Source organism: Hydrogenophaga sp. R2 (assembly GCF_049843595.1).
In the GTDB taxonomy this organism is placed as follows: Bacteria; Pseudomonadota; Gammaproteobacteria; order Burkholderiales; family Burkholderiaceae_C; genus Hydrogenophaga.
This window is the reverse complement of the sequence record NZ_JBBHZN010000002.1, coordinates 498,947-554,124: the sequence shown is the minus strand read 5'-3', so window position 1 is coordinate 554,124 and position 55,178 is coordinate 498,947. Positions and strand designations below refer to the sequence as shown.

Below are 55,178 nucleotides of genomic sequence, written 5' to 3'. Positions count from 1 at the left end.
ACCTCAGCGCAGCCGGCGTCGGGCCTCGGCCAGGCGGGCGTCCAGGTACTCGCCGTAGAAGTCGGGCACCGCCACGCCCACCAGGCGCTCGGCCAGTTCACGCCCGTCCGGCCCGAAGAACAGCACCGTGGGCGTGAAACGCGCCTTCCACGCGGTGGCCATGTTGGCCGGTGTGCTGGTCTCGCCGGCAAATCCCTGCAGCACCGATTGCCGGTCCCGCACATCGATCTCCACCGCCACCACCTCGCCCCGCTTCAGCATGGGTCCCAGGTGGCTGTTGCGCACCACCTCGCAGTACACGCAGCCGGCCAGGCTGGTCATGACCACCAGCGGCTCACCGCGCTGGGCCGCGGCCTGTGCGGCGCCGCGCAGCGAGCGGGGGACGGGCAGGTGCTGGCCTGCCATTCAGATGGCGCCTTTCTCGCGCAGCGCGGCCACGTCCTGTGCGCTCATGCCCAGCCAGTCGGCCAGCACCGCCTCGGTGTGCTGACCCAGCAGGGGCGGCGGCAGGTCGGTGCGCACCGGTGTGGCACTGAGCTTGAGGGGGCTGGCCACCAGGGCCACCGGTGTGGCACTCAGCGGGTGCTGCCACTCGTGCACCATGCCCCGGTGCAGCACGTGCGGGTCGGCAAACACCTCGGCCAGGTTGTTGATCGGGCCGCAGGGCACCTTGGCCGCTTCCAGCGCGGACAGCCAGTCGTGTTTGCGCCGTGTCTTCATGATGGATTCCAGCAGGGGCACCAGCACCTCGCGGTGGCGCACCCGGTTCTGGTTGCGGGCATAGCGCTCGTCGGCCGCGATGTCGGGCCGCCCCGCCACGTCGCAGAACTTAGCGAACTGCCCGTCGTTGCCCACCGCCAGGATGATGTGCTGCGGCCGGCCCTGTTCGTCGGGCGCCACCTCGAACACCTGGTAGGGGACGATGTTGGCGTGGGCATTGCCCGCGCGCCCGGGCACCTTGCCTTCCTCGCGGCCACGCACCAGGTAGTTGGCGCCCAGGTTGGCCAGCATGGCGACCTGGGTGTCGAGCAGGGCCATGTCGATGTGCTGGCCTTCGCCGGTGCGTTCGGCATGGCGCAGCGCGGCCTGGATGGCCACCGTCGCATACAGGCCGGTGAACAGGTCGGCCACCGCCACGCCCACCTTCTGCGGGCCGCCACCGGGCAGGTCGTCGCGTTCGCCGGTGACGCTCATCAGCCCGCCCATGCCCTGCACCGCGTAGTCGTAACCCGCACGATCGGCATAGGGCCCGGTCTGGCCGAAGCCGGTGATGGAGCAGTACACCAGCCGGGGGTTGATGGCACGCAGGCTCTCGAAGTCCAGCCCGTAGCGGGCCATGTCGCCGACCTTGTAGTTCTCCACGAACACGTGGGCATAGCGGGCCAGGTCGCGGATCAGGGCTTGTCCGGCGGGGGTGGCGATGTCGCAGGTGATGGAGCGCTTGTTGCGGTTGGCGCCCAGGTAGTAGGCGGCCTCTGCCGTGTCCTGTCCGTCCGCACCGCGCAGGAAGGGCGGTCCCCAGCCCCGGGTGTCGTCGCCACCGGGATGGCGTTCGCCGGGCGGGCGCTCGACCTTGATGACGTCGGCCCCCAGGTCGGCCAGCGTCTGGGTGCACCAGGGGCCCGCGAGCACGCGGGAGCAATCGAGTATGCGGATACCATCCAGAGCATTCATGCGGTCATTGTGCGCGAGTGCCGGGCCGCCCGCCTCTCCGATCGACCATCCCCATGTCCTTCCGCCCTTCGCGCGTCACCCCGGCGACGCTGCCCGCCCTGGTGCTGGCGGCGCTGCTGCTGTCAGCCTGCAGCCCCACCTTCAACTGGCGCACCGTGCGTCCCGACGGCGCTGCCCTGCAGGCGCTCATGCCCTGCAAGCCCGACGAGGCCCGCCGTGACACCCCGCTGGGGGGCGCGGTCACGCCGCTGAACATGCTCAGCTGCGATGCCGGTGGCGTGACCTTCGCCCTGGCCTGGGCCGACGTGGGCAGCGCGGAGCGGGTGTCGGCCGCACTGGTTCAGTGGCGGCTGGCCTCGCTGATCAGCCTGAAGGCAGCGCCGGATGCCGCGCGTGGCTGGACCCAGACGGTCCCGGGCGCCGAACGCACCGAGGGCATGGAAGTGCAGGGCGTGCGGCACGACGGCAGCGCCACCCAGGCCCGGGTGCTCTACCTGGTCAAGGGCACGCGGGTGTACCAGGCAGCGATCTATGGCGCCGGCATCGGCCGCGAGGAAAGCACCACCTTCTTCGAAGGCCTGCAGCTGCCATGAGCGCCACCGCGACGGCAGCGGCGACCACCCCGGCCGCCCCGGATGACCGCCTGAGCGCCCGCGTGGCGGTGCTGGTGTTCCTGGCGTTCGCGCTGACCTACTTCTTCTCGGCCCTGATGCGGGCCGTCACGGCCACGTTGTCGCCCACGCTGAGCGCGGAGTTCGATCTCAGCGCCAGCGACCTGGGTCTGCTGGCCGGCGGCTACTTCTTCGGCTTTGCCCTGACCCAGTTGCCCATGGGCAACTGGCTGGACCGGCATGGACCGCGTCGGGTGGTGCTGGGGTTCCTGGTCATGGCGGTGCTGGGCTGTGCTGCCTTTGCGCTGGCCGAGAGCTTTGCCGGGCTGCTGGCCTCGCGCGTGCTGGTGGGCATGGGCGTGAGCGCCTGCCTGATGGCGCCGCTGACGGGTTTTCGCCGCTGGCTCGATCCGGCCACCCAGCTGCGCGCCAACTCCTGGATGCTCATGACCGGCTCGCTGGGCATGGTGGCCTCCACGCTGCCGGTGCAGTGGCTGCTGCCCCACATCGGCTGGCGTGGCCTGTTCTGGGCGCTGGCCGCCGCCACGCTGCTGTGCATGGTGGTGCTGGCCCTGACCGCGCCGGCCTGGCGCCAGCCCGCCGAGGCCTCGGACGCCGGCGGCCCCGACGCGGTGGCGCCGGGCTACGGCATCGTGTGGCGCCACCCTTACTTCCAGCAGCTGCTGCCGCTGGGGCTGGTGAACTACGGCGGCATGATCGCGGTGCAGACGCTGTGGGCCGGGCCGTGGATGGTCAAGCTCGGCGGGCAGACCCCGGCCCAGGCGGCGGCCGGCCTGTTCGGCATCAACCTGTCCATGCTCACGACCTTCTGGCTCTGGGGCCTGGTATCGCCGCACCTGGCGCGGCGGCAGATCCGGCCCGAAGACCTGATCGCCTGGGGGCAGCCGCTGAGCCTGGCGCTGCTGCTCGCCATCGTGCTCATGGGCGGGCAGGCCGGCTGGGTGATGTGGGCGCTGTTCTGCACCACCAGCACCGTGGTCACGCTGTCGCAGCCCGCCATCGGCATGGCGCTGCCGCCGCAGGCCGCGGGCCGGGGGCTGTCGGCTTTCAACCTGGCCATCTTCCTGGGGGTCTTTCTGGTGCAGTGGGCCATCGGCCTGCTCATCGACGCCTTCAGCCTGACCGGCTGGTCCGAGCCCGACCGTTTCCGCGCCGCCATCCTGGTGTTCGCGCTGGCCTGCGTGCTGGCCTATGCCCGTTTCTGGCGGGCCTGGCGCCGGCAGGGCCGCTAAACTGCGCGACATGAACGGCATCCTCATCGTGGCCCACGCGCCGCTCGCATCGGCCTTGCGGCAATGCGTGCTGCATGTGTTTCCCGATGCCACCGACGCGGTGGCCGCCCTGGACGTCCAGCCCAATGTGCCACCCGAAGAGTCGCTGGCCCAGGCCCGCATGCTGGTGCGCCAGACCGGCCTGAAGCAGACCCTGGTGCTGACCGACGTGTTCGGCGCCACCCCCTGCAACGTGGCGCAGAAGCTGGTGGACGGCGTGAGCACCAAGCTCATCACCGGCGTGAACCTGCCCATGCTGCTGCGCACCGTGTCGTACCGCCACGAGTCGCTCGACGCGCTGGTTACCCGGGCTCTGGTGGGCGCCACCCAGGGCGTCATCCAGGTGGCCGTGACCGCTCCCCAGAACCAGGCCCGCCGCTCCACCCATGATCAAGACCACCGCGACCATCAGCAATAAGCTCGGCCTGCACGCCCGGGCCTCGGCCAAGCTCACCAAGCTGGCCGGCAGCTTTGCCTGCGACGTGTTCATGTCGCGCGGCGACCGCCGCGTGAACGCCAAGAGCATCATGGGCGTCATGATGCTGGCCGCCGGCATCGGCACCACGGTCGACATCGAGACCAGCGGCGCCGACGAGCAGGCCGCCATGGACGCCATCGTGGCCCTCATCAACGACAAGTTCGGCGAGGGCGAATGACCTTCAGCGTGCACGGCCTGGCGGTGTCCCGGGGCGTGGCCATCGGGCGGGCGGTCATCGTCGCCTCCAGCCGGGTGGACGTGGCGCACTACTTCGTGCAGCCCGACCAGATCGAGGCCGAGATCCAGCGCCTGCGGCGTGCGCGCGATGTGGTGTCGGAAGACATCGCCCGCGTCCAGCAGGGCCTGCACGATCTCGGTCCGGCCGACGCCCACCCCGAACTCACGGCACTGCTCGACGTGCACCTGATGCTGCTGCAGGACGAGCAGCTCACCAGCGGCGTGAAGCACTGGATCACCGAGCGCCGCTACAACGCCGAGTGGGCCCTGACCACGCAGCTGGAGCTGATCGCCCGCCAGTTCGACGAGATGGAGGACCCCTACCTGCGTGAACGCAAGGCCGACCTGGAGCAGGTGGTCGAGCGCATGCTGCGGGTGATGCGCGGCGGTGAGTCGCCCATGGACCTGCCCGGTCAGCCGGGTGGTGCGCGCCAGGGCGGGGGCGACGAGCCCCTGGTGCTGATCGCGCACGACCTGTCCCCGGCCGACATGCTGCAGTTCAAGCAGAGCGTGTTCGCCGGCTTCGTGACCGATGTGGGTGGCAAGACCAGCCACACCGCCATCGTGGCCCGCAGCATGGACATCCCCGCCGTGGTGGGTGCCCGCTCGGCCAGCCACCTCATCAACCAGGACGACTGGGTGGTCATCGACGGTGATGCCGGTGTGGTGGTGGTCGACCCCTCGCCCATCGTGCTGGCCGAATACGGTTTCAAGCAGCGCCAGGGCGAGATCGAGCGCGAGCGCCTGTCACGGCTCAAGCACACACCGGCGGTCACGCTGGATGGGCAGACCATCGAGCTGCTGGCCAACATCGAGCAGCCCTCCGATGCGGTGGCGGCGCTCAAGGCCGGCGCGGTGGGTGTGGGCCTGTTCCGCAGCGAATTCCTGTTCATGGGCCGCAACGGACGCCTGCCGGACGAAGAGGAGCAGTACCAGGCCTACCGTGCCGCGGTGGAGGGCATGCAGGGCCTGCCGGTAACCATCCGCACGGTGGACGTGGGCGCCGACAAGCCGCTGGACCGCAACACCGCCCGCAGCGACGACCACCTCAATCCGGCGCTGGGCCTGCGTGCCATCCGCTGGAGCCTGGCCGACCCGGCCATGTTCCTGGAGCAGCTGCGCGCCATCCTGCGGGCCTCCGCACACGGGCCGGTCAATCTGTTGATCCCCATGCTGGCCCACGCCACCGAGATCCGCCAGACGCTGGCGCTGGTGCAGAAGGCCCGCGATCAGCTGGACGCCGCCTGCCAGCCCCATGGCCGCGTGAAGCTGGGCGCCATGATCGAGATACCGGCGGCCGCGCTCACGGTGCCGATGTTCCTGAAGCATTTCGACTTTCTCTCCATCGGCACCAACGACCTGATCCAGTACACCCTGGCGATCGACCGGGCCGACGAGGCGGTGTCGCACCTCTACGACCCCATGCATCCGGCCGTGCTGCAGCTGGTGGCCGGCACCATTGCCCAGGGGCGGGCGCAGGGCAAGAGCGTGAGCGTGTGTGGCGAGATGGCGGGCGACGTGGCCATGACCCGCCTGTTGCTGGGCATGGGGCTGCGCAGCTTTTCCATGCACCCCTCGCAGATCCTGCAGGTCAAGCAGCAGATCCTGCGCAGCGACACGGCCAAGCTCGAAGCCTGGGCGCAGCGCGTGCTGACGGCCGACGACCCGGCCACCCTGCTGCGCGACTAGGCGTGCCGGGCCTTCGCTGCGGCCGGTGCCCGGGTGGCCACGATGGCCGCGCCGATGATCATCACCGCTGCGGCGGCCACGCTCAGGCTGGGCTTTTCGCCGCGCACCGCCAGCAGCACCAGGGTGGACAGCAGTGGCGTGAGGAAACTCAGCACCCCGATCTGACGTGGGTCACCCCGTTTGAGGGCCGCATCCCACAAAAAGAAGGCACCCCCCAGCGGCCCGAGCCCCAGCAGGGCGATCAGCAGCAGGTCGCGCACGCTCAGGTCCACCGCCGGCTCCAGCAGCGCATGGCACAGCAGGGACAGCAGACCCGACACCACCGCAAAGCTGCCGATGGCCGCGGTGGGGAAGGCCGCCACCCGCCGCGTCAGCAGCGAATAGCTCGACCAGATGAAGGCCGCCAGCAGCGCGGGCACATAACCCCAGGCCCAGACCACACCCGTGCCCCCGCCCTGGCCGCTGCCGCCCAGGATGGCCAGCGCGGCACCGGCAAAACCCACCAGCGCGGCCACGATGTGGCGGGCGGACAGGGTCACGCCGCGCAGGAACAGCGGCGCCATCACCACGATGCCCAGGGGCCACAGGTAGTTCACCAGATTGGCCTGCACCGGCGGCGCGTGGCGCAGCGCGATGAACAGCAGGAAGTGGTACACGAACAGCCCGTACACGCCCAGGGCCAGTGTGGTGGGCGGCACCCGCCACTGGCGCAGGTCGAAGCGCGAGAGCGGCAACGCGATCAGGCTGCCCATCAGCAGGGACAGGCCGGTCAGCAGGAATGGCGGAACGTGGGCGAGCGACACACCCAGTGCCGCGAGCGAGGCCCACAGCGCGATGGCGCACAGGGCCAGCAGGTTGGCGGAGTTCATGCCCCGATCATCGCCGAGCGCATCGTCGCGCGACGCGGGTAAGCCGTTGTGCGACGCGGGTCAGGTGTTGCGGCGTCGCAGCGCAGCCGTCAGGGCCGATGGCGAGCGGTACCCGCTGAGCCGGGCCACCTGCGCCATGCCCAGGCCCTGCGCACGCAGTGCCTCTGCCTGGTCCAGCTGCAGCTGGCGCAACCACTGCTGCGTGCTCCGGCCCTGTTCGCTGCGGCACCGGGCCGCAAACTGCGCCGGGCTCAGATGCACCTGCCGGGCCAGGTCCGCCACTTCCAGCCGGTCATGTTTCCAGCGGGTGCGGGCCCAGTCGGCCAGACCGGTCCAGTCGATGGGACGTTGCATGCGCTGCAGGCGTGGCACCGTGCCGGTGGCGGCGCCCCAGCTTTCCAGCAACAGAGCGGGGCCGACCTGCTGCGCCTGCGGCAGAGCCTGGCGGCAGGCATCGGCCAGGTAGCGGGCCAGGGCCCAGGTGGCGCCGGCGGGGTGCTGCTGCACCGAGGCCCAGCCGGGCGCCCGGCTGTCCAGCACCAGGCAGCGGGCGCCGTGGCGGGATTCGAAATCGTGCCGCTCGCCGGGGGGCACCACGCAGCCCTGTCCGGCCCCGATGCGCCGTCCGCGCCCGGCCACTTCGAGTTCCAGCATGCCGTCCAGACCGACCAGGATCTGGAAGTGATCGTGGTCGTGGCTGCCGTGGGAGGCGCCGTAGGCGCGCACGCTCAGGTGGTCGTGCGCGGGGCCGTCCATGTCACTTGGCGAGGGACTCCAGCACGCCATGGGCCTGCTGGTCGGCGTGGTAGCTGCTGCGCACCATGGCGCCCACGGCGGCATGGGTGAAGCCCATCTCGTAGGCCTTGGCCTCGAACATCTTGAAGGTGTCCGGGTGCACGTAGCGGCGCACCGGCAGGTGGTGACCGCTGGGTGCCAGGTACTGGCCGATGGTGAGCATGTCGATCTGGTGGTCGCGCATGTCCTGCATCACCTGCAGGATTTCCTCGTCGGTCTCGCCCAGGCCCACCATCAGGCCGCTCTTGGTGGGCACCTGCGGGAAGAGCGCCTTGAACTTCTTGAGCAGGTTCAGGCTGAAGGCGTAGTCGGAGCCGGGGCGCGCTTCCTTGTACAGGCGCGGCACGGTTTCCAGGTTGTGGTTCATCACGTCCGGCGGCGCGGCCTTGAGGATGTCGAGCGCACGGTCGTCGCGGCCGCGGAAGTCGGGCACCAGCACCTCGATGGTGGTCTCGGGCGACAGTTCGCGCGTCTTGCGGATGCACTCCACGAAGTGGCCGGCACCGCCGTCGCGCAGATCGTCGCGGTCCACGCTGGTGATCACCACGTACTTCAGCTTGAGCTGGGCAATGGTCTTCGCCAGGTTGAGCGGCTCGTCGGCATCCAGCGGGTCGGGGCGGCCGTGGCCCACGTCGCAGAACGGGCAGCGGCGGGTGCACTTGTCGCCCATGATCATGAAGGTGGCCGTGCCCTTGCCGAAGCATTCGCCGATGTTGGGGCAGCTGGCCTCCTCGCACACCGTCACCAGCTTGTTGGTGCGCAGGATGTCCTTGATCTCGTAGAAGCGGGTGGTGGGGCTGCCAGCCTTCACGCGGATCCACTCCGGCTTCTTGAGCACCTCGGCCGGGGCGATCTTGATCGGGATGCGCGCCGTCTTGGCCTGGCTCTTCTGCTTGGCGGTGGGATCGTAGGTCGCGGCCGGTTCGGCTTCGCGGACGGTCGGCGCAGACGGGTTGGAAGGGCTGCTCATGGCCAGACGGCGGCTCGTGGCCGCAGGGTTGCAGGGAGTTCAGGAACCCAGCATGGCCATGAGCTTCTGGCTCAGCACGCGGGCCGCATCGTCCCAGGAAACGGAAACGCCGATTGTAGAAAGGTCCACCGTCGGCAGACCCGCGTAGCCACAAGGGTTGATGCGCAGAAAGGGCTCCAGGTCCATGGCCACATTCAGGGCCACGCCGTGGTACGTGCAGTGCCGGCTGACCTTGATGCCCAGCGCGGCGATCTTGCCCACGCCGGTGAAGTCCGGCTCGGGTGGCGGGCTGCCGGGTTCGCGGCGGCCAGGGGCCTGCGGCAGGCGCGCGTGGCCGAAAGGGTCGTCCAGCCGCACATAGATGCCGGGCGCGCCGGCCACCCGGTGCCCGGTCACGCCGAAGTGGTCCAGCGTGCGGATGACGGCCTCTTCCACCCGGTAGACGTATTCCTTGACGAAGTAACCGGTCCGCTGCAGGTCGATCAGCGGATAGGCCACCACCTGGCCCGGGCCATGGAAGGTGACCTGCCCGCCGCGGTTGGTGGGCACCACCGGAATGCCGCCCGGCGAGAGCAGGTGATCGGCCCGACCGGCCAGGCCCTGGGTGAACACCGGCGGGTGCTCGCAGATCCAGAGCTCGTCAGGCGATCCGGCCGTGCGCTGCGCCGTGAAGGCCTGCATGGCCTCATAGGTGGGCAGGTAATCCACCCGACCCAGCCACCGGAGCTCCATGGCCGGCCTGCTCAGAGCACCACCTTGACCATGGGGTGGCTGGTCAGGGTGCGGTAGAGCTCGTCGAGCTGTTCGCGGCTGGTCACGCGCACCGACAGGGTCAGGCCCATGTAGTTGCCGGCCTTGCTGGGCCGCTGTTCGACGGTGGCAGCGTCGAACCCGGCGTCGAAGGCCGTGGCCACATGCACCATGGCCGCCAGGAAACCGTCCACATTCGCGCCCATCACCTTGATGGGGAAGTGACACGGGTATTCGATGAGGGACTGCTCGGGCGGGATGTTCATGGGGCTTCCAGGCGAAGGCGCCGATTATCGATGTGCAGGCCCCGCCGCAGCCGGGCCGGCATGCCTACCGGGGCAGGGTACGCAAGCGTCAGCCGAGCCTTGACGGACCCATCGGGTTTCTACGTATAATCAATGGCTTTGCAACCCGGACACCTTCGTAACCCGTCTGTAACTCGTGGGCACGAACATGCAGAACCGCACGTCGTACCCGCCAGCGCTGACCGATGAAGAAGATGGGGTGCAGGAACCCGAATTCAAGCCGCTGACGCGCGAACAGGCGCAGCAGTGGCGGTCCACCCAGCCGGAGCTATCGCCCTGGCACCTGGTGGCGGCCCAGTGCCTGATGGGTCTGGGTCTGGCGGCTCTTGCGGCCCTGGTCACCCGTTCGGTGTCCGTGTCGATGTCGGTTTTGTATGGTGCCTGCGCGGTGGCGCTGCCTTCGGCTCTGATGGCCTGGGGCATGACGTCCAGCGCGCTGGCCCGATCCCTGTCGGGTGTGGCCCAGGCCGCGCTGGCGGGTTTCTTCTTCTGGGAAGGCGTCAAGATCCTTCTCGCCATGGCCATGCTGGTGGCGGCGAGATGGGTGGTGCCCGACCTCAGCTGGCCCGGCCTTCTGATCGGGCTGGTGCTGGTTCTCAAGGTCTACTGGCTGGGTTTCTGGATCCAGTCGCGCAGATCGCGTGCTCAACGTTGAGGGTGGCCGGGCAACCGCCGTCCTCTGACCATCGGTAAAACGAACATGGCTGCTGAAGGTACTCTGACCCCGGGCGAATACATTCGCCACCACCTGGTCCACCTGACCAACGTCAAGCAGAAATCCATCGTCGATTTCTCCGTGATCAACATCGACTCGGTGGTGGTCAGCAGCGTGCTGGGTCTGCTCACCGTGTTCGTGCTGTGGCTGGCCGCGCGCAAGGCCACGGCCGGCGTGCCGGGCCGCTTCCAGGCGGCGGTGGAAATGCTGGTCGAGATGGTCGACCAGCAGGCCAAGTCGGTCATCCACAACGCCCAGAGCCGCAAGCTGGTGGCTCCCATGGCGCTGACCGTGTTCGTCTGGATCTTCATGATGAACTTCATGGACATGCTGCCGGTCGACCTGCTGCCCCAGATCTGGCACAAAGCCGGCCCTGCCATGGGCTACCCCGACTACCTGCGCGTGGTGCCCACCGCCGATCTCTCGACCACCCTGGGTCTGTCGGTGTCGGTGCTGCTGCTCTGCCTGTTCTACAACATCAAGATCAAAGGCCTGGGCGGCTGGGCGCACGAGCTCGTGTGCGCGCCCTTCGGCACCAGCAAGAACCCGGTGTGGGCGCTGCTGCTGGGCGTGGTGAACTTCCTGATGCAGATGATCGAGTTCGTGGCGAAGACGGTTTCGCACGGCATGCGGTTGTTTGGCAACATGTTCGCGGGTGAGCTGGTGTTCATGCTGATCGCGCTGCTGGGTGCTTACGCCACCCTCTCGCTCGGCGGTGGACTCTTCTTCGTCGGACACCTGATCGCCGGCACGATCTGGACGCTGTTCCACATTCTGGTCATCGTCCTGCAGGCGTTCATCTTCATGATGCTGGCCCTGATCTATCTGGGTCAAGCGCATGACGCTCACTGACGCGACCGTTTTCGGACGCGCTGGGGTATCTCTCGTTTCTTTCCTTTCTCAACTCACTTCCATCAACTAGGAGTCATCATGGAAAACGTTCTGGGTCTTGTCGCACTGGCTTGCGGTCTCATCGTCGGTCTGGGCGCCATCGGCGCCTCCATCGGTATTGCACTGATGGGCGGCAAATTCCTCGAATCGTCGGCCCGTCAGCCCGAGCTGATGAACGACCTGCAGACCAAGATGTTCATTCTGGCCGGTCTGATCGACGCCGCCTTCCTGATCGGCGTGGCCATTGCCCTGCTGTTCGCTTTCGCCAACCCGTTCACCCTGTAATCGGGTCTGCTGCCCAGGCGGACTCGGGGCGCGTGACGGCCAAGGCCGCACGCCGCTGATTCCCGGTCCCCTGGCAGCCGGAGCGTCACCACTCTTGTCAACACACAGAAAGGCGTTGCGATGAACATCAATGCAACCCTCTTTGCGCAGGCCATCGTCTTTGCGATCCTGGTGTGGTTCACGATGAAATTCGTGTGGCCCCCGATCGCCAAGGCCCTGGATGAGCGTGCCGCGAAGATTTCCGAAGGTCTTGCCGCCTCTGAAAAGGCCAAGTCCGAGCTGGCCGTGGCCAACAAGCGGGTTGAAGAGGAGTTGAGCAAATCGCGCAACGAGTCCGCCACCCGTCTGGCCGACGCCGAGCGCCGCGCCCAGGCCGTCCTCGAGGAAGCCAAGGCCCGCGCCACCGAGGAGGCTGCCAAGATCGTCGCCGCTGCCCGCCAGGAAGCGGAAGCCCAGGTGGTCAAGGCCCGCGAACAGCTGCGCGAGCAGGTGGCCGCTCTGGCCGTCAAGGGTGCGGAGCAGATCCTGCGCAAGGAAGTCAATGCCAGCGTGCATGCCGACCTCCTGAACCGCCTGAAGACCGAACTCTGATCCACTGCCCCCCGGCAATCAAAGGACAACCATGGCTGAAATCGCCACCATTGCCCGCCCCTATGCGGAAGCGCTGTTCAAGGCCACCGGCAACGGTGCAGCCGGCGCGACCGCCTGGCTGGACGAGCTGGCTGCCGTGGCTGCCAACGAGCAGCTGCGCCAGTTCGCCGACAACCCCAAGTCCACCGTCGACCAGGTGTATGGCCTGGTGACCGGCGTGATGAAGTCGGCCCTCGATGGCATCGGTCAGAACTTCCTGCGCACCGTCATCGAGAACGGTCGTCTGGCAGCGCTGCCCGAGATCGCCGCCCAGTTCCGTGCGCTGAAGAACGCACAGCAGGGCGCCTTTGATGCCGTGGTCCACAGTGCCTTCCCGCTGGACGCGGCCGCCCTGGCCGACCTGTCCGGCGTGCTGGAGAAGCGCTTCGGCCGCAAACTCAACCTCCAGGTCGAACTGCAGCCCGAGCTCATCGGCGGCATTCGCGTCGTGGTGGGTGACGAGGTGCTCGACACCTCGGTCAAAGCCCGCCTGGAACAGATGAAAGTTGCCCTGACGGCCTAAGGCCGACCCTCAGGCGCGCAAACCCCTAACGAAAGAAGGAAAGAGTCATGCAACTCAATCCCGCCGAAATCTCCGAACTGATCAAGTCCCGCATCGAGGGTCTGGCCGCTTCTGCCGATGTGCGCAACCAGGGCACCGTGGTGTCCGTGACCGACGGCATCGTGCGCGTGCACGGCCTGTCGGACGTGATGCAGGGCGAAATGCTGGAATTCCCCGCCAACAAGGACGGCGTGCCCTCCTTCGGCCTGGCCCTGAACCTCGAGCGCGACTCGGTCGGCGCCGTGATCCTGGGTGAATACGAGCACATCTCCGAAGGCGACACGGTCAAGTGCACCGGCCGCATCCTGGAAGTGCCGGTCGGTCCCGAGCTGATCGGCCGTGTGGTGAACGCCCTGGGCCAGCCCATCGACGGCAAGGGCCCGATCAACGCCAAGCTGACCGACGTGATCGAGAAGGTCGCTCCCGGCGTGATCGCCCGCAAATCGGTGGACCAGCCGGTGCAGACCGGTCTGAAGTCGATCGACTCGATGGTGCCCGTCGGTCGTGGCCAGCGCGAGCTGATCATCGGCGACCGCCAGACCGGCAAGACCGCCGTGGCCATCGACGCCATCATCAACCAGAAGGGTCAGAACATGACCTGCATCTACGTCGCCATCGGCCAGAAGGCGTCGTCGATCAAGAACGTGGTGCGCGCCCTCGAGCAGGCCGGCGCCATGGACTACACCATCGTCGTGGCCGCCTCGGCCTCCGAATCCGCCGCCATGCAGTACCTGTCGGCTTACGCCGGCTGCACCATGGGCGAGTACTTCCGCGACCGCGGCCAGGACGCCCTGATCGTGTACGACGACCTGTCCAAGCAGGCCGTGGCCTACCGCCAGGTGTCGCTGCTGCTGCGCCGTCCCCCGGGCCGTGAAGCCTACCCCGGCGACGTGTTCTACCTGCACAGCCGTCTGCTCGAGCGCGCCGCCCGCGTGAACGCCGACTACGTCGAAGCCTTCACCAAGGGTGAAGTCAAGGGCAAGACCGGCTCGCTGACCGCACTGCCCATCATCGAGACCCAGGCCGGTGACGTGTCCGCCTTCGTGCCGACCAACGTGATCTCGATCACCGACGGCCAGATCTTCCTGGAAACCAACCTGTTCAACGCCGGTATCCGTCCCGCCATCAACGCCGGTATCTCGGTGTCGCGCGTCGGTGGTGCAGCCCAGACCGATCTGATCAAGAAGCAGTCCGGCGGCATCCGTACCGACCTGGCCCAGTACCGTGAACTGGCTGCCTTCGCGCAGTTCGCCTCCGATCTGGACGAGGCCACCCGCAAGCAGCTCGACCGCGGTGCCCGCGTGACCGAGCTGCTGAAGCAGGCCCAGTACAGCCCGCTGTCCATCTCCCTGATGGCCGCTTCGCTGTTCGCCGTGAACAAGGGCTACCTGGACGACGTCGAAGTCAAGAAGGTGCTGTCGTTCGAAGCCGGTCTGCATGCTTTCCTGAAGGACAAGCACGCTGCCCTGCTGCAGAAGATGGAAGGCGGCAAGGCGCTGGACAAGGACAAGGAAGCCGAAGCCCAGCTGTCCGCTGCCATCGCCGAGTTCAAGAAGACCGGCACGTACTGAGCCGTCCATTGACCCGATAAAGGAGCAGCAATGGCAGCAGGCAAGGAAATCCGCGGCAAGATCAAATCGGTGGAGAACACCAAGAAGATCACCAAAGCCATGGAAATGGTCGCCGCTTCCAAGATGCGCAAGGCGCAGGACCGCATGCGTGCGGCCCGGCCTTACGCCGAGAAGGTGCGGCAGATCGCCGGCAACCTGAGCAAGGCCAACCCGGAGTACGTGCACCCGTTCATGCAGACCAACGACGCCACGACCGCTGGTTTTGTCGTCGTCACGACCGACAAGGGTCTGTGCGGTGGTCTCAACACCAACGTGCTGCGTGCGGTGACCAACGAGCTCAAGGCCCTGCAGGCCAAGGGCCAGGACGCCCAGGTGGTGGCCATCGGCAACAAGGGCCTGGGCTTCATGAACCGGGTCGGTGCCAAGGTGGTGTCCAGCGTGACCTCGCTGGGCGACACCCCGCACCTCGACAAGCTGATCGGCCCCGTCAAGGTGCTGCTCGACGCCTACACCGAAGGTCGCATCAACTCGGTCTTCGTCTGCTACACCCGCTTCATCAACACGATGAAGCAGGAAGCCGTCGTGGAACAGCTGCTGCCCCTGAAGGCCAGCGACCTGCAGGAAGGCAACACCGGCCGCGACTGGGATTACGTCTACGAACCCGATGCCCAGGCCGTCATCGACGACCTGCTGCTGCGCTACGTGGAAGCCCAGGTCTACCAGGCCGTGGCCGAGAACATGGCGTCCGAGCAGTCGGCCCGCATGGTGGCCATGAAGGCCGCCACCGACAACGCCGGCAACGTCATCAGCGAACTCAAGCTGGTCTACAACAAGACCCGCCAGGCCGGCATCACCAAAGAGCTGTCGGAAATCGTCGCCGGCGCAGCCGCTGTCTGATACCGCCGACGTCCTACCGAATCCAGAGAAAACAGAAGGTACCCATCATGTCTCAAGTACAAGGCAAGATCGTCCAGTGCATCGGCGCCGTCGTGGACGTGGAATTCCCCCGCGACCAGATGCCGCGCGTCTACGACGCCCTGAAAATGGAGGGCTCGGCCCTGACGCTGGAAGTCCAGCAGCAGCTCGGTGACGGCGTGGTGCGTACCATCGCCCTGGGCTCGTCCGACGGCCTGCGCCGCGGCATGGTCGTGACCAACACCAACGCCCCCATCACCGTGCCGGTGGGCAAGGCCACCCTGGGCCGCATCATGGACGTGCTGGGCACGCCCATCGACGAGCGTGGTCCGGTGAGCCAGGAGCTGACCGCTTCCATCCACCGCAAGGCCCCGGCCTACGACGAGCTGAGCCCCTCGCAGGAACTGCTGGAGACCGGCATCAAGGTGATCGACCTGGTGTGCCCGTTCGCCAAGGGCGGCAAGGTGGGTCTGTTCGGTGGCGCCGGCGTGGGCAAGACCGTGAACATGATGGAACTCATCAACAACATCGCCAAGGCCCACTCGGGTCTGTCGGTGTTTGCCGGTGTGGGCGAGCGTACCCGTGAGGGCAACGACTTCTATCACGAGATGGCCGACTCCGGCGTCGTGAACCTGGAGAACCTGCCCGAGTCGAAAGTGGCCATGGTGTACGGCCAGATGAACGAGCCGCCGGGCAACCGTCTGCGCGTGGCCCTGACCGGTCTGACCATCGCCGAGTCGTTCCGCGACGAAGGCCGTGACGTGCTGTTCTTCGTGGACAACATCTACCGCTACACCCTGGCCGGTACCGAAGTGTCCGCCCTGCTGGGCCGCATGCCTTCCGCCGTGGGCTACCAGCCGACGCTGGCCGAAGAGATGGGCCGCCTGCAGGAGCGCATCACCTCCACCAAGGTGGGCTCCATCACCTCCATCCAGGCCGTGTACGTGCCGGCCGACGACCTGACCGACCCGTCGCCTGCCACCACCTTCGCCCACCTGGACTCCACCGTGGTGCTGTCGCGTGACATCGCCGCTCTGGGCATCTACCCCGCCGTGGATCCGCTGGACTCCACCAGCCGCCAGCTCGATCCGCTGGTGGTGGGTCAGGAGCACTACGAAGTGGCCCGTTCGGTGCAGGGCACCCTGCAGCGCTACAAGGAACTGCGCGACATCATTGCCATTCTGGGCATGGACGAACTGGCGCCGGAAGACAAGCTGGCCGTGGCCCGCGCCCGGAAGATCCAGCGTTTCCTGTCGCAGCCGTTCCACGTGGCCGAGGTGTTCACCGGTTCGCCCGGCAAGTACGTGCCGCTGTCGGAAACCATCCGTGGCTTCAAGATGATCACCGCCGGTGAGTGCGATCACCTGCCCGAGCAGGCCTTCTACATGGTCGGCACCATCGACGAGGCCTTCGAGAAGGCCAAGAAGATGGCCTGAGATCCGGCGCCGGGCCCGCGTTGAGCGGGTCCGAACCCGAGGTCCCATCCATCTTTCACAGGAGTCCCTATGAGCACCATCCACGTCGATGTGGTCAGCGCCGAAGAGTCCATCTTCTCGGGCGAGGCCAAGTTCGTGGCCCTGCCGGGTGAAGCCGGTGAGCTGGGCATCCTGCCCGGCCACATCCCGCTGATCACCCGCATCAAGCCCGGTGCCGTGCGCATCGAGAAGGCCGATGGCGGCGAAGAGTTCGTCTTCGTGGCCGGTGGCATTCTGGAAGTGCAGCCGGACTGCATCACCGTGCTGTCCGACACCGCCATCCGCGGCCACGATCTGGACGAAGCCAAGGCCAGCGAAGCCCGGGCCCAGGCCGAGGAAGCCCTCAAGAACGCCAAGAGCGACATCGATCTGGCCAAGGCCACGTCCGAGCTGGCCGTCATGGCGGCCCAGATCGCAGCCTTGCGCAAATACCGCCAGAAGAAGTGATCCACGGCCCTGGCGGCAAGTGAGAAAAAAGACCGGCTCTGGCCGGTCTTTTTGCTGGTGCCTGCTGCACACGCGGTGCGGTGAGCCCTACCATGTGAGGCTCATCACACCCGACCGCGCATGACCTCCGAATTCGACGTCTCCCATCTGCCCGCAGAAGAAGCTGCGGCGCACCTGCTGGTGACGCCTTCGGCCCTGGCCGACCTGAGCCTGGCCGACGCGGCCCGGGTGGTGGCCTACATGAAGCCCAAGCGCTTCAAGGCCGGCACCATCGTCATCCAGGAAGGCGAGGCCCGCTACAACGACTACATGCTGCTGCTGCTCTCGGGCGACATCGCGGTCGAGAACGAGCTGCCGGGCGCCGGCGACAGCATGGTGGTGACCATCATCGGCCCGGGCAGCCTGCTGGGCGAAATGGGCGTGATCGATGGCTCGCCCCGTTCGGCCACCTGCACCGCCAACACCGACATCACGGTGGGCATCCTGACCCGTACGGCGCTCATGCGGCTGCTGCGCGACGAGCCGGGCGTGGGCGCCCGGCTGCTCCTGGCCATCACCAAACGCATGTCCGACCGCCTGCGCGAGACCACCCGCAAGCTGCGCACCTTCGCGCAGATGAACCGGGTGCTGCAGCAGGAGCTGAATGTGGTCATGAACAACCGCATCCGCGCCGAGCGGTCCTCGGACAAGGCCGAACCCAAGGCCTGACCCAGGGCAGGACGCCAGCTCCGAGGCCCCGGCATCCGTCGGCATGGACATCGGCGGCACAATACCGGCCATGCCGAAACCGAAACTGCCCCCGGGCACACCGGACGACACCGAGGCCGCCTTCTACGATGCCTTGCAGCACGCCGACATCGAGCGCCTGATGGCCTGCTGGGCCGACGAGGACGATGTGGTGTGCGTGCACCCGGGCGGCCCGCGCCTCATCGGCCACGAGGCCATCCGCACCACGTTCGAGGCCATGTTCGCCAACGGTGCCGTGATGGCCGTGCCGGAGAAGATGCACCGCATCGACGGCAGCCACAGCAGTGTGCACAGTGTGGTGGAGCGGGTGTCGGTGATGTCCGATGACGGCCCGCGCGTGGCCTGGGTGCTGGCCACCAATGTGTACATCAAGACCGCCAAGGGCTGGCGCATGGTGGCGCACCATGCCAGCCCCGGATCGCGCGCCGAGCTGCCCGACATCGCGCCGCACCGACCCGTACTCCACTGATGTCCATGCAATGGCTGTACCGCGCGCCATGGTGGCTGCCGGGTGGCAACGCCCAGACGCTCTGGGCTGCCCTGGCCGCGCGCTCTCACCATGGCCCGCCTCCGCGCTTCCGCCGTGCGCGATGGACCACGCCCGATGGAGACTTCGTGGACGTGGACCACGCCGACCACCCGGCCCCCGACGGCGCGCCGCTGCTGGTGGTGTTCCATGGACTGGAAGGTTCGTCCGGCAGCGCCTATGTCCAGGCATTCGCGTCGTGGGCGCGTGAGCAGGGGCTGGCCATGGCCATGCCCCATTTCCGGGGGTGTTCCGGCGAACTGAACCGGGCGCCCCGCGCCTACCACTCCGGCGACCACGAGGAGATCGACTGGATGCTGGCCCGCATGCAGCAGGGCTACCCGGGGCGGCCGGTGATCGCGGTGGGCATCTCGCTGGGGGGCAATGCCTTGATGCGCTGGGCGGCCGAGCACGGTCAGGCGGCGGGCCGCAAGGTCAGCGCGGTGGCATCGGTCTGTTCGCCGCTCGATCTGGCGGCCAGCGGCCACGCCATCGGACGGGGCTTCAACCGGCTGGTGTACACGCGGGTGTTCCTCTCGACCATGATCCCCAAGGCCCTGGCCAAGCTGGAGCAGTTTCCGGGGCTGTTCGACCGGGAGGCGCTGCTCCGGGCGCGTGACCTTCATGCGTTCGACAACATCTTCACCGGCCCCCTGCACGGCTTTGCCGGGACCGAGGATTACTGGCGTCGCGCATCGGCCAAGCCCTTGCTGGCCGACATCCGCATCCCGGCACTGGCGCTGAATGCCGTGAACGATCCGTTCATACCGGCCCGCTCGTTGCCGGTGGCCGGTGAGGTCGGTCGCTGGGTGACCTTGTGGCAACCGCCGCAGGGCGGTCACGTGGGCTTTGTGCAATCTGCAGCGCCGCTGGGCTGGCCAGGGCATGTGGTGGCCATGCCGGCGGCCGTGGGCAGCTGGTTGCTGCAGCACGCCACCTCGGGAGCTCATTGATGGACGACATCGTCAAGGCCGCGCTGGCCAAGTGGCCCGGGGTGCCGCATTGTTACGGCTGGCTGGGGCTGGACCGGCGTGGGCGCTGGTACATGCGCGACGACCGCACGCAGGCCGCCGGCCCGTTTCCGGCCAGCAAGGGCTCGCTGCTGACGCACGACAAGCTCATCGCCTTCATCGAGCGCAACTACCTGGCCGACGAGGCCGGTCAGTGGTTCTTCCAGAACGGCCCGCAGCGCGTGTACGTGGAGCTCGAGGCCACGCCATGGATTGCGCGCCTCATGCCCGACGGGCAGGTGTGCACCCACACGGGCCGGCCGCTGTCGGTGAGCGGGGTGCTGCAGGACGAGCACGGCAGAGTGTTCCTTCGCACCGACGCCGGCGTGGCCCTGCTCGATGGCGCGGACATGCTGGCTGCGGTCGATCGCATCGAGTCGGGCGCGTGGCCCCTGGACATGGTGCAGGCCGCCGACCTGCCCGGCCGCTTTGGCTACGTGCAGAGCCCTGCCGACAGGCAATCCCGGCAGGCATGAAAAAAGCCGGTCATGGACCGGCTTTCTGTCGGGGGCGTGACGCTTACTTGACCGCGTTGACCATGTAGGTCACCGCTGCCTTGATGTCGGCGTCGGACGCCGCAGCGGCGCCACCCTTGGGGGGCATGGCGCCCTTGCCCTTGATCACGCTGGCGGTCAGGCCGTCGACGCCCAGCGCCAGACGCGGCGACCAGCCGGCCTTGTCACCGAACTTGGGCGCGCCGGCCACACCGGCTGCGTGGCAGGCCATGCAGGCCTGTTTGTAGAGCGCTTCACCGTTGGCCGAAGCGACCACGGCGGTGGCAGCAGGCGCCGGAGCCGCAGCGGGTGCAGCAGCCACCGGTGCGGGGGCGGGAGCAGCCGGTGCAGCAGCGGCCGGCGCGGCCGCCGGGGCAGCGGCGGGAGCGGGAGCCGCAGGCACCTCGAACTTGGCACCGCCGGCGTTGGCCATGTGGACCACCGCGCGGCCGATCTCCACGTCGGTGTAGGCGCCGCCGCCCTGGGCACCCATGGCGCCCTTGCCCTTGAGGGCAGAGGTCAGCAGGGCCTCGTAGCCGGTGGCAATGCGGGCAGACCAGGCGCCGGCGTCACCGAACTTGGGCGCACCGGCCAGGCCGGCGTCGTGGCAGGCCGCGCACTGGGCCTTGTACACCGTCACGCCATCGGCCAGGGGGCGATTGGCGTCGCGCAGTTCCACCGTGCCGATGGGCTGGATGCGCTTGGCCAAGGCCTGTTCCATGTCCACGGCGCCGGCGGCGGGCTTGTTGCCGGAGGTGACGAAGTACACCAGGCCAATGATCAGGAACACCGGCACGACAAAGGCAAAGAACGACGTCCACATCAGCTGGGTGGGCGTCTTGATGGGGCCGGTATGGGATTCGTGCGCGTGGTCGCTCATGGTGTCCTCAGGGGAGTGGCGGATCAGGCCGGTCGAGGCCGGCGGACAACCTTCGATTATAGCCAGCGGCCCGAAGGTTCCCGGGCCGCGAGGAACGGGCTGGTAGAATGCGGCCCGACGCGGCTGTAGCTCAGTGGATAGAGTATTGGCCTCCGAAGGCTGTCGTCATCGGATCTAAGCGCACCAGATAGACTATCGGTCTCCATACAGCACGCGGCTGTAGCTCAGTGGATAGAGTATTGGCCTCCGAAGCCAAGGGTCGTGGGTTCGATCCCCGCCAGCCGCGCCAAATCAATGACTTACGCGCATCTAAGCGTAGGACGAACATGTAGTTGAGGCGCTGCCCCTCCCCGGCAGTGCGCTGTTAGTGGGCCAGCTTGGGCACTGAGGCGATGGTCTTCGAGCTGCTTCGCAATTTGCTGTGGCCCGCAACTGGCCCACTGCTGGCCCAGCGGAATCCGCGTGATGTGGTTTTGCCTCTGGGAACGACCATCGCTCTTTAGGCTGAGAGGCAGGCCCGGGTGGTCGCCTTAGAAAGGTACAGGCGGGGAGAACCACCGTTTTGATGAAGACCATCCTCGCGATGCTCCGGCCGCAATCAGGACCTACAGCGTCCTCCGTGCTGGCATGCCACCTCGTCTCGGTTGCGGTTGTTTGAGCGTCCCGCAGCGTGAACTTCCCGACCCGACGAATTCCTTCTTGTGATGTGCTGGTGCCATGGATCCTGAGGTCGCGGCGGTATTCCCACTCCCCGGTCAATTAACTCTACCCACGGGCATTGCGATGACTGCATCACGACTGGGAGGGAGAAAACTGTGCGAACGAACGATAACGGCGAAAGCGGACCTGTCGCCCTGTACTGGGACTTCGAGAATCTGCACGCCGGCCTTATGGAGGCCAAATACGGCGAAGGTGCGTATGCGAAGCAAGACAATCGCTTCAAGGTTCAAGGATCTTTAATCGATGTCCAGGCCCTTGTTGAACTCGGCGCCTCGTTCGGGCCGGTCGCCATCAATCGCGCTTACGGCAACTTGCAGTACTTCGGTCGGTACCGCGATGCCCTGCTTCAGGGCTCGGTCGAGCTGATCCAGCTATTTCCGCCGGGGGTTCTTGCGGGCAGTTGAAGATGCCTTCCGCCAGACAATGTTGCCCGCAAATGCTTCGTTGCGCAGCACGTTGGACACCGCGCCCTGGGTGACGGGGAGGCAGCGCACCGTTCCTTTGCTGCATCTCAGCAGGAGCGTGCCAGAATCTCAGCCAGTGACCAGCACGGGGAGGGGCGATGGCGACCAATGAGGCTCTGCATTCGGACTATTTGGATTCTGCGGCGGGTCTAGCCCGTCTGCAACGAGCCATGGTCGAACAGTTGGGGCACCTTGTTGATAGCTGTGGGCTCACCCTCGGTGTTCCCATAGAGAGTCGAGTAAAGACTTGGAGCTCAGTTGCAGAGAAGCTTGAGAGAAAGCGGTTGAAGCCGAAGAGGCTGGACGAGATCGAAGACCTAGTGGGGATTCGCGTGATCTTTCTCTTTCAGCGCGACCTGGAGCAGTTTCATGCGCAGATTGAAAACGCCTTCAAAGTAATTTCTGCCGAAGACACTTCTCAGAGATTGACTGATGCCCAGTTTGGGTACAAGTCCCGACACTACATCCTTAATCTACCGGCCGAGCTGGATCGCGTCCCCACCCTGAAGGGGCTGACTCAGCAAAAGGTCGAGTTGCAGGTCCGAACGCTTGCGCAGCACATCTGGGCTGCTGCTGCGCACAAGCTGCAGTACAAGCATGAGGAGAGCGTTCCTCTTCCGCTCCGGCGTTCAATCTATCGCGTTTCAGCGTTGCTGGAAACCGTTGACTTGGAGTTCACACGAGTTCTTGAGCAGCGCGACGAGTATGTGAAGACTCAAGCAGCTAGCCTTGTCGAATTAGATAGGTTGGATGTGAACGTTGTCGAGGCCGTTCTTGATCAACTTCTTCCAGCAAAGAGCAAGGACGTGGTCACTGAGGACTACTCCGACCTAATGGCGGACTTGCAGAACTTTAAGATCTTCACCCGTGGTGACCTGACCTCTCTTATCTCAAAGCACGAAGATGCAATATTGAAAGCTGACGCAAAAGAGGTGGGGCGCAGATGGGGCGACGAGGAGGATGACGAAGAAGGTGGGGAGCGGCTAGTCGAGCGACTGGGGCGTGGCGTCTTCTTTACGCACGTGGGGCTTGTGCGCCAAGCCCTCTGCGAAGAGTTTGGGGACGATGCAGTTCGCGGCTGGTTGCTTTTTAAGGACTCGGAGCTTTCATGAGTGACGGCTAGACTGCCGCCGGCTTCAGTGGCATCTCGTTTCGGTGAAAGATGAGACCATCAGAAAATCCGCGCTTGTCCTCCCGACCGAGGTCGCCAAACTATTTGGCATGAGCGCTTGCAGCGTGTGCTGCGAAACGCTCGACAGGCCCACTGTCAAAGAGGAGGTGGTGTGGCAGTTGTGAGCGAATCGCGTCAGCTAGGTCGTAAGGAAGACTGAAATACCTATGCGTCCACCGAACGTGCTCTGCTAGCGTGTGCCGCTGAGGGCGCGAGCCCTCAAGTACTTTCGTCCCCTGAATTTCAAGTTCGATCTTGGAGTGCACGAACGCGTTTCTCTGCTTGGTCAGGTGGTGAAGAGTCTCGTATAGGGCCCCTGTTCTTTGCAACTCGTACGAAGGGTCGATGGCTTTCGGACCGAGCAGAATTTTTTCCTTGATGTCCGAACGCTCCAGCAGACGAAAGAGATCCGTGGCCCCTTTCTCGGCTAGACCCACCGCTAGTACTGCGTTGACAAGGGCTTCAGATAAGGCGTGGCTCAGAAATGCGACGGTCACGTACTCCGCCATTACGCGCTCGCCGAAAGTTTTGTGCACTTGCCATGAGGGGTCTGCCCATGCGTCACGCTGCCCATCGGCGAGGCGTTCCAACTCCTGCACCGGTGTCCCAGGGTTGAGTGAGACCAGTCGAGATACGAGCGCATCGCGCTGCTCCTGAAAATCTTCTAGCATTTTGGGAACGAACTGCTCGAACTGATTGCGTAGGACTTGATATGAGCGCCACCGGGCTAGCAGGGCAGACTCAATGTACTGGTAGTCTGCAGTGTGCGAGAAAGCAAAGGCGGGTTGATGTTCCATGGATTGAAGTCAATGATTCGCGGCTTCAACGTTCGAGATCTTCCAATGAATCGCAGCTGGTCATGCTATGGCGTACCGATACCCTGCGCATCTGTTGGTCGCGACGGCTGAGCCGGCGCGTAGCAAGCGGCGTTGACTGAGCGCACTCGCGATCCATCAACCTGCTTTGTGACTTCGTGTTGGCGGCTGCTTAAGACTGGGTGCGGTCGGTCAGGTTGGGATGCCCGATTGACGGCGGTCTGCGACACCTGACTTTGCCGAACGTGCGTCGCAAGCGAGCGCGTTGTCCGCAGGCAGCTATCCGTGCCTGGTTCCTAGCGAAAAGCCGCCCTCACTGATAGCTAGTCAAGCCGCCGCCTCAATGCTCGCTACTAAGGGTCGCACGTGCCTTGCGAAGCGGTTGCTCGCTGATGCACCTGAGGCGGGACGCGCCATGTCAGCGTGCTGTGCAGACAAAGGGGATATCTCCATGATTCGCTCCTGGTCGCTGGATCGACATGAGGGGCGAAATCTGCTGTTGAGCCAACTTACCTGCTACTAATACCCATGTGAGTGCGCACTTGGTCGAATCCAGAACGTAGCGCCGGAACTGGCCACCGGGCGCCAACAAGAAAAGGGTGCTCGGCCAGGAGCCAGTACACGAGCAGGACTATGGGCTTGGCGTACAAGTTGCCCTGAGATTGACCGGCCTTGATTTTGGCTATCACTGGAGTGACAAGCATCACCTTAACGGCTTCAATGTTTGCGGTCTGCAGCAGGTCGCGGAACTCTTCAAGGATCTCAAGCGCGTCGTGGTCTTGCGCCGTTGGCGTGTGTCCGGGAATCAGCGGGCCCACTGCGGCATCGAGCATGGCGCACCACTGATCGCGACTCTTGTTCACCGCTTCTAGCTCCCGCACAGCCTGCACAAACATGTCGTCAGTGGATTCCATGAGCGCCATGCTGCGCGCAACCAGGCGGTCTGCTGACGGCGGAATATGGCCAACGCCCTTGTAGAACTTGTCATGCACCAGCTCTGCGTAGGCGTGTTGAAGTAAGGTGCGGATCTGCACTTCACATGGCATGCCGGCAGGGACGTGAACACCGTCTACGACCATGTCATCGGCTGCCCGAACGACGTAATGGACCGACTGGTAGTCGAAGTGCTTGGGCTTGTCCCTCTGCTCCCCCAGTGGGTCCCGATCCTTGCTTCGCGTCCATCCGGGATACTCGATCAAGACCTTCTCCACGACCTCCAGGTCTAGCTTTAGGAGAACCACAAAGCGCGCGCCAACCAGGTCTGTCATTTGCTCCTTCGGGTCTGCGTATTGCTTCAAATTCTGCTTGTTGATCGCTGACTGCTTGTCCTTCACGCGGAACCCAGGCTTGACCTTGAAGAAGGACTTGAACTGCTCCTGGCCGATCTCCAACTCCACCAACTCTGTAAGCTTGGCTACGACAAAGCCGCCCCACGCCTTGAGGGCGGGTTCGACCTCATCTAGCCAGTCGATGAAGTCGGTTCGGTTACTCATTGGACGCGACCACCCCTTGCACGACCACCGTACTTGTTCCGTCCTGGTTTTGCGTAATCTTGATCAAGTCCTTGACCTGATCAGCAGGAGTGGAAATCTGGACGCCTGTGGTGAAGGTGATCTTCTGCCGCCGACGCAGCTTGCTCTTGACGTACTCGGTGTCCTTCGTGATCGCATGCGACGGGAATTTGCTTTTATCCATGTACGTCACGTACTTCGTTCCGTCAGAGGCGTTCAAGTGAGCCTTCGCGAAGTCGGCCACGCTCACGGACTGCGTGTTGCTGCGTAGCTCTGCCCGCAAAGACTCGATCAGGTCGATCCGCTTAGACGGACTGAAGTTTTGATCTTTGATGAACTTGAGAGTCTTCTCATAGAAATCCTGTGTCAGGCGGCGGTCAGAAGCGGAGACATCGCTACCGAGGAACTCGCTGTAGAAGTAGAAGGCGGCCTTTCGGCTTTCCGTGCCCGTCATCAAATGGTCGAAGATGTGGATGCTGTGCTGATCCTGAACATAGTGGCCGCCCTTCTTTCCGGTGCCGGCAGCGGTGCGCGTGACGAACCCGATCTTGTAGAGCCTCTGGCTGTCGGTCATAAATAGGTCATTCATGATCTCCAGTACGGTCTGGCCGCCTTTCTTCCCCTCCGTCAGAGCGGCCTCCATGTCAGCCTTGATGAAGGCCACGAACGGGCGCGAGCTGGCAGTAACGGTTCCGCTCATCGCGATTAACTTGGACGGGTCGAAAGCCTTGGCTTGCTGAACCTTTGTGAGGCGCTCAGCGGATTCGCGGGCCAGCTTAATGAAATCGGCGTCGCTCACGTCCATCATGGAACAGGCGCGTTGAAACATGCTGCCGGGCTGCACATCGGTAAAGTCGGCTTGGATGCCATGCGAGTGGTGCCCGAGCGACTTGGCGATGCGCCCGGCGACCATGTCGCTGACCGCGGCGTCCAGATGCACCAGAGCACTGCCGCCCGTTGGGGCGACGTACCCTTTGTCCGGAGCGCGGGATGGAATGGTGTGCACTACGACCCGTTTTATGGTCATGAGATCAATCTTGAGCATTGCCCCTCCTTGTTGTTACAAAGTGTCTCAGCCAGGGGTTAAACGCGATACTGTATTTTTATACAGCTCTCTCGTCCTCGCTTGGAGCTCGGTCAATGACCTCCCTCGATCTGAGGATGCCGCCGTTGGGTTTCGTCCACAGTCGGCCCATACCGGCGCCTGTGGTTGAGTCCGATAGTCAGCCACGAAAACAGCCCACTGGGCTTCCATCGCCGACCGGCCGCAATCGCTGCAAACAAGCCCTTGAGCAGTCACTTGCTGTGTGCGTCCTGGTTCGAACGTATTCAAAGTATGTCCATTAGTTCTTGAGCTAGTCCGACACGAAGCTGCCTCAGTAGCGCCCATGGTCGCAGCACCATTGGTCGCTTGTCGGACGTTAGGGCTCGACTCCATTGACCGACTTGATCAGCGTACAGGTGTACTTGGTTTGCGTTGCGCGCTGCACTCGCAAGCGCTGCTTCCGGGGGAAGCAAGATTCTTTGCAGTCGCGGGAGCTTTGCGGACATGCCCAGGCCCGCAGGATCGAAGTCAAAGTAGGCCCATACGGGGGCGCTACTGCTTTCAATGAAGCGCGCGACAACGTCGGTCCTTAAAGTCCGGTCCCCGCGGAATACCGCCAGTACAGCCTTGCCCTCGTAGTCGATCCATCGATTGCGCTCGAGAAAGCGCAGGCTCTCCAGGTTCTCCACCACGAGCAGAACGTCGGCGCGCACGTTGAGTGCCTGCTCCAGAGTGAGCACCTGGTAGCCCTGGGTGGCCACAGGATGGCCGTCGAGATCGCAGTGTCCGTGGGCGACCTTTACGGCGATGGAGTTCTCATGAGGGGCCAGCGTGCCGGCCTTTTCCCTGGCTGGGTTGTTCCGCGCGGCCTCTGCTCGCCGTAGTCCGGTGCTCGGTGGCTCGATCGGGATACTGGCGTTGACGAGCATCTGGCGCGCCCGGGCGGAGTCCGCCTCGGTGAAGGTGAACCTGCTTCCAATGTGCTGGCCCATGCCGTAGTGCTGGCCGAGTGACCTCGAGGTGGAGGAGGCGGCCTTTTGCCCCGAACCCTTGGCCACCAGGTCCTGCAGGAAGGCGATCTCGTGGGAGGTGTAACTCATGAACTCAGCGACGCCGCGCCTGAAGTCAGGGGGTAGTTGCGTGAGGATTGTTCGCGATATGCGCGTAGGCATCCGTGAAGAAGTCGTTGAACTCGCCATGTGCACGAGCTCGAGCGAGGACGTCGACTTGCAGCCCGGCGGATGCGATCTGAGCGCAGGCGTAGAGCAACCATTCCTCGTCCGTCACCGAGTCTTCCAGATCATAGGCCGCGCCGTAGCGCTCGCGCCATTGCAGGAGGGACGCGACTTGAGGGTCGTTGATTTCAGGGTTGGCCCGTATGAAGTCAACGTATGCATCGATGAGTTCATCGATCGGTTCGACGACGGGTTCGACCATCGCCTGCGAGGTGGCGATCACCTCGGGTGACACGAGGGGCTCTGGTTTGGGCGCTGTGGTGACGGGTGGAAGTCGCCTGGCTGCAGAGAACATACCATCGGTGACCACGGGGTCGTTGTCCGCGACGTCCACGTTCCAGGTGGTGAGCAGACCCTCCGGGGTGGCCAGTTTGGCAGCGACCTCCGGCTTCACTTCGAGCTCGAAGCCCTCACTCATCCGGTTCTTGGACAGCCACAACGCCACGTTGGCCAGGTTTCGCTGGCGCTGCTCCATCTGGCGTAGCGAGAACAGGTTCTTGGAGACAACACGCTGGATGTCGCCGATGCGGGCGGTCCAGTCGGCCAAGCGGGAGAGGATGCGCACGTTGAGCAGACGCCGTACCTCGGGCAAGTGCAGGCCAATCGCTTCGTTCGCCATCTCCTGGACCCGTGCGTCCAAAGCCACGATCTGGCGGCTGAAGCGGCCGATCTCTCTGTAATAGAAGCTGTTCTCACGGATCTTGCCTGCGACGGACTCGACGTCACCGAAGTTCGTCGTCACCTTTGCGCCCAGCATCAGCAGGTTCTGGTCCATGAGGAAGCCGATTCGTACCACCGCCTGGTCCAGCCTGTCCATGGCCCGGTCAGCGTCGCGCACCGAACCTTCACGACGGAAGTCGCGCAGGCTGTCGAAGTCCTGGCGCAGCTGCCGGATGGGCGTATCCAGTTGGGCGAGCTGACGGAACGCCCCGTAGCTGCTGACGACGTAGTCGCCGATGAACTCACGAAGCAGTGGGTTGAGGTAGTACGTGTCCTCGTCCACCGGCATGAGCGCACGCATGCGGATGAGGATCTCTACCCCCTTGTTGCGCTTGCCACCCGTGGAGACTGGACCACGGATTGCCTCGCTCACCAAGTCGCTATGGTCCGACAGCGCCTTAAGCAGCTGCTGGATAGGGTTGAGCGGCTCACTCACCCGAGGCTCCCTTGCGGCCGACATCTGCCGCGGCTGCGCGAAACAGATCCACCTGACCATCCTCGCCGTCGTCCTCGACGGCGTCCGCATCGGGCAAAGCGGTGTCGGTAAGTTCGGGTACGTTTTCCACCAGGTACTGCATGACGGCATGCAGATGATCGACCTTGCCCGTGATCTGGTAGGTCTCCGTTGAGGCGTTTGAGATGATCAAATAGCCTTCGGTCCGCAGGCGCTCGAGCATCTTGCGCAGCAACTCGTTGTTGGAGAGCCGGGCATCCGCCCCCGGGATGCGCAGGTCACGCAGACGACTCACCAGGGTGGTGTCCTCGTTGACCTTCAGCAGTATCTCGGCGAGCTGCACGTATTCGCCAGGAACCCCGCGAAACCCGTCCTTGGTCAGGCGAACCAGGTTGAGCATCTCCACGAGCATCCCGTAGACGTCCCGAAAACGCGCCAGGTCGGTCTTGACCTTGGCCACCTGCTCATTGGTGTGCACCTGCAGTGGCGCTACAAAAAAGGCCCCGTCATCGCCCAGGCGCGCCAGACGCCGGTCCAGGCTCTGCAACCACTGATCAACCTTCTCGGCCTCGCCAAGCTCCACCAGGTCCGCGTAGGCCTCTGGGAAGGCGTACTGGCAAACGAAGTTGCCGGCGAGCAGGGTGGCGAGAGTCTCAGGCTTCATGGCCAGCTTCCGACGTCGTAGCTACAGCTTTGGGTGCGGGGCGCGCCGCCGGCGCAAAGAGCCCGATCGAGCCGCGGTCCTTGAAGACATAGCGCCGGGCGAAGTGCCGGAACTCGGCGTGGGTGAGGGTGGGGGAGGCCGTCACGGGATCGATGCGGTTCTCGCGCAAGGTGTCCATAAGACCCTTGAAGTTGCCAGGGTCGAACTTGCCTACCTCGTCGCTAATCCAAGGGATGTAGATGTCGTTTTCGCCCCGGATCATGTTGAGCATGCCCACCAGGAGGCTGATCAGGATGATCGCGTTGATGCCGGTGGAGGAGATGTGCTCTAGGTCGGCCGGCCGGCTGAAATGACGCGTTTGCCCGTTGACAGTTACGCTGCCCTTCAAGTCTACGTGGGCGGCCAGATCGAACTCGACTGTCGAGTCCTGGCGCAGAAGCTCCAGGAACTTGGTGAGCGCGGCCGCCGTATCAGCCGACGGCAGCTGGTAGCGGTCGTTGACCGCCAGACTTGTCTCATGCTCACGCGCGACGCGGTCGACAGCATCGATCTCCCGGATGAAGGAGATTTCCCCGAAGTTGGAGACGATCTCGACCTTCAGGCTCTCGATGCGGTGGAACTGTGCTACGTTCAGCCCCCTCTGGAACTCCTTGTTGAAGTTCCGAACCTCACTCTCGAAGCGCGAAATCACCCCCCGAAACTGGCGTACTTGGTTCAGGATGGTTGTGACATCGTTGATGACGTTGGGCAGCACTTGGCGGCGCAGGCCGGCGTAGATGGTGCAGAGCTCGGCCGCACGCCCCATGGGTGTCATGTTAGTAGGCAAGGCGTCCAGGCTTTGCTGGACGTACTCGGCAACAGAGCTGGATTGGCCAATGAGTTGATCGCGGATGGGGCCGTGACGCCGGCGCACCAAGATCTCGATGTCTTCGACATGCGCTCGGGCGCGATTCAGGCGCGAGCGCAGCTCATCCAGGCGTAAGTCGGGCTCGGGCTCCCGGGAGGTCGTCTCGCTAAGGCCGAGCTCCTCCAGGATGACCACCAGGGCGCTGACTTCTTCGTTTAGCAGGCGCTCGAGCGACTCCAAGCGACCAACCTCCTCGGCGAGCGCAGCCCCCTCCTGCTTGGCCTTCTTCTCGTGGGCCGACAGGTCGGCCTGGGCCTTGGTCCGAGCCGCTTCCGTCATCGTGGCGGCCGTTCTGAGGTTGGCGAGGATCTGGTCGCCGCCTTCATTGAGCCACTGGCGCCACAGTTCAACCGTGGGGCGTCGCTCGAGGATGCGCTTGATCTCCTCCTTGAGCGCCCTAGCGTCACTTCGACGTGCGGCAAGCACAACAGGATCGACGCCCTCCGCCTTCAGATCGGCATCACGCTGGGCCTGTAGCGCGTCGACGCTTGCCTTGCCTTTGGAAAGGGCTTCACGTGCGCGACCTTCGATGGAATCTATGGCCTGCGTGGTGCGGGCCCTGAGCTGAGCAAGTTGGACATCGAGGTCCTTTCCCACCTGCTCACGATCCGAGCGGTTCCCCTTCTGGGAACTCTCGAGTTGAAGGCGCAGTGCGGCGAGCTTTTCGCCAACCTTTTTGACGAGGGCGGCTCCATTTCGTTTGATCTCAGCGATCTCCTGATCGCATCTATCGCTGGCCGCCTTGGCTTCCTGTTTCGCCTTGTCGAGGCGGTTCTGTGCAACGGCCAGTTCACCTTCGGCCTCGCTCTTAGCCTTCCTCGTGGCTTCCAGAGTCTGGGCGGCCATGCCGAGTGCCTGTTTGGCTTCTGAAAGCCGGGCCTTTGCCGCAGAGTGAACCCTTTCAGCGTGCGCGAGGGCCTCGCGAAGCTGTTCGTCGTCAGACCAGTCTGGCTGGGAGATTGGAGTGGTGTTGAGCTGCCAGCCATACACCATCTCCTGATCCGCGCCAGGGCTGTGCGTGGGTGAGAGGTCAGTGCGCGAGAGCAAGGCTGGGTCAAGGATTTTGGCGATGCCTCTTTTCCAGGCGTCGTCGGGGCTGGCTCGCAAAACGCTTAGCAGCGTGCCGTCGGCGGGGGTTAGGCGCGCCTGGGCTTGCGTCATGCGTGCTGCGGCCTCGTTAAGGCGTTGCTGCGCCGCATCGACGCTGCGCTCAGCATCTTGCTGCTCGCGCGAGGCGCGTTCCCACGCCGTTTCGGCCGATGCGCGTGCGCTTCTAACATCGGCGAGCCACTGTATGGCATTGAACTGGGCGTCCTGGGCTGCCTTGAGCCCCTGGCCGGCCGCTTGACTTGGCTGGGCAGCCGCGACCTGGGCCTGAAGCGTCGCCCGCTCGTCTACTAGCTCTTCGATTCGGGGCTTGAGTTCAGCCTCAATATCACCGAGTTCAGCGGCCAAAGCGGCCTGCTGGTCCGCTGTTGCCTTTCGAAGGCCATCGGCCTCGACGTCCGATCGGGACCTCACATCTTCTTTCGACGCACGGATCTTCTCTGCCGCATCCCTGGCCGCGTCGTTCGCCTCGCCGATCAACTCGGCGAACTTGCGCTCGATACTGGAAGACTTGCCCGACATCTCGTCCGCGCTGGCCTCGAGGTGGCGCAGATCCACCTGCATCTGCTCCACTCGCTCGAGGGCATTGGCCCAGTACTTCACCTCGCTCAGATGCAATGAGTTCCTGCGGGCCTCTTCGGCACGCACCCTGTTGAGTGCATCGTTGTGTGCGAAGTTAGCTTGCTCGGCCGCGGCCAGAAGGGAATCGGTGGCCCTCTGGCTCTTGGTGTTGTGCTCGTTCAGTGCCCCTCGCGCCCCTTTCAGTGCGTCAGTGGTGACCAAGAGCTTTTCCCGACGCAACTTGAGAGCCGGCGCCACCTCCTGTCGCACGGCCCGAAGCGATGCTTCGGCATTGCTGAGCTGCTCCAGGGCCTCCCGCAGCAGGTCTACTTCCTTCTCCATGCTGAAGGCCTTTTCCAGGGCACCGCGATCACGCAACCAGTTGGCTATCTGGTCTTTGCTCTGCCGCAGGGTGACCTTCTGGCGGCTCGGTGCGTCCCCATGGGTGCTCAACCGCTCCTGCACGATGGTGATGGCCAGGCGTACGAAGTCTTTGAAGTCCAGCTTTTCCTTGGCCACAGCCGCGATAAGGCGATCCAGGTTGGTCAGGCGCGAGCCAAGGCCATAGACAGTGCTCAGGCGTCGCAGCTCCTTGGCGTCCTGCGTTCGAGCCTCGGTCCCCAGGATCACCGCTCTGTACTCGGCGATGTCGAGCAGCTTGGAGCACTGGGCCCCCATCGCGATGTAGGCGTCGCGCATCTGCCCGTCGTCGCAGAAGATCTGCCGTCCATCTTCGTTGGTGCGCAGGAAAGCCTCTTCGCAAAATCCGTGGTTGATGAAGCGGTAGACCGGGCGGTGGTCGTTGTCGCCCCGGCGAAGCACTGCGCAACGTACGTCGTGCTCTTCATCGCTGCCACGCTGGTACTCGAAGACGATCGCGCTGTAGGGCATAGGTAGCACGAACTTGAGCATCGGCTCTCGACCGCCCACGGTTTCTGTAATCTGGCTGGGCAGGGTCCCGAAGAACAACGGGAAGAGTTCTAGCGTCGTGGTCTTGCCCACCGCGTTCTCGCCGGTGATGGACGCTCCATCCCGTGGATCGATCTGATTGATGCTGGCCGAAGTGGCGTTGCCACTGGTGCGTGTGTTGACCAGCAGCATGCGGCGTAGACGTGACGTCAAACTAGCTCCCTCCCCTTTGTGTTGTCTACCGGCTTCTTGCTCCTGAAGTCGATCTTGCTTACGTGTCGTCCGGCACGTACTCAAACAGATCGGCGACACCGACGTTGAAGTACTTGCAGAGCGCGTTGACGGCGTCGAGATCGACCCTGGTCGCGGTCTCCTGATACAGCAGCGTAATGGTGTTCCGGTGAAGGCCGGTGTCCCTCGCAACGTCGCTGATCTTGAGCTTTCGCTCCCCCATCAGGCGGGACAGGTGGCACTTGATCACATCACTCTCCGTGGTTTTTTTTTACTCAGGATGCAAAAAAGCACTTGACAGTGGCATTTAGGCGTCCATAATGTCGTGCAAGATGACAAAAAACGATCCATCGAGCGTTTTTGACATCTGAATTGTCGCATTGGATGAAAGGAGTGACCAGTGTCTACAGCGACCTACCTCACCACGGACGAGCTATCCGCTCGGATCAAGTACGACAGCCGAACGATCCGCGATCGGCTCAAGGACAGCGTGCTCATCGAAGGGCGGCACTACATTCGCCCCTTCGGTGGTCGCAAGACGCTCTACATCTGGGAGCACATCGAAGCCGATATGGCGATGGCGTCATCGGGCGGCTCGGCCACGATTCCGCTGGCCAATGGAGGCATGCTCCATGGGTAGCATTCGCCGCCTCGACAGCAAGGGCACGCTGTTCCTTGACTTCCGGTATGCCGGCCAACGTCTGCGCGAGTACACCGCTCTCGCGGACACGCCGATGAATCGCAAGCGCCTGCAAAAGGCCCTTGAGCGCATCGAAGGCGAAATCGCCCTCGGCACGTTCGACTACGAGAAGACTTTCGGTAAGCCGCTTCAGGTCAAGTCTGGCCCTCCGGACTCCGAAGCTTCGAGCACAGACGCAAAAGGTATCCAGCCCTCGACGCGCAGCGGCACACCCTGCTTCAAGGACTTCGCCGACATGTGGTTCTCGGAGTCGGAGGTGTCTTGGCGCCGCAGCTACCGCGTAACGCAGCGTGGATCTTTGGACCAGTACCTGATCCCATACTTCGGGGAGAAAGAGGTCGGCCACATCACCAAGGCAGACGTTCTGGCTTTTCGGGCATCACTCGCCAAAGTACCCGCCCGCAAAAGCCTCTCCACGCTGTCCAACCGTCGCATCAACTCCGTGATGAAGCCGCTGCGGCAGATCCTCAACGAAGCAGCCGACCGCTTCGAGTTTACTTCTGCGTTTCGCAACATCAAGCCACTGAAGATGAAGCGCAGCGACGTCATGCCCTTCACGCTGGAGGAGGTCCAGAAGATCCTCACAACGGTGCGGATGGACTACCGAAGCTACTTCACCTTGCGCTTCTTCACTGGCATGCGAACAGGAGAGGTCCATGGTCTGAAGTGGAAGTACGTCGACTTCGAGCGGCGTCTCATCCTGGTGCGCGAATCCATCGTGATGAAGGAAGAGGACGAGCTCAAGACGGACGGAAGCGTGCGGGATATCCAGATGACCGACCTAGTGTTCGACGCTTTGCAGGAGCAGTTCAAGGCCACAGGAAAGATCTCGGATTTCGTGTTCTGCAACCGCAAGGGCGAGCCGATCGACAACCAGAACTTCCTCAACCGTGTCTGGTCTCCACTGCTGCGGCATCTGGACATCCCTCATCGCAGGGCATACCAGATGCGGCACACGGCCGCGACTTTGTGGCTTGCCGCCGGCGAGGCTCCGGAGTGGATCGCGCGCCAGTTGGGTCACACCAGCACCGAGATGCTGTTTCGGGTGTACAGCCGGTATGTGCCCAACCTGACCCGTCGCGACGGATCCGCAATGGAGCGACTTCTGAAGCAACACATCTCGGTAGCCCCAGTCCAAGGGCTGGTGATCCGACTGCCAGAGGACGTGGCCACGCTTCCTGCCGAGCATCAGCAGGGCGATGGACCGATTTCGAATCGGCTAGCTGCCAACGAGGCATCTGAGAAGGGTTGGCACCAGAGTCCTGAGGCGCACCAGCGAGAAGCCGCCGCTCCCCACCAGAAGGCCGCCGATAGTGAACAAGACCTTGAGATCCTGCCGGCACGGAAACGAAGCAGGGATTCATCGACCGCTGGAGCGCAGAAGCGACCAGGTCCTCAGGGCATCTCTGATGTGGAGTTCACGGCCTTGTTCACACCGCCGCCTCTACCCCCGTTCCTCAAGCAGGGCTGACAAGTCATGCCGCAAGGAGCCATGGGCAAAACCACTGAACGCATCGCCGTTCACCCCTAGTCACCCGTAACCCATAGCCATTTCACACCGGCCGGACCAAAGCGTCCGCTGCTCCGGTCAGGCGGAGCTTTACCTGAACCGGCGCAGCAACTCCTTGGATGGGCCGCACTTTCAACCCAGCACTGCTCTCGTCCGAGCAACAGGAAAGACCAAGACCATGAACACCAATCGGCACATCAACAACAACCATTCGTCTGACGGCGGAGCCAGCGCCAGTAGCGAGAACGGCGCTGACCGATCCGATCGGGCAGAGAACGCCGGAAATCCCGGCCAGAACCCGATACCTGGCATGGAACTGCTGGCCAAGCTCTCGAAGGAGATTGGTGATTTCGATCAGGAGATCCGTGAGCAGCTGGCCGCACGCCTGCGTAACCAGGCGGCCAACGAGGCATCGAATCAGCCGGTCCGAGGAGCTGCCAGCTGTCACGGCGAAGCTGGAAGCAACGAAGGAGAGGAGGGCGCCTTTGTGCCTTACCAGGTCAAGCCCGGTGATGAGATGCCCAATCTGCTCGGTGAGCTGGCTGAGCCGGGCTCCGTTTTCCGGATGAACACGCTCATCAGCCCCAGCTTTCCGATGGGGCCTGTGGGACCGTATATGAGTAAGGCCGGGGCGATGAGTCCTCAGCGCCCGGCCAGGCTCTCCATCGCGCTGCTCGGTAGCGGCGACCAGTCGCTGGTGCTGCCCCTCGTCCAACGGGAAAATGGTGGGGCTGCCACTGCCACTATCAATGCTCCCCCCAAGCGGCAATCCCGGGTCAAATGGATCCAGGCCGTCAAAACCTGGGAGGGGAGCATCCCAGGCATGCCGCCGGATGCGCTGATGGTGACGGGCATTGACCAGCCCCGCTGCGGCAAGGGTACAGGCCCGTGGATGCTTGATCACCTTGAACTGCCCGGTGCGGTCGCGGCAGATCTGCAGCATGCCATCCTGAGTCTCAAGCCATCGCATCAAGCGTTCGCGATGGCAGCGATCTCGATTCCCACCATCGAGCGGGGTCTGATCGACATGATGCCTTCAGTCCATGCGGGTGTCGTCGCGCATCCCCTGGTTGTTGGCTTGGTCGCCTTGGAGCAGGTACAGGGAAGCGGATTGAACCAGGACCAGGTCTCGCTGGTCCGCCTGGCTTGCCTGATCGCAGACCTCGGGAAGGTACCCACGTGTTCAAGGACTGCTGGCGACTCAACGGCTGCCAATGAAAACGACTGGGTGTCAACAAAGCCAGTCGCTCAATCCGCTGAGCGCGTGGCTCACCCGATGACCCAGCTCAAACTGCGCCGAATGCTGGGTCGATTCATCCAGGCAATGCACCAAGCTCAGGACAGCCGGCTTTCCAACCTGGCTCCCGAACGATCTGCTGGATACGAGTCGGCCGGCCAAGCGTCCAACCAAGAAGGCATCTGGCTGCAGCAGCTCCTGAGTGACTCGGTGCTGCTGGAGTACCGCCTTGACAGCCGACGCGGACCGCTGAGCGAGAACCCGATCAGCCCGGACTTCTGCGCCATGGCGCGAGCGTTTTCAGACGCGATCCAGCTTGCGCGCAGGGAAGCCAACGCGCGCTTGAGTCATGGCAAGGTGGAACTGGTCTTGGTTCCAGTCCCAGGTCAGGAATGCTCAGGATCGATCAGCACGGGGGTAACGTCGACACAGTCCGCCTGCGCTGCGAACGATGAGGTCGCGCAGGATGCTCATGTAGGTGGTGATCGGGAAGCATCCGTCGATAAACGACCGGAGTTCGACCAGGAGGGGCCTGCGGCTCTCCCGGGCGAGAAGGAGCTAGCCAGCGAACACGAAGCCAGTGGGAACGCCGACACCGTCTGCGATGACCAGCCACAGCTGTTTGGCTACGTACCTGCGCAGTTGAATCGCGACGCTGTCCGGATCCCGGATCACGAGCGCCGGGCTTATCAAGACCGATCCATCCCTTGGCCGTGTCCTAGCCTCTCCTGGGCAGCCGGCATGCTTGACGGTGACGGTTGCGTGGCCATCGTGCGGCAGACCTACCCGGACCGAAACGCCAACTACCGGCTGGTCGTTCAGGTCACGCAGAACTGTCTCCAAACGCTGGAGCACTTTCGCTCATGTGTCGGTGTCACGGCCCCAATCCATGAGGTCAAGCGCCGTATCGGCCACAACCGACAGGTCTATACGCTGAACTACGCCGGCCCCAAGGCTCTTCTGGTTCTTCAGCGGCTTCGCGCCTACCTGGTGCGTAAGCGTCCGGAAGCGGAGGTCGCGCTGTCCTTCATCGAGAAAGGTCAGGTTGGTCGCCGCTTCGGCCCCCGGGGAGTTCCTCCCCAGCTCGAGGCGATCCGAATCAGCCACTACAACAAGCTGCGCGCGCTCAAGTGATCCAGGGAGAGCTGACATGACCGAACAAGGCCATCAAGAAGCCCTGAACAAGGGCGCAGATCACACCGCGGTGCAGCTCGATGCAGACTCAAGTCGGGCATCGTCAACATCTTCAACTGAGCGCAGTTCCCAAGGGGCTGGAAACGAAATGCCGGAAGAGGGGATTCAAGCCGCTCAGTCCGCCCGCCTGCCTGCGGACTTCACCCACCCGACAGCTCCCGGACGTAGCCGATTGCTCACCGATGAGCACTTCGTACCCTGCTCGTGGGTGGACGACGATCAGGACAAGAATCAACTATTGTTGCCCCAGTACCAGGCGCAAGCGTACGAGCAGGACCGGGATGACCGGTTTGAGGAGGAGCGGCTTGCCAAGGAGGAGGCGCGCAGGCGAGCTGCAGAGCAGCGTTATGCGGAAAGTGAAGTCAAAGACGAAGAGCGTCGAAAGCGTAAGGAGGCGGAAGCCGCTGCCGCAGCTGCCCAAGCCCAGCAGGCCAAGCGTGACGCGCTGATTAAGAAAGTGGGTCTGACGGGTGATCCCGAGAGGTTCTGCGCGAGCATGCAGAACGTCTCGCCCAACCTGCGCCTGCAGGTGTTTCGTCCGGAAGATATTGAGCGTATGGCGGGCGTCACGCAGTCGGTGGACTCGGACCTTCACAAGCGCAATGAGTCCATCGGCCAGGCCCTGGAGCTGAAAGGACCTCTGCGCTTGGTTGGGTTACCGCGGTCATTCAAGGCGATGCTGGATCTGAAGGAGGCTCTCCCGCACTTTGGTGAAGTGATCGATTTCGTGGTGAACCATGTGGAGCTGCAAAAGCGCAGTCGGGAGCTCAACCCGGGCCGGCCCGCTGCGCGGCTCCCGCCCATGCTTTTAAATGGCCCACCTGGGGTCGGGAAAACCCATTTCTGCGAGGCACTGGCTGATGTCCTGGGCGTGCCTGTACGTCGCAACCCCATGGACCAGGCAGAGACTTCGGCAGCTTTGCTGGGATCGGACATGAGCTGGAGCAACTCACGATTCGGGCTGGTGTTCGAGTTGCTGGCACTGGGGGACTATGCCAACCCGGTGGTCATTCTGGACGAGTTGGATAAGGCCAATAGTACGAGCGTCTCTTCGGGAGTCCTGACCTCACCGACTGCAGTGCTTCACTCATTGCTGGAGCCGATATCAGCCGCGAGGGTGCGGGACATCAGTCTCAATCTGGAGATCGACGCGAGTCAGGTGTCCTGGATAGCCACTGCCAATTACCCGTGGCTTGTACCGGCAACGCTTCGATCCCGCATGAAAGAGTTCTTCATCTTCATGCCGGATGCAGAGCAGGCCATCCAGGTGGCGAGATCGGTAGTCAGAAGCGCATTGGCAAGTGTCGGAATGACGCTGGACCATGTGGACCGACAGCTCATCATCGCAGTGGCGCACTTGAGCGCCCGCGAGATTTACCAGGCGACGATCGAAGCAACCGCGGCGGCAGTTCGCCGAGGTGGTGTGAGGGTGCTGGTCGCTGATCTGCCTCGTGATCTGTTGGGCAGTCTTGAGGCTTATTCCACTACGAGTGCTTGGCTGCATTGAGGGGGCTCGTGACCCAAAACTGGAACCGACTCGCAAGGCTGAATTGACCCAGGCGGCCTGCCGGTAACTGCCCCTTGGCCCTGCCGGTTCTGAAGAAAGAAGATTCATTCTCGATATCGTCTACAAGGGAAGCCAATGTACCCCCATGTGCTTTGAAGCAAGGGCGGGTTGCGCTTGGAGCCTAGGCGGGGCCGGCGCGTTTGACTCAGGTTGTGAAGGCTGGTGGTTTCAGCAGTGTCAAGGTCGCCGCCCAAACCCCATTCAACCTCGTCCTGGAGGCCAAACCGTAAGGACTGCAAAGCCCGCCACATGTTTGCGATGTGAAGCGTGCAAAGTGCATTGCCGATTGAATGGGTGTGCTTGGCTCGTTGAGCGCTCGCAAGGATCCTGTGCGGTTATTCTGGAAACACGCGATACTCCCGCCCGCCCGTGTTTTCTGTTCACCTGTCTGTTCTCGACATGTCGTCCCGCTCCAAGACTGTAGTTCGCGCGTTCGTTGCGGCCATCAACGCTCAAGACTGGGCTGCGCTCGAACGTGTTGTTTCCCCGACCTTCACGAGGCACAGCACGGCCGCGGGCGCGATGGGCGTCAAGAGCGCTCGTGATCTGGTTCAGTACTTGCGCCAGGAGTTTGTGACCTTTCCGGACGCAGTCGAGTACATCGAGGACATCTTCGCCGATGAGGACAAGGTTGCGGTTCGCCATCGGTTTCGAGGGACGCAGACCGGACAGATGGGGCCGTTCCCCCCAAGTGGCAAGGTGATGGATGCCACCTACATCGCCATCTATCGGGTTGAGGGCGATCGCATTTGCGAAGCGTGGGTGGAGTGGGACAACTTGGCCGGTCTTAGACAGCTTGGTCACGCTCCCGATTGATGGATTTCCGTTGCCTAACGCCCATCTGACGGCAGCGCTCGCCGAAGGCCAGGCTGGTGTACTGGGCGGATTGGTCGCTGTGATGGATGACGGCTTGCGGCTTGCGCTGGGTCAGCGCCACGTTGAGTGCCGAGAGCACCAGCTCGGCCGTCATGCGCTCGCCCATGATCGACGAGTACACGCGCGAGTGCCTGGCGATCGATGTGGCCGGCTCCATCCATTCGCGCCGGGTGGTGGAGGTGCTCTCTCGCCTGGTCAGCATCCACGGCGCGCCGCTGTTCATGCGTTCGGACAATGGCCCTGAATTCGTCAGCCATGCGATCCTGGAGTGGATCTCGCAGGCGGGTATCGCCACTGCCATGAGCGATCCGGGCAAGCCTTGGCAGAACGGCGCCGACGAGAGCTTCAACGGCAAGCTGCGCGATAAGTGTCTGTCCCTGGAGTGGTTCAGGTCACGCAGGGAAGCCGCGGTGATCATCGAGGCTTGGCGGCATCACTACAACACGGTGCGGCCCCACAGCAGCCTGGACTACCTCACCCCACACGAGTTCAAGCAGCATAGCCTGCACAATCCGCCCATTCCCAACCGAGCCGTCTTACAGGAATGATCGGGCCGAAAAAGTTGAGCAGGTCACGTCTTGCGGTGAACTGAGTAACGAGTCTTGCCCTAGAAGATCATGACAGTTGAGATTCGAATGTACGCCGTGCGACCTCAAGCTCAGGAAGCAACTTGTTCACCATGTCGTCCAGTGACATGCGCGATGTCGTAACCGATAGACTGATTGCAGCGACCAATTCACCACTCCCATTGCGTACAGGTACCGCAATCGATCGCAAACCCAACTCTAACTCTTGATCATTGACAGAGAAGCCGTACTTTCGAATCCAGCGTATGTCTTCAAGGATCGCTTCCGGCTCGGTCTTGGTGTGGGGTGTGAGTGCTGGTCTTGCCATGCGCCCAAGCCGGTAGGTGATCTCCACATCGCTGAGAGAGGACATCAGTACCCGTCCTGTGGCCGAGCAGTAGGCTGGCAGGCGCGCGCCAATCCCTAGCCCAAATGAAAGACTTCTCCGTCGCGTTGAACGAGCTACGAAAACGACGAACTGCGAGTCCAGCACGGCCAGCGATGCTGACTCGCGGGCCCGCTCACTGGTGAACTCGAGAATAGGCTGGGCGACCTTGGTGAGCGGAGTGGAGTGCACGTAGGCGTGCACGAGCCGCAATGTTCGCGGCTCTAGAGAGAACATTCGTCCATCGCAGCGCGCGTAACCCAGCTTCACCAGGGTCAGCAAAAGGCGGCGTGTGGACGCCTTCGAGTGGCCGGTGATTTCTGCCGCCTGGCTCAGCGTCATGGGCGCGTTGCTCACCCCGAAGGCCTCGATCAGCAACAGACCTTTCTCCAGGCCCATCACGTACTCCTTGTCGACGCCGTCGCGCACTTCACTGTCCATGCGGTCCTGCCTTTCCGTTTGTTTTGTTCGGTATGCGAAAACTTTACCGGATTTGGTTGACCTCGTGAAAGCCGAAAAATACAGTTATGTTCACTGAACGACAAATGGTTCGGTATTCGAACCACCAATGCCATGAATGCCCCTCATCCCGCCAGCACCCCGGAGACCGCTCCGCTGCGGTTCTGGCCGTCTCCCTCGCTCACGCGCATCCCCTATCGCGTGTACCAGGACCAGGACCTGGCTACCGCCGAGCAGCAACGCATCTTCGAAGGCGCGACCTGGAACTACCTCTGCCTGGAAGCCGAGCTGCCCCAGCCGGGTGACTTCCGCACCACCTTCCTCGGGCGCATGCCGGTGGTGGTGGCACGCGACACCGACGGCGAGATCTACGCCTTCGAGAACCGTTGCTCGCACCGCGGCGCACTCATCGTGCTGGAAGACAGTGGCCACGCCACGGACTTCCAGTGCGTCTACCACGCGTGGCGCTACGACTGCCAGGGCAACCTCAAGGGCATCGCCTTCCAGAACGGCGTCAACGGCCAGGGCGGCATGGACCCGTCCTTCTGCATGAAGAGCCACAGCCCGCGCAAGCTGCGCACGGCCGTCTACTGCGGCCTGGTGTTCGGCAGCGCCAGCGAGGACGTGCCCGACCTTGAGGACTACCTCGGTCCCGAGATCGCGCGCGGCATCGCCCGGGTGCTGCACAAGCCGGTGGAGGTGCTGGGACGCTTCAAGCAGGCCCTGCCCAACAACTGGAAGCTCTACGTGGAGAACGTACGCGATACTTACCACGCCAGCCTGCTGCATGTGTTCTTCACGACCTTCCGCCTCAACCGGCTGTCGCAGAAAGGCGGCGTGATCGTCAGCGAGTGCGGCGGCAACCACATCAGCTTCTCCGCCATCGACCCGGGCAGCGACAAGGGCCAGGACTACGACAAGGAAGAACTGCGATCCGAGAAGGACGACTTCCGTCTGGCCGACACCAGCCTGCTCAAGGGCGTGGACGAGTTCGGCGACGGCGTGACGCTGCAGATCCTCTCGGTGTTCCCGGGCTTCGTGCTCGCGCAGATCCAGAACACCATCGCCGTGCGCCAGGTGCTGCCCGAAGGTGTGGACAGCACCGCGCTCAACTGGACCTATCTCGGCTTCGCCGATGACACCCCCGAGCTGCGCACCATGCGCCACAAGCAGAGCAACCTGATCGGGCCGGCGGGCTTCGTCTCGATGGAAGACGGCGCGGTGGGCGGCTTCGTGCAACGCGGCATTGCCACCGCGCAAGACGACAACGCCGTGGTGGAAATGGGTGGCGAGAGCGTGCACACGCAGACCAGCCGCACCACCGAAGCCTCGGTGCGTGGCTTCTGGAAGGCTTACCGCGCCCACATGGAAGGTCCTTCGGCATGAGCGCGGTCATGAACAACACCATCGACACGCAAGCCGTGATGCAACTGAACGCGCACTACGCGCGCTGCATCGACAACGACCACCTGGAAGACTGGCCCGGCTTCTTCACCGAGGACTGCCTCTACCGCGTCACCACCGAGGACAACCACCGCCAGGGCCTGTCGGCTGCGCTGATCTACGCCGACTCGCGCGCCATGCTCGGCGATCGAATCCTCTCGCTGCGCCGGGCCAACGTGTACGAACGCCAGCGCTACCGGCACCTGCTCGGCATGCCGGCCCTGCTTGACGAAACGCCCCAGGGCCGCCATTGCGAAACACCGTTCCTCGTGTTTCGAATCATGCGCACCGGCGAAACCAGCGTGTTCGCCAGCGGACGCTACATCGACCGACTCGTCATCGACGCCGACGGCGAGTTGCGCATCGCGCAGCGCGACGTGGTGTGCGACAGCCACGCCATCGACACCCTGCTGGCGATTCCGCTGTGAGCATGTCCTACCGCATTCAGGTGGTCGGGCTCGACGAACCCATTGCCTGCGCAGAAGACCAGTCGGTGCTGGAGGCGGTGCGCCAGGCCGGCTGGGAGCTGCCCTATTCGTGCAACGCCGGTGTGTGCGCCAGTTGCAAAGGCCGTGTGCTGTCGGGCCGCGTGGCCCCGGGCCGCGCCGGCGACCACGCGCTCAGCGATGCCGAGCGCGCACAAGGGATGGCCCTGTTCTGCCAGGCCCGGCCCTTGAGCGACCTGGTCATCGAGCCGAGCAAGCTCACGCGCATCGATCCGCTGGCGCGCCGCCGCGTGGCCGCGCGCGTGATGCGGCTGGACTGGCTAGCCAGCGACGTGGTGCGCATGAAGCTGCGGTTCCCGGCGGGCGAGAAGGTGCGCTTTCAGGCCGGCCAGTACCTGCAGGTGCTGCTGCCCGATGGCCAGCGCCGCAGCTACTCGATGGCCAACCCACCGCACCAGAACGACGGTGCCGAACTGCACATCCGCGTGCTGCCCGATGGCGCGTTCTCGCAATGCCTCTCCGGCGGGCTTGCCGCGGGCGACACGGTCGAGGTGGAACTCCCGCACGGCGACTTCCACTGGCGCGAGCAGCACGAAGGACCGGTGGTGATGCTGGCCAGCGGCACCGGCTTCGCCCCCCTCAAGTCGATGCTGGAAGACGCGTTCCGCCGCGGCCTGCAGCGCGACATCAGCCTCTACTGGGGCGCGCGCACGCCGCGCGACCTGTACCTGCTGGATCTCGCGCGCGGTTGGGCGGCAACCCGCGGCATCCGGTTCGAGCCGGTGATCTCCGAACCCACCGCGGGCGACGGTTGGCAGGGGCGCACCGGTCTCGTGCACGAGGCGGTGCTGGCCGACCACGCCAGCCTGGCGGCGCATGTTGTGTACGCCTGTGGCGCACCGCCCATGGTGGCCGCCGCGCGCCACGATTTCACCGCCTTGCGCGGCCTTTCATCCGACGCCTTTTTCTGCGACGCCTTTGCCGTGGCCACGCGCCCCGCGGCCGCCCTCGCCGACTGAACCCACAGGAGACCCACGATGCACGCCAACCCCTATAGCGGAGTTCCCGTCAGCGACTTCGACCCTTACGACAGCGCCGTGCTGGCCAACCCCTACCCGCACTACGAGCGACTGCGCGAGGCGGGCCCGTGGGTGTGGCTGGAGCGCTATGGAGCACTGGCTGTCGCGCGCCACGAGCAGGTGCATGCGGTGCTGTCCAAGCCCGACCTGTTCTGCTCCAGCGCCGGCGTCGGTCTGGCCAACTTCCACACCGAAACGCCCTGGCGCAAGCCCAGCATCATCCTGGAGGCCGATCCGCCGAACCACGGCCGCACCCGCAAGGTGGTGGCTCGCGTGCTCTCGCCTGCCTCCATCGGCCGGCTGCGTTCCACCTTCGAAGCCGTGGCCGCGCGCATGGTCGATGAACTGGTGGAGCGCGGCTCCTTCGACATCGCCCGCGAGCTGTGCGAGGCCTTCCCGACCAAGTCCTTCGGCGATGCGGTGGGCCTGCCCGCCGAGGGACGCGAGCACCTGCTGCCCTACGGCGACATGGTGTTCAACGGCTTCGGTCCGATCAACGAACGCTTCCACGAGCGCATGAAGACCTCGGGCGAAGCGGTGAACTGGATCGCCCAGGTGTGCCGCCGCGAAGCGCTCACCACGGACGGCCTGGGCGCACAGCTCTACGCTGCCGCCGACGATGGCGAGATCACGCACGAAGAGGCAAGCATGCTGGTGCGCACGCTGCTCTCGGCCGGGTTGGACACCACGATCTTCACCCTCTGCAATGCCATGCTCAGCTTCACCGCGCATCCGGAGCAATGGGCGCTGCTGCACGAGAACCCCTCGCTGGCGCGCCAGGCACTGGAGGAAGTGTTGCGCTACGACCCGACCTTCCATTCCTTCTACCGCACCACCACGCAAGCGGTGGAGGTGGACGGCATCACGCTGCAGCCGGAACAGAAGGTGGCCGTGTTCATCGCATCGGCCAACCGCGACCCGCGCCGCTGGCCCGGCGCCGACACCTTCGACATCACCCGCCGGGCCACCGGCCACACCGGCTTCGGCGCCGGCATCCACGGCTGCGCCGGCCAGATGATGGCGCGCCTGGAGGGCGAGGTGCTGCTCACCGCGCTGGCGCGCCGTGTGGCCCGCATTCACCGCGAAGGCGAACCCGTGCTGCACTTCAACAACACCGTGCGCGGCCTCAAGTCCCTGCCTGTGTCGGTGGAGCCTTCGCTCGCCGCCGTTCACTGAACCGCCCATCCGCAGAACCCAAGGACACCCCCATGCCCAGCATCGTTTACGTTCAGCCCGACGGCTCGCGACAGACCATCACCGCCGACGTCGGCAGCACCGTCATGGCCACCGCCATGGCACATGGCGTTCCCGGCATCGTGGCCGAGTGCGGCGGATCGGCCATGTGCGCCACCTGCCACGTCTATGTCGACGAAGGTTCGCTCGCCGGTTTGCCGCCGGTCAGCGAGGTGGAGGACGCCATGCTCGCCAGTGCCGCGAGTGAACGGCGCGACAACAGCCGCCTCAGTTGCCAGCTGGTGCTTGCCCCGGGCATGGAAACGCTCGTGGTCAACATCCCCGAACGCCAGGTGTGATGGCCTCGCGCATCGTCATCGTCGGCACCGGTCAGGGCGGCTTCCAGCTCGCGGCCTCGCTGCGCGAAGCCGGGCATGAAGGACCCATCACGATGGTGGGCGATGAGCCCGGCCTGCCCTACCAGCGCCCGCCGCTGTCCAAGGCATTCCTCAAGGGCACCGTCACCGTCGAAGGGCTGCTTCTGCGGCCCGCGGCCCTCTATGAGCGCCTGCGCCTGGAGGTGCTGTCGCCCGTGCGCGTCGAGGCCATCGATCGCGCCGCACATTGCGTGCGCCTGAGCAATGGCCAGGCACTCCCCTACGACCACCTGGTGCTGGCCACCGGGGCGCGCGTGCGCTGGCCCGATGTGCCCGGCGCCTCGCTCAAGGGCTTGTTCGGGCTGCGAACCCTGGCCGACGCGCAAGCCCTGCGCGAACGAATCGGGCATGCGCAGCGCATCGCCGTAGTGGGTGCGGGCTTTATCGGTCTCGAACTGGCGGCTGTGGCACGCGCTCTCGGGCGGGAGATAGATGTCATCGAAGCGGCCGAGCGGCCCTTGCAGCGCGCGCTGTCGGCGCGCATGGCACAGTACTTGAGCGATTGGCATGTGTCGCAAGGCGCGCGGCTGCATTTCGGTGCGCGGCTCGCGGGTTTTGAAGGCGGTCACGGCGACAATGGTCAGGTGCAGGCCGTGCAATTGGCCCATGGCGAACGCATTGCCGCCGATCTCGTGGTGATCGCGATCGGCGTTACGCCGAACGACCAGCTGGCACGCGACGCCGGCCTCGCCACCGACAACGGCATCGCGGTCGACGAACAACTGCTCACCGCTGACCCCGCAATCTCCGCGCTGGGCGACTGCGCAAACTTTCCCTGGCGCGGGGAGCGCGTGCGCATCGAATCGGTCCAGGCCGCGGTCGATCAGGCGCGTCACATCGCTGCCCGGTTGCGCAGCGGCACCGGCGCGGCCGGCGCACCGTACGACAAGCTGCCTTGGTTCTGGAGCGAGCAAGGCGCCTGCCGCCTGCAGATCGCCGGCCTGGCGCGCCCTGACGACGAGGCCCGGATCGACGGCGATCCGGACAGCGGCCGTTTCTCCGCGCAACGCTGGCGCGATGGCCAGCTCGTCGCGGTCGAATCCCTCAACGACCCCAGTGCCCACATGCGCGCGCGCAAGGCATTGACAGAGGCGACGCTCGCCCTCGCCTGAGTCCTCCCCTTCCCACCTCCCGCACTTCAGGAAAGACAAGACATGAGCAACCCCTCCCGCGTCATTGCGGTCACTGGCGGCGCCAGCGGCATCGGTTTCGCCTTCTCGAAGGCCCTGGCGCAAGCCGGCCACCGCGTGGTCATCGCCGACCTACGCGGCGCTGAAGACGCCGCACAACGCCTGGTTGCCGAAGGCCATCAGGCGATCGGCGCCGACACCGATGTGGTCAACCCGGTCGCCGTGCAGGCCATGGTCGACAAGGCGGTCAACACCTTCGGCCGGCTCGATGTGCTGGTGAACAACGCGGGTCTGTTCACCACGCTGGCGATGCGGCCGTTCGAGCAGATCCCGAACGAGGAATGGATGCGGGTGATGGAGGTCAACACCCTGGGGCCCTTCATGTGCGCAAAGGCCGCGGTGCCCGCGATGCGCCGCAACGGCTTCGGCCGCATCGTCAACATCGCATCGACCACGATCAACAAGGGCACGCCCAACCTGCTGCACTACGTGGCCAGCAAGGGCGCGGTCGTTGCCTTCACGCGCTCGCTGGCGCGTGAGCTGGGCAAGGACAACATCACCGTCAACGCCATCTCGCCCGGCTTCACGCTGAGCGACGGCGTGCTGCAGAACGACCTGCACAGCCAGATGGGCGACGTGGTGCGCAAGACCAGCCGGTCGCTGCAGCGCGACCAGGTGCCCGAAGACCTGGTGGGCGCACTGCTGTTTCTCGCCAGCGATGGCGCGGGCTTCATCACCGGCCAGACCATCGCCGTCGATGGCGGATCGGTCTTCATCTGAGCCAGCGAGCCAGTCCTCACATGACCGACACCGCCTACGGGCCCTCCTACCTCTACATCGACGGCGAGTTCATCACCGGTGGCGACCGCCGCCACCAGGACATCGTCAACCCCGCTACTGGCCAGCGGATCGGCTCGCTGCCGCACGCGCGCGTCGATGACCTGGACCGTGCGCTGCAGGCAGCCCAACGCGCCTTCGCCACGTGGCGGCAGTCGTCGCCGCTTGAGCGATCGAAGATCCTGCGCCGTGTGGCCGAGCTCACGCGCGAACGCGCGCAGCAGATCGCACGAGAGCTCACGCTCGACCAGGGCAAACCCCTGGCCGAGGCCATGCTCGAGGTCAACACCTGCGCCGAACACGCGGAGTGGCACGCGGAGGAATGCCGCCGCATCTACGGCCGCGTGATCCCGCCGCGCCAGCCGCACGTGCGCCAGATGGTTCTGCGCGAGCCGGTGGGCGTGTGCGTGGCCTTCACACCCTGGAACTTTCCCTTCAACCAGGCCATCCGCAAGATGTGCGCCGCCATCGGCGCGGGCTGCACGTTGGTGCTCAAGGGACCGGAAGACTCGCCCAGCGCCGTAGTGGCACTGGCCCGCCTGTTCCACGACGCCGGCCTGCCGCCGGGTGTGCTGAACGTGGTCTGGGGCGATCCTGCGCAGGTGTCGCATCACCTCATCGCCTCGCCGATCTCGCGCAAGGTGTCGTTCACCGGTTCCGTGCCGGTGGGAAAACAGCTCGCCGCGCTGGCAGGCGCGCACATGAAGCGCATCACCATGGAGCTTGGCGGCCACGCGCCGGTGATCGTCTTCGAGGACGCCGACGTGGAGGCCGCGGCCCAGTTGCTCGCGCGCTTCAAGGCGCGCAACGCCGGGCAACTCTGCATTGCGCCCAGCCGCTTCTACATTCAGGAAGGCGTCTACGAACAGTTCCTGGAGCGCTTCACGGCCATATACGGCAGCCTCAAGGTGGGCGACGGGCTGGCCGAGAACACGCAGATGGGCCCGCTCGCGCATGCGCGCCGTGTCGATGCAATGGACGGCTTTGTGAGCGATGCCCTGGAGCGGGGTGCCCGAGTGGCCTGCGGCGGCCAGCGCCTGCCGGGTGCCGGCCACTTCTTCCCGCCCACTGTGCTCACCGACGTGCCCGACGACGCGCGGGTGATGGTTGAAGAGTCCTTCGGCCCGCTGGCGCCTTTCACGCGCTTTCGGGACACCGACGAGGTGCTGCGCCGCGCCAATGCGCTGCCCTTCGGCCTCACGGGCTTCGTGTTCACCAACTCCATCAAGACCTCCACCCGCGTGGTCAACGACCTCGAGGTGGGTATGGTCAACGTCAACCACTTCGGCATCACGCTCGCCGAAACGCCCTTTGGCGGCGTCAAGGACAGCGGCATTGGAAGCGAGGGAGGCAGCGAAACCTTCGATGGCTACCTGATCACCAAATTCGTATCACAAGCCAGCCCGGCCTGACAGAACCCCCACACATAACGCTCTGGTCCGACCTCATCCCCCGGACCGGCCACGGCATCCCGTGCGCAATGGAGAGGGATGGTTTTGCCCTCAACTTCATGGAGACAACCTATATGTACCGAAGAACCGTTCTGAAGTCAGCCGCCATTGCGGCTACCGTCGGCGCGCCCGGACTGGGTGCCTTCGCACAGCAGACCGTGACGCTCAAGTTTCATACCTTCATGGCGCCAACGTCCAATGTGTATCTCAACGCACACAAAGCATGGATGGCCAAGGTCGAGCAATCATCGGGCGGGCGAATCAAGTTTGAAGGTTATCCGGCCATGCAGCTAGGCGGTACACCCCAGCAACTGTTCGACCAAGCTCGCGACGGCGTAGTTGACATCGTCTGGACGCTGGCGGGAAACACCCCAGGGCGCTTCCCGCGCACCGAGGTGTTCGAGTTGCCCTTCATGACCCACGACGCTGTTGGAGCTTCGCGTGCTGCCTGGGAGTATTTGCAGACCTACGCCGCTGGCGAATTCAAGGATGTGCAACCGTTGGCCTTTCACACGCACGGACCGGGCGTTCTGCACTCGCGCAGCAAGCCCATCCTGCGCGCGGCTGACCTTCGCGGTCTCAAGATGCGCGGCCCGACTCGCCAGGCCACCAAACTACTCAATGCCGCCGGTGCCACTGCGGTGGGCATGCCGCTGCCCCAGATTCCTGACGCCATCTCCAAGGGGGTCATCGACGGTGCGGCACTGCCATGGGAAGTGATTACCTCAGTGAAGATGCATGAGCTTGCGCAGCATCACAGCGAGTTCGCGCCGGGAAAGCCTGCTCTATACAACACCGCTTTCGTAATGGTGATGAACAAGGCACGCTACGCCTCACTACCCGCTGACCTGCGCAAGGTCATCGACGACAACTCTGGCGTCGAGACATCGGTATGGTTCGGAAAAGTGCAGCAGGACGTCGATCCTGTTAGTCGCAAGGCGGCAACCGACCGGGGCAATAAGGTGCACGTGTTCACAGATGCAGAGACGCAGGAGTTCATCAAACTCACCGGCGATATCGCTGCCGAATGGGTGCAGGATATGAACCGGCGTGGGGCCGACGGTGAGAGGCTGTTGGCAGGTGCGAGGGCACTAATCGCAAAGTACAAGCCCGCATGAGCGTCCCCAACCGCATTGCTCTGGCCTTGGGTGATCCCAACGGGATCGGACCGGAGATTGCGCTAAAAGCGCTGGCCGCCCAGCCTGCGGCCAGCCTGTTCCGCTTCACGGTGTTCGGTCCTGGGGATGTGTTGCATGCCACAGCGGAACGCCTAGGCATGACCAAATTGCTGGCATCAGTCCGCCATAAAGAGGCTGGCTCTTTGGACTCTGAATCGGCACGCCCAGGCGAGGTGAATGCAGCGGCTGGAGCCTCTGCAGTGGCAAGTGCAACAGCAGCCATTCTCGCGACGCAGGCCGGTGAATGCGATGCAGTCATTGCCTGCCCTCATCATGAGACGGCGGTTTCATTGGCGGGCATTCCATTTAGTGGCTATCCCTCGCTGCTTGCGCGTGTGTGCGGCCTAGCATCGAGCGAAGTGTTTCTGATGCTCGTGGGCGGTGGACTACGTATCGTCCATGTCACTCTGCATGAAAGCGTTCGCGATGCGCTCGATCGGTTGACGGTTGACTTGATCTGCGCGGCCACAAGATGCGGTGTTGCGGCTAGTGAGAGAATCGGCAGCGATCTGCTCACCGTTGGAATGTTCGGAATCAATCCGCACGCATCAGAGGGTGGTCTATTTGGCCCCGAGGACAAGGCCTTGACTGTTCCTGCAGTGAATAGGCTCCGTCAGGAAGGTTACTTGGTAAGCGATCCAATCGGCGCCGATGAGCTACTGAGTCGCCGCCAGCACGGTCTATACGTTGCGATCTTCCATGACCAGGGTCATATTCCAGTCAAACTTCTTGCCCCTAAAGGTGCAAGCGCCCTGAGCATTGGTGCTGACGTTGTGCTGTCAACTGTTGGGCATGGCAGTGCAATGGACATTGCGGGCGCTGGTGTTGCAGATCCCACAGCGCTATTGCGAACTATCGACCTGCTTAGCGCGACCGGTACGCATCATCCTCTGTAACAGAAAGATCTCCACATTGGGACTCACCGTTGAAGTGCCAGCGAGCATCGGCGTTTGATGGGATGACAAAGACCACGGATGCTGCTGGGCATAGTGTTCTCGCCAGCCATACCCCAGATCAAACCCAACGGACGTTGATGCAATATGGGTTGCAGCCTTGGAGTTGGAGTTGATGTTGCCCAGGGCGCTGGCACCCCGGTTGCAGGCACAACTGGTTCAGGTTCGCGCTGTGTGGGATTCGGACGTATCCACGACCATGATTTACACGCATGTGCTGAAGGTGGCTGCCGGTGGCACGGTCAGCTTGCTGGATGCGATGGCATTTGAGACCTGAAGGTCCGGTTTTCGGTACGTGGGAGAAGGACAGCTGTGGGCCCAAAGCGGACGGCTCAGGCCGCTGCGAATTTGCGTAAGACCTGATTTACTTGGGCGCCGATGTGATCGACTTTTTCGCCTTTTGCGAAGGTTACAGCCATTGAGGTAAGCATGAATACTGTCGCGTTCATCATCACTACTACTTCGAGATCTGATTCGCACTTTTCGATGGTCTCCGGCTTCACGTATTCGAACATCTCTAGGTCTGTATAAGGGCCGCCATGGACAAACGAAGAATAGAGTGCGTACGCAGGCAAAATTGCAGAGAGGAACGGCACATCGCGAGATACGAAGCCTATGCCATCGCCTGATAAGTATCGAAGGATCGATCGATACTTGAACCTCCCTGAGTACTCTTCAAGTTGCCTCTTGTTCAAGCGTGCCGCTTCTGGATACAGGGTTTCGATCGCCTTGGAAAAATCGATGGCGATCTCATTTCCAACCAAGCTCTCCGCAGCCCTTAGCGAGTTGCAGTAGTCCAAGGCTTCGATCGCGCCACAAAAGTTGTAGTACTCGCTGCCCACTGCATCTGTTTTCTCTTTACTCATTCGTACCCACAGGTACAAAAAGCGGAGAAAGTGCTCACAGAATGAGCGGTACAGCACGCGATAGGCGTACGGATTGTTGTTGTCGACAGAATCGAACATAGCCGTCTTCAGCGAATTCGCCTTCGCGCAGAACATCGCCATAGCACGCAACGTCCGGGGGAACTCGGTATTGCACCCAGCCCCAAAGACGGCAGCGCCGTACTTCTCGACTATTGCAAAAACTTGATCGTCTGCTTGGCGGTAGTCCATAGGTGATGTCGGTGCCTCTGTTCGCTGTTGTGGCAGCAATAGCTGAAGCCAAAAAGCGTCCCAGGGGAAAGTCCGCCTATGGCCGATAGCTGGCATCCTATCCTTGGCCCTGCGGTGTCAGCAACCAGCCTTCAGCAGTCTCATGCCCCGCTTGGTCAGAGCCTTGACCTGATATTCAGGCTGCAACGCTTCGTTTAGCGAGATTGAAGATTAGGCTTATGGATGTTTGTGGCATCACTTGGTTGCTTGGGAGCCCCAAGTAGCTCATGCCTTGACGCCCCTTTGGCGATCGAGACATGCAGTTCGACTGGGAGTCTGCGATTCCCTTGTCCGGCCAGGTAGCTTGACTGTTCCGGCGTGAGGTCGGACGTACGAAGTAGCAGCCTCCTTGCCTCACCGAATCTTGGTGGGGCTGAAATGAGCTTGAGCACGAACCCTCGTCTGTCCTGGGCAGGCAATCCTCGCACGGTCCAAGACCCCTCCCATACTGGGCCGATTTCCCCTTGAGCGCTCAGATCGAACCGCTCGCCTTCTGCGGTGGTGGCTTCTGTGGAAGCGGAGAGAATCGACTCTGCCGCCAGAGCTATTTCGTCTGCAGTCGCAACTGGTACGCACCCTTTCACTGGGTCGTTGATCATCCGGTTGGCAGCTGTCGATAACGCAGGTCTATCGAGCACTGCAATCTCGTGATCTTGAAGCACCGATCGCAGACGATCTCGCCAGGTAGAGACTTCAACCTCAAAGATCTCGGAGACATCCGCCTGATGACCGAGCGCAACAGGAAGAAGTGACAGTTGCTCAAGTTCTTGGCATATCACCTCAATACCGATGACGTCCTCGAGCGGCACGAAACGAAACGTCAATGATGTCGAGAACGGGCCGTCATGGCCGAGAAGGCATACCCTTGAGACTTCATCAACCCATTCTTTAGCAGCCTCAGCCTGCTTCAAGGCGCATGATGCTGTCACGATCCGAGATTCATGGTGAGGTCGCAACGTGGCGATCGACTTAGTGCGCAGGCGTCTTGTTTCTTTACGCAGCATGCCGAGTTACCTCCAAGTGACTCCTCTTGAGATGTACTCCCAAGAAAAGGCCAGAAAAACCTTTCATCGAGTGGGCACTGCCGTCGTGGTTGGGGTCCTTGAGCTGTTGGCCGAAGTGCGATCGGATTGTGAGATAAAGCGAGGGCCGACCTGACCGCGCAGCAGCAGTACGAAGCTGGATATCCAGACCGAGTAGCTGCCTCATCTTTGAAAGCGCATGTCGTGCGTCCCGAATGTTGTCCGGTGTGTCATCCAGATAATGGAGATGCAACGACGAGAGATTCATGCTGCTGGCACGAATCACCCGGACTAACGCCTGGAAGCGCTCGTCTCCGACATGAACTGGCAAGTACCCCGAGCAGCCCATCGCAAAAAGAACATACTCTGTAGCAAGCTCGACATCCCGGTCGAACGGCTGTGAATCCAGATAGCTCATCAGACGTTCCCACTTCTGAGAAAGTGCCGAGCTGATCACTGGCGCCCAGTGCTCCCGGACAAGCCAGGCGTGAGGGTCCGGCTCAAGTATCGAGGGCGACTTCACACCCTCTGCCGAACGGCTGATACACCGGAACTCTTCCAGCACGCGCGACCATTTCGATGGATCCATACCAGCTGCAACAGCCAGGCCCCGTGTGCGCTGATTGCCCTGGTTCTCTATGCCTCCGAGTTGCAGCAGACACTGCAGGAGCGTCTTTGCTGCGAGCTCTCGAGGACGATAGTTCGTTAAAGGTGACTCTGGTGCCTGAACAGGGATCCCAAAAGCGTTGGCTGCAGAAGGCAAGGCAATGCCATGAGCATGCGCCTTGATGGAATTCAGCATAAGTTGCTGGCCAGCATCGGTAGTGCTTTTCGCGCCGGCCCGTGAGAGTCGTTGCCTTAAGTTCGCATCATGCTTTTTGAGCGAGGACGTGATCGATGAGTTTGTCCGAGCCATCCAGGCCGCCGCTGAGTGCGACCGAAGCAAGCGATCTTGGACTATCTGCTGATCGACGTTCCGTCGTATGCCTTCGCCAAACTGATGCGTGTAACTGGTGAACATCAGGTCGTTGGCTGCGTGACCGAGAGCA

Annotated in this window: 55 protein-coding genes, 1 tRNA gene and 2 pseudogenes (1 of these 58 cut by a window edge); 37 read left to right on the top strand and 21 right to left on the bottom strand. The window is 63.6% G+C overall.

Going from position 1 to position 55,178, the window contains the following annotated elements; genetic code table 11:
* Nucleotides 1–3 precede the first annotated feature (3 nt).
* Together WD026_RS11185 and WD026_RS11180 are read right to left on the bottom strand one after the other, a co-directional pair.
* On the bottom strand, nucleotides 4–405 hold the full coding sequence (locus tag WD026_RS11185; RefSeq protein ID WP_425723728.1) for a thioredoxin fold domain-containing protein: 402 nt from the start codon (nucleotides 403–405) through the stop codon (nucleotides 4–6).
* Nucleotides 406–1,674, bottom strand: a complete 1,269-nt coding sequence (locus WD026_RS11180; RefSeq protein WP_425723727.1) for a CaiB/BaiF CoA transferase family protein — start codon at nucleotides 1,672–1,674, stop codon at nucleotides 406–408.
* 53 nt (nucleotides 1,675–1,727) lie between these two features.
* Here WD026_RS11180 and WD026_RS11175 point away from each other — a divergent pair, with 53 nt between their 5' ends.
* Genes WD026_RS11175 through ptsP form a run of 5 tightly spaced genes read left to right on the top strand, consistent with a single transcriptional unit; the run spans nucleotide 1,728 to nucleotide 5,981 of the window.
* Complete coding sequence (locus tag WD026_RS11175) at nucleotides 1,728–2,267, top strand: hypothetical protein (protein ID WP_425723726.1); 540 nt, start codon at nucleotides 1,728–1,730, stop codon at nucleotides 2,265–2,267.
* Complete coding sequence (locus WD026_RS11170; protein ID WP_425723725.1) at nucleotides 2,264–3,538, top strand: MFS transporter; 1,275 nt, start codon at nucleotides 2,264–2,266, stop codon at nucleotides 3,536–3,538. Before WD026_RS11175 ends, WD026_RS11170 begins: the two co-directional genes overlap by 4 nt.
* Nucleotides 3,539–3,548: 10 nt before the next feature.
* Nucleotides 3,549–3,995, top strand: a complete 447-nt coding sequence (locus WD026_RS11165; RefSeq protein ID WP_425723724.1) for a PTS sugar transporter subunit IIA — start codon at nucleotides 3,549–3,551, stop codon at nucleotides 3,993–3,995.
* Nucleotides 3,964–4,233 (top strand): HPr family phosphocarrier protein, encoded by a 270-nt coding sequence (locus WD026_RS11160; RefSeq protein ID WP_425723723.1) that lies wholly within the window; start codon nucleotides 3,964–3,966, stop codon nucleotides 4,231–4,233. Before WD026_RS11165 ends, WD026_RS11160 begins: the two co-directional genes overlap by 32 nt.
* Nucleotides 4,230–5,981, top strand: a complete 1,752-nt coding sequence (gene ptsP, locus WD026_RS11155; protein ID WP_425723722.1) for a phosphoenolpyruvate--protein phosphotransferase — start codon at nucleotides 4,230–4,232, stop codon at nucleotides 5,979–5,981. The genes WD026_RS11160 and ptsP overlap by 4 nt, the downstream gene beginning before the upstream one ends.
* Here ptsP and WD026_RS11150 read toward each other — a convergent pair.
* Genes WD026_RS11150 through WD026_RS11130 form a run of 5 tightly spaced genes read right to left on the bottom strand, consistent with a single transcriptional unit; the run spans nucleotide 5,978 to nucleotide 9,631 of the window.
* Nucleotides 5,978–6,850 carry a DMT family transporter gene (locus WD026_RS11150; protein WP_425723721.1) on the bottom strand — a complete coding sequence of 291 codons (873 nt, stop codon included), beginning with the start codon at nucleotides 6,848–6,850 and terminating at the stop codon, nucleotides 5,978–5,980. The genes ptsP and WD026_RS11150 overlap by 4 nt on opposite strands.
* A 60-nt stretch (nucleotides 6,851–6,910) precedes the next feature.
* On the bottom strand, nucleotides 6,911–7,606 hold the full coding sequence (locus WD026_RS11145; protein WP_425723720.1) for a helix-turn-helix domain-containing protein: 696 nt from the start codon (nucleotides 7,604–7,606) through the stop codon (nucleotides 6,911–6,913).
* A 1-nt stretch (nucleotide 7,607) separates the two neighbouring features.
* On the bottom strand, nucleotides 7,608–8,615 hold the full coding sequence (gene lipA / locus WD026_RS11140; protein ID WP_425723719.1) for a lipoyl synthase: 1,008 nt from the start codon (nucleotides 8,613–8,615) through the stop codon (nucleotides 7,608–7,610).
* A gap of 39 nt (nucleotides 8,616–8,654) precedes the next feature.
* Nucleotides 8,655–9,347: a lipoyl(octanoyl) transferase LipB gene (gene lipB, locus WD026_RS11135; RefSeq protein WP_425723718.1), complete on the bottom strand. Its 693-nt coding sequence runs from the start codon at nucleotides 9,345–9,347 to the stop codon at nucleotides 8,655–8,657.
* Nucleotides 9,348–9,358: 11 nt separating this feature from the next.
* The gene (locus WD026_RS11130; RefSeq protein WP_425723717.1) at nucleotides 9,359–9,631 is read right to left on the bottom strand and encodes an HP0495 family protein; all 273 of its coding nucleotides are present in this window, start codon (nucleotides 9,629–9,631) and stop codon (nucleotides 9,359–9,361) included.
* Between the two features lie 187 nt (nucleotides 9,632–9,818).
* Here WD026_RS11130 and WD026_RS11125 point away from each other — a divergent pair, with 187 nt between their 5' ends.
* From WD026_RS11125 to WD026_RS11065, 13 genes are all read left to right on the top strand, one after another.
* Complete coding sequence (locus WD026_RS11125) at nucleotides 9,819–10,325, top strand: ATP synthase subunit I (RefSeq protein WP_425723716.1); 507 nt, start codon at nucleotides 9,819–9,821, stop codon at nucleotides 10,323–10,325.
* Nucleotides 10,326–10,370: 45 nt separating this feature from the next.
* On the top strand, nucleotides 10,371–11,237 hold the full coding sequence (atpB, locus tag WD026_RS11120) for a F0F1 ATP synthase subunit A (protein WP_425723715.1): 867 nt from the start codon (nucleotides 10,371–10,373) through the stop codon (nucleotides 11,235–11,237).
* A 78-nt stretch (nucleotides 11,238–11,315) separates the two neighbouring features.
* Nucleotides 11,316–11,561, top strand: coding sequence for a F0F1 ATP synthase subunit C (gene atpE / locus WD026_RS11115; protein ID WP_009519254.1), 246 nt, complete (start codon nucleotides 11,316–11,318; stop codon nucleotides 11,559–11,561).
* Nucleotides 11,562–11,681: 120 nt separating this feature from the next.
* Nucleotides 11,682–12,152 carry a F0F1 ATP synthase subunit B gene (locus tag WD026_RS11110; RefSeq protein ID WP_425723714.1) on the top strand — a complete coding sequence of 157 codons (471 nt, stop codon included), beginning with the start codon at nucleotides 11,682–11,684 and terminating at the stop codon, nucleotides 12,150–12,152.
* 31 nt (nucleotides 12,153–12,183) lie between these two features.
* Nucleotides 12,184–12,714, top strand: a complete 531-nt coding sequence (locus WD026_RS11105; protein ID WP_425723713.1) for a F0F1 ATP synthase subunit delta — start codon at nucleotides 12,184–12,186, stop codon at nucleotides 12,712–12,714.
* Between the two features lie 47 nt (nucleotides 12,715–12,761).
* On the top strand, nucleotides 12,762–14,324 hold the full coding sequence (atpA, locus tag WD026_RS11100) for a F0F1 ATP synthase subunit alpha (protein WP_425723712.1): 1,563 nt from the start codon (nucleotides 12,762–12,764) through the stop codon (nucleotides 14,322–14,324).
* A 30-nt stretch (nucleotides 14,325–14,354) separates the two neighbouring features.
* Nucleotides 14,355–15,221: a F0F1 ATP synthase subunit gamma gene (atpG, locus tag WD026_RS11095; protein ID WP_425723711.1), complete on the top strand. Its 867-nt coding sequence runs from the start codon at nucleotides 14,355–14,357 to the stop codon at nucleotides 15,219–15,221.
* Between the two features lie 47 nt (nucleotides 15,222–15,268).
* Nucleotides 15,269–16,675, top strand: a complete 1,407-nt coding sequence (gene atpD / locus WD026_RS11090; RefSeq protein ID WP_425723710.1) for a F0F1 ATP synthase subunit beta — start codon at nucleotides 15,269–15,271, stop codon at nucleotides 16,673–16,675.
* A gap of 69 nt (nucleotides 16,676–16,744) precedes the next feature.
* Nucleotides 16,745–17,161 carry a F0F1 ATP synthase subunit epsilon gene (locus WD026_RS11085; protein WP_425723709.1) on the top strand — a complete coding sequence of 139 codons (417 nt, stop codon included), beginning with the start codon at nucleotides 16,745–16,747 and terminating at the stop codon, nucleotides 17,159–17,161.
* Nucleotides 17,162–17,281: 120 nt separating this feature from the next.
* A complete protein-coding gene (locus WD026_RS11080; protein ID WP_425723708.1) occupies nucleotides 17,282–17,869 on the top strand; it encodes a cyclic nucleotide-binding domain-containing protein in 588 nt (195 codons plus the stop codon).
* A gap of 70 nt (nucleotides 17,870–17,939) precedes the next feature.
* On the top strand, nucleotides 17,940–18,377 hold the full coding sequence (locus WD026_RS11075; protein ID WP_425723707.1) for a YybH family protein: 438 nt from the start codon (nucleotides 17,940–17,942) through the stop codon (nucleotides 18,375–18,377).
* Nucleotides 18,377–19,387 carry a YheT family hydrolase gene (locus WD026_RS11070; RefSeq protein WP_425723706.1) on the top strand — a complete coding sequence of 337 codons (1,011 nt, stop codon included), beginning with the start codon at nucleotides 18,377–18,379 and terminating at the stop codon, nucleotides 19,385–19,387. The genes WD026_RS11075 and WD026_RS11070 overlap by 1 nt, the downstream gene beginning before the upstream one ends.
* Nucleotides 19,387–19,920, top strand: coding sequence for a DUF2946 family protein (locus tag WD026_RS11065; protein WP_425723705.1), 534 nt, complete (start codon nucleotides 19,387–19,389; stop codon nucleotides 19,918–19,920). Before WD026_RS11070 ends, WD026_RS11065 begins: the two co-directional genes overlap by 1 nt.
* 43 nt (nucleotides 19,921–19,963) lie before the next feature.
* On the opposite strand, the gene WD026_RS11060 is transcribed toward WD026_RS11065, so the two are convergent.
* Complete coding sequence (locus WD026_RS11060; RefSeq protein ID WP_425723704.1) at nucleotides 19,964–20,818, bottom strand: c-type cytochrome; 855 nt, start codon at nucleotides 20,816–20,818, stop codon at nucleotides 19,964–19,966.
* 213 nt (nucleotides 20,819–21,031) lie between these two features.
* Here WD026_RS11060 and WD026_RS11055 point away from each other — a divergent pair.
* The 3 genes from WD026_RS11055 (at nucleotide 21,032) to WD026_RS11045 (ending at nucleotide 23,114) form a co-directional block, all read left to right on the top strand.
* A tRNA-Arg gene (locus WD026_RS11055) sits at nucleotides 21,032–21,107 on the top strand.
* A 526-nt stretch (nucleotides 21,108–21,633) separates the two neighbouring features.
* Nucleotides 21,634–21,942 carry a hypothetical protein gene (locus tag WD026_RS11050; protein ID WP_425723703.1) on the top strand — a complete coding sequence of 103 codons (309 nt, stop codon included), beginning with the start codon at nucleotides 21,634–21,636 and terminating at the stop codon, nucleotides 21,940–21,942.
* Between the two features lie 230 nt (nucleotides 21,943–22,172).
* Nucleotides 22,173–23,114 carry a GTP pyrophosphokinase gene (locus WD026_RS11045; protein ID WP_425723702.1) on the top strand — a complete coding sequence of 314 codons (942 nt, stop codon included), beginning with the start codon at nucleotides 22,173–22,175 and terminating at the stop codon, nucleotides 23,112–23,114.
* Nucleotides 23,115–23,214: 100 nt separating this feature from the next.
* On the opposite strand, the gene WD026_RS11040 is transcribed toward WD026_RS11045, so the two are convergent.
* From WD026_RS11040 to WD026_RS11005, 8 genes are all read right to left on the bottom strand, one after another.
* Entirely contained in the window at nucleotides 23,215–23,970 is a 756-nt protein-coding gene (locus tag WD026_RS11040; protein ID WP_425723701.1) for a hypothetical protein, read from the bottom strand.
* 527 nt (nucleotides 23,971–24,497) lie between these two features.
* The gene (locus WD026_RS11035; protein WP_425723700.1) at nucleotides 24,498–25,481 is read right to left on the bottom strand and encodes a GTP pyrophosphokinase; all 984 of its coding nucleotides are present in this window, start codon (nucleotides 25,479–25,481) and stop codon (nucleotides 24,498–24,500) included.
* The gene (locus WD026_RS11030; protein ID WP_425723699.1) at nucleotides 25,474–26,544 is read right to left on the bottom strand and encodes a nucleoid-associated protein; all 1,071 of its coding nucleotides are present in this window, start codon (nucleotides 26,542–26,544) and stop codon (nucleotides 25,474–25,476) included. Before WD026_RS11030 ends, WD026_RS11035 begins: the two co-directional genes overlap by 8 nt.
* A 284-nt stretch (nucleotides 26,545–26,828) precedes the next feature.
* On the bottom strand, nucleotides 26,829–27,644 hold the full coding sequence (locus tag WD026_RS11025; RefSeq protein WP_425723698.1) for a DUF7281 domain-containing protein: 816 nt from the start codon (nucleotides 27,642–27,644) through the stop codon (nucleotides 26,829–26,831).
* Between the two features lie 25 nt (nucleotides 27,645–27,669).
* Entirely contained in the window at nucleotides 27,670–28,935 is a 1,266-nt protein-coding gene (locus WD026_RS11020) for a hypothetical protein (RefSeq protein ID WP_425723697.1), read from the bottom strand.
* Nucleotides 28,928–29,617, bottom strand: coding sequence for a condensin complex protein MksE (locus WD026_RS11015; RefSeq protein ID WP_425723696.1), 690 nt, complete (start codon nucleotides 29,615–29,617; stop codon nucleotides 28,928–28,930). Before WD026_RS11015 ends, WD026_RS11020 begins: the two co-directional genes overlap by 8 nt.
* Entirely contained in the window at nucleotides 29,607–33,293 is a 3,687-nt protein-coding gene (locus tag WD026_RS11010) for an ATP-binding protein (RefSeq protein WP_425723695.1), read from the bottom strand. Before WD026_RS11010 ends, WD026_RS11015 begins: the two co-directional genes overlap by 11 nt.
* Before the next feature lie 79 nt (nucleotides 33,294–33,372).
* A complete protein-coding gene (locus WD026_RS11005) occupies nucleotides 33,373–33,582 on the bottom strand; it encodes a helix-turn-helix domain-containing protein (RefSeq protein WP_425723694.1) in 210 nt (69 codons plus the stop codon).
* 150 nt (nucleotides 33,583–33,732) lie between these two features.
* Here WD026_RS11005 and WD026_RS11000 point away from each other — a divergent pair, with 150 nt between their 5' ends.
* From WD026_RS11000 to WD026_RS10980, 5 genes are all read left to right on the top strand, one after another.
* The gene (locus tag WD026_RS11000) at nucleotides 33,733–33,972 is read left to right on the top strand and encodes a hypothetical protein (protein ID WP_035624045.1); all 240 of its coding nucleotides are present in this window, start codon (nucleotides 33,733–33,735) and stop codon (nucleotides 33,970–33,972) included.
* On the top strand, nucleotides 33,965–35,503 hold the full coding sequence (locus WD026_RS10995) for an Arm DNA-binding domain-containing protein (protein WP_425723693.1): 1,539 nt from the start codon (nucleotides 33,965–33,967) through the stop codon (nucleotides 35,501–35,503). The genes WD026_RS11000 and WD026_RS10995 overlap by 8 nt, the downstream gene beginning before the upstream one ends.
* Before the next feature lie 217 nt (nucleotides 35,504–35,720).
* Nucleotides 35,721–37,913 (top strand): hypothetical protein, encoded by a 2,193-nt coding sequence (locus WD026_RS10990; protein WP_425723692.1) that lies wholly within the window; start codon nucleotides 35,721–35,723, stop codon nucleotides 37,911–37,913.
* Nucleotides 37,914–37,929: 16 nt separating this feature from the next.
* Nucleotides 37,930–39,480, top strand: coding sequence for an AAA family ATPase (locus tag WD026_RS10985; protein ID WP_425723691.1), 1,551 nt, complete (start codon nucleotides 37,930–37,932; stop codon nucleotides 39,478–39,480).
* A 429-nt stretch (nucleotides 39,481–39,909) separates the two neighbouring features.
* Nucleotides 39,910–40,356, top strand: a complete 447-nt coding sequence (locus tag WD026_RS10980) for an ester cyclase (protein ID WP_425723690.1) — start codon at nucleotides 39,910–39,912, stop codon at nucleotides 40,354–40,356.
* Between the two features lie 13 nt (nucleotides 40,357–40,369).
* Here the strand turns inward: WD026_RS10980 and WD026_RS10975 are convergent.
* A pseudogene (locus WD026_RS10975) lies at nucleotides 40,370–40,525 on the bottom strand (IS3-like element ISAav4 family transposase); the annotation flags it as partial.
* Between WD026_RS10975 and WD026_RS10970 the strand changes: the two are divergent.
* Nucleotides 40,521–40,964: pseudogene (locus WD026_RS10970) on the top strand (integrase core domain-containing protein); the annotation flags it as partial. The pseudogenes WD026_RS10975 and WD026_RS10970 overlap by 5 nt on opposite strands.
* A gap of 67 nt (nucleotides 40,965–41,031) precedes the next feature.
* On the opposite strand, the gene WD026_RS10965 reads toward WD026_RS10970, so the two are convergent.
* Complete coding sequence (locus WD026_RS10965; protein ID WP_425723689.1) at nucleotides 41,032–41,808, bottom strand: IclR family transcriptional regulator domain-containing protein; 777 nt, start codon at nucleotides 41,806–41,808, stop codon at nucleotides 41,032–41,034.
* A 132-nt stretch (nucleotides 41,809–41,940) separates the two neighbouring features.
* Here WD026_RS10965 and WD026_RS10960 point away from each other — a divergent pair, with 132 nt between their 5' ends.
* From WD026_RS10960 to WD026_RS10915, 10 genes are all read left to right on the top strand, one after another.
* Nucleotides 41,941–43,212: an aromatic ring-hydroxylating dioxygenase subunit alpha gene (locus WD026_RS10960; RefSeq protein ID WP_425723688.1), complete on the top strand. Its 1,272-nt coding sequence runs from the start codon at nucleotides 41,941–41,943 to the stop codon at nucleotides 43,210–43,212.
* 8 nt (nucleotides 43,213–43,220) lie between these two features.
* Nucleotides 43,221–43,697: an aromatic-ring-hydroxylating dioxygenase subunit beta gene (locus tag WD026_RS10955; RefSeq protein ID WP_425723687.1), complete on the top strand. Its 477-nt coding sequence runs from the start codon at nucleotides 43,221–43,223 to the stop codon at nucleotides 43,695–43,697.
* A gap of 2 nt (nucleotides 43,698–43,699) precedes the next feature.
* Nucleotides 43,700–44,734: a 2Fe-2S iron-sulfur cluster-binding protein gene (locus WD026_RS10950; RefSeq protein ID WP_425723686.1), complete on the top strand. Its 1,035-nt coding sequence runs from the start codon at nucleotides 43,700–43,702 to the stop codon at nucleotides 44,732–44,734.
* 18 nt (nucleotides 44,735–44,752) lie between these two features.
* Nucleotides 44,753–45,970, top strand: coding sequence for a cytochrome P450 (locus WD026_RS10945; RefSeq protein WP_425723685.1), 1,218 nt, complete (start codon nucleotides 44,753–44,755; stop codon nucleotides 45,968–45,970).
* Nucleotides 45,971–46,002: 32 nt separating this feature from the next.
* A complete protein-coding gene (locus WD026_RS10940) occupies nucleotides 46,003–46,326 on the top strand; it encodes a 2Fe-2S iron-sulfur cluster-binding protein (protein ID WP_166228541.1) in 324 nt (107 codons plus the stop codon).
* The gene (locus WD026_RS10935; protein ID WP_425723684.1) at nucleotides 46,326–47,516 is read left to right on the top strand and encodes an NAD(P)/FAD-dependent oxidoreductase; all 1,191 of its coding nucleotides are present in this window, start codon (nucleotides 46,326–46,328) and stop codon (nucleotides 47,514–47,516) included. The genes WD026_RS10940 and WD026_RS10935 overlap by 1 nt, the downstream gene beginning before the upstream one ends.
* A 42-nt stretch (nucleotides 47,517–47,558) precedes the next feature.
* Entirely contained in the window at nucleotides 47,559–48,314 is a 756-nt protein-coding gene (locus WD026_RS10930; RefSeq protein WP_425723683.1) for an SDR family NAD(P)-dependent oxidoreductase, read from the top strand.
* A 20-nt stretch (nucleotides 48,315–48,334) separates the two neighbouring features.
* A complete protein-coding gene (locus WD026_RS10925) occupies nucleotides 48,335–49,783 on the top strand; it encodes an NAD-dependent succinate-semialdehyde dehydrogenase (RefSeq protein ID WP_425723682.1) in 1,449 nt (482 codons plus the stop codon).
* A 113-nt stretch (nucleotides 49,784–49,896) separates the two neighbouring features.
* Nucleotides 49,897–50,940, top strand: a complete 1,044-nt coding sequence (locus WD026_RS10920) for a TRAP transporter substrate-binding protein (protein ID WP_425723681.1) — start codon at nucleotides 49,897–49,899, stop codon at nucleotides 50,938–50,940.
* Entirely contained in the window at nucleotides 50,937–51,896 is a 960-nt protein-coding gene (locus tag WD026_RS10915) for a PdxA family dehydrogenase (protein ID WP_425723680.1), read from the top strand. Before WD026_RS10920 ends, WD026_RS10915 begins: the two co-directional genes overlap by 4 nt.
* A 389-nt stretch (nucleotides 51,897–52,285) precedes the next feature.
* On the opposite strand, the gene WD026_RS10910 is transcribed toward WD026_RS10915, so the two are convergent.
* From WD026_RS10910 to WD026_RS10900, 3 genes are all read right to left on the bottom strand, one after another.
* Entirely contained in the window at nucleotides 52,286–53,068 is a 783-nt protein-coding gene (locus tag WD026_RS10910) for a DUF5677 domain-containing protein (protein WP_425723679.1), read from the bottom strand.
* Nucleotides 53,069–53,262: 194 nt separating this feature from the next.
* The gene (locus WD026_RS10905) at nucleotides 53,263–54,111 is read right to left on the bottom strand and encodes a hypothetical protein (protein ID WP_425723678.1); all 849 of its coding nucleotides are present in this window, start codon (nucleotides 54,109–54,111) and stop codon (nucleotides 53,263–53,265) included.
* A protein-coding gene (locus WD026_RS10900; protein ID WP_425723677.1) for a hypothetical protein crosses the window boundary here: on the bottom strand, nucleotides 54,101–55,178 show its final stretch. Its footprint extends 1,787 nt past the window's final position; only the last 1,078 of its 2,865 coding nucleotides appear in the window; its start codon lies off the right edge, out of view; its stop codon occupies nucleotides 54,101–54,103. The genes WD026_RS10905 and WD026_RS10900 overlap by 11 nt, the downstream gene beginning before the upstream one ends.

Excerpts from the sequence above, each read along its gene's own strand:
- WD026_RS11185 (WP_425723728.1), bottom strand. The coding sequence starts at position 405 with ATGGCAGGCCAGCACCTGCCCGTCCCCCGCTCGCTGCGCGGCGCCGCA.
- WD026_RS11180 (WP_425723727.1), bottom strand. The coding sequence starts at position 1,674 with ATGAATGCTCTGGATGGTATCCGCATACTCGATTGCTCCCGCGTGCTC.
- WD026_RS11175 (WP_425723726.1), top strand. The coding sequence starts at position 1,728 with ATGTCCTTCCGCCCTTCGCGCGTCACCCCGGCGACGCTGCCCGCCCTG.
- WD026_RS11170 (WP_425723725.1), top strand. The coding sequence starts at position 2,264 with ATGAGCGCCACCGCGACGGCAGCGGCGACCACCCCGGCCGCCCCGGAT.
- WD026_RS11165 (WP_425723724.1), top strand. The coding sequence starts at position 3,549 with ATGAACGGCATCCTCATCGTGGCCCACGCGCCGCTCGCATCGGCCTTG.
- WD026_RS11160 (WP_425723723.1), top strand. The coding sequence starts at position 3,964 with ATGATCAAGACCACCGCGACCATCAGCAATAAGCTCGGCCTGCACGCC.
- ptsP (WP_425723722.1), top strand. The coding sequence starts at position 4,230 with ATGACCTTCAGCGTGCACGGCCTGGCGGTGTCCCGGGGCGTGGCCATC.
- WD026_RS11150 (WP_425723721.1), bottom strand. The coding sequence starts at position 6,850 with ATGAACTCCGCCAACCTGCTGGCCCTGTGCGCCATCGCGCTGTGGGCC.
- WD026_RS11145 (WP_425723720.1), bottom strand. The coding sequence starts at position 7,606 with ATGGACGGCCCCGCGCACGACCACCTGAGCGTGCGCGCCTACGGCGCC.
- lipA (WP_425723719.1), bottom strand. The coding sequence starts at position 8,615 with ATGAGCAGCCCTTCCAACCCGTCTGCGCCGACCGTCCGCGAAGCCGAA.
- lipB (WP_425723718.1), bottom strand. The coding sequence starts at position 9,347 with ATGGAGCTCCGGTGGCTGGGTCGGGTGGATTACCTGCCCACCTATGAG.
- WD026_RS11130 (WP_425723717.1), bottom strand. The coding sequence starts at position 9,631 with ATGAACATCCCGCCCGAGCAGTCCCTCATCGAATACCCGTGTCACTTC.
- WD026_RS11125 (WP_425723716.1), top strand. The coding sequence starts at position 9,819 with ATGCAGAACCGCACGTCGTACCCGCCAGCGCTGACCGATGAAGAAGAT.
- atpB (WP_425723715.1), top strand. The coding sequence starts at position 10,371 with ATGGCTGCTGAAGGTACTCTGACCCCGGGCGAATACATTCGCCACCAC.
- atpE (WP_009519254.1), top strand. The coding sequence starts at position 11,316 with ATGGAAAACGTTCTGGGTCTTGTCGCACTGGCTTGCGGTCTCATCGTC.
- WD026_RS11110 (WP_425723714.1), top strand. The coding sequence starts at position 11,682 with ATGAACATCAATGCAACCCTCTTTGCGCAGGCCATCGTCTTTGCGATC.
- WD026_RS11105 (WP_425723713.1), top strand. The coding sequence starts at position 12,184 with ATGGCTGAAATCGCCACCATTGCCCGCCCCTATGCGGAAGCGCTGTTC.
- atpA (WP_425723712.1), top strand. The coding sequence starts at position 12,762 with ATGCAACTCAATCCCGCCGAAATCTCCGAACTGATCAAGTCCCGCATC.
- atpG (WP_425723711.1), top strand. The coding sequence starts at position 14,355 with ATGGCAGCAGGCAAGGAAATCCGCGGCAAGATCAAATCGGTGGAGAAC.
- atpD (WP_425723710.1), top strand. The coding sequence starts at position 15,269 with ATGTCTCAAGTACAAGGCAAGATCGTCCAGTGCATCGGCGCCGTCGTG.
- WD026_RS11085 (WP_425723709.1), top strand. The coding sequence starts at position 16,745 with ATGAGCACCATCCACGTCGATGTGGTCAGCGCCGAAGAGTCCATCTTC.
- WD026_RS11080 (WP_425723708.1), top strand. The coding sequence starts at position 17,282 with ATGACCTCCGAATTCGACGTCTCCCATCTGCCCGCAGAAGAAGCTGCG.
- WD026_RS11075 (WP_425723707.1), top strand. The coding sequence starts at position 17,940 with ATGCCGAAACCGAAACTGCCCCCGGGCACACCGGACGACACCGAGGCC.
- WD026_RS11070 (WP_425723706.1), top strand. The coding sequence starts at position 18,377 with ATGTCCATGCAATGGCTGTACCGCGCGCCATGGTGGCTGCCGGGTGGC.
- WD026_RS11065 (WP_425723705.1), top strand. The coding sequence starts at position 19,387 with ATGGACGACATCGTCAAGGCCGCGCTGGCCAAGTGGCCCGGGGTGCCG.
- WD026_RS11060 (WP_425723704.1), bottom strand. The coding sequence starts at position 20,818 with ATGAGCGACCACGCGCACGAATCCCATACCGGCCCCATCAAGACGCCC.
- WD026_RS11045 (WP_425723702.1), top strand. The coding sequence starts at position 22,173 with ATGGTCGAACAGTTGGGGCACCTTGTTGATAGCTGTGGGCTCACCCTC.
- WD026_RS11040 (WP_425723701.1), bottom strand. The coding sequence starts at position 23,970 with ATGGAACATCAACCCGCCTTTGCTTTCTCGCACACTGCAGACTACCAG.
- WD026_RS11035 (WP_425723700.1), bottom strand. The coding sequence starts at position 25,481 with ATGAGTAACCGAACCGACTTCATCGACTGGCTAGATGAGGTCGAACCC.
- WD026_RS11030 (WP_425723699.1), bottom strand. The coding sequence starts at position 26,544 with ATGCTCAAGATTGATCTCATGACCATAAAACGGGTCGTAGTGCACACC.
- WD026_RS11025 (WP_425723698.1), bottom strand. The coding sequence starts at position 27,644 with ATGAGTTACACCTCCCACGAGATCGCCTTCCTGCAGGACCTGGTGGCC.
- WD026_RS11015 (WP_425723696.1), bottom strand. The coding sequence starts at position 29,617 with ATGAAGCCTGAGACTCTCGCCACCCTGCTCGCCGGCAACTTCGTTTGC.
- WD026_RS11010 (WP_425723695.1), bottom strand. The coding sequence starts at position 33,293 with ATGCTGCTGGTCAACACACGCACCAGTGGCAACGCCACTTCGGCCAGC.
- WD026_RS10995 (WP_425723693.1), top strand. The coding sequence starts at position 33,965 with ATGGGTAGCATTCGCCGCCTCGACAGCAAGGGCACGCTGTTCCTTGAC.
- WD026_RS10990 (WP_425723692.1), top strand. The coding sequence starts at position 35,721 with ATGAACACCAATCGGCACATCAACAACAACCATTCGTCTGACGGCGGA.
- WD026_RS10985 (WP_425723691.1), top strand. The coding sequence starts at position 37,930 with ATGACCGAACAAGGCCATCAAGAAGCCCTGAACAAGGGCGCAGATCAC.
- WD026_RS10965 (WP_425723689.1), bottom strand. The coding sequence starts at position 41,808 with ATGGACAGTGAAGTGCGCGACGGCGTCGACAAGGAGTACGTGATGGGC.
- WD026_RS10960 (WP_425723688.1), top strand. The coding sequence starts at position 41,941 with ATGAATGCCCCTCATCCCGCCAGCACCCCGGAGACCGCTCCGCTGCGG.
- WD026_RS10955 (WP_425723687.1), top strand. The coding sequence starts at position 43,221 with ATGAACAACACCATCGACACGCAAGCCGTGATGCAACTGAACGCGCAC.
- WD026_RS10950 (WP_425723686.1), top strand. The coding sequence starts at position 43,700 with ATGTCCTACCGCATTCAGGTGGTCGGGCTCGACGAACCCATTGCCTGC.
- WD026_RS10945 (WP_425723685.1), top strand. The coding sequence starts at position 44,753 with ATGCACGCCAACCCCTATAGCGGAGTTCCCGTCAGCGACTTCGACCCT.
- WD026_RS10940 (WP_166228541.1), top strand. The coding sequence starts at position 46,003 with ATGCCCAGCATCGTTTACGTTCAGCCCGACGGCTCGCGACAGACCATC.
- WD026_RS10935 (WP_425723684.1), top strand. The coding sequence starts at position 46,326 with ATGGCCTCGCGCATCGTCATCGTCGGCACCGGTCAGGGCGGCTTCCAG.
- WD026_RS10930 (WP_425723683.1), top strand. The coding sequence starts at position 47,559 with ATGAGCAACCCCTCCCGCGTCATTGCGGTCACTGGCGGCGCCAGCGGC.
- WD026_RS10925 (WP_425723682.1), top strand. The coding sequence starts at position 48,335 with ATGACCGACACCGCCTACGGGCCCTCCTACCTCTACATCGACGGCGAG.
- WD026_RS10920 (WP_425723681.1), top strand. The coding sequence starts at position 49,897 with ATGTACCGAAGAACCGTTCTGAAGTCAGCCGCCATTGCGGCTACCGTC.
- WD026_RS10915 (WP_425723680.1), top strand. The coding sequence starts at position 50,937 with ATGAGCGTCCCCAACCGCATTGCTCTGGCCTTGGGTGATCCCAACGGG.
- WD026_RS10910 (WP_425723679.1), bottom strand. The coding sequence starts at position 53,068 with ATGGACTACCGCCAAGCAGACGATCAAGTTTTTGCAATAGTCGAGAAG.
- WD026_RS10905 (WP_425723678.1), bottom strand. The coding sequence starts at position 54,111 with ATGCTGCGTAAAGAAACAAGACGCCTGCGCACTAAGTCGATCGCCACG.